This window comes from Lentzea sp. NPDC092896, assembly GCF_044754905.1.
Taxonomy (GTDB): domain Bacteria; phylum Actinomycetota; class Actinomycetes; order Mycobacteriales; family Pseudonocardiaceae; genus Lentzea.
In genome coordinates, this window is record NZ_JBIVPX010000007.1 from 56,350 (window position 1) to 111,908 (window position 55,559).

Annotated in this window: 55 protein-coding genes (2 of these 55 only partly in view); 31 read left to right on the plus strand and 24 right to left on the minus strand. The window is 69.0% G+C overall.

The features are described 5' to 3' along the window. From ACIQF0_RS30610 to ACIQF0_RS30620, 3 genes are all read left to right on the plus strand, one after another. On the plus strand, positions 1-354 hold the end of the coding sequence (locus ACIQF0_RS30610) for an MBL fold metallo-hydrolase (protein ID WP_401035045.1). It extends 651 nt beyond the left edge of the window; only the last 354 of its 1,005 coding nucleotides appear in the window; its start codon lies off the left edge, out of view; it ends in the stop codon at positions 352-354. Continuing rightward, positions 351-1,076, plus strand: coding sequence for a lysophospholipid acyltransferase family protein (locus tag ACIQF0_RS30615; protein ID WP_401035047.1), 726 nt, complete (start codon positions 351-353; stop codon positions 1,074-1,076). The genes ACIQF0_RS30610 and ACIQF0_RS30615 overlap by 4 nt, the downstream gene beginning before the upstream one ends. 207 nt (positions 1,077-1,283) lie before the next feature. Further along, positions 1,284-1,724, plus strand: a complete 441-nt coding sequence (locus ACIQF0_RS30620; RefSeq protein ID WP_360034971.1) for a ClpX C4-type zinc finger protein — start codon at positions 1,284-1,286, stop codon at positions 1,722-1,724. Here the strand turns inward: ACIQF0_RS30620 and ACIQF0_RS30625 are convergent. Genes ACIQF0_RS30625 through ACIQF0_RS30635 form a run of 3 tightly spaced genes read right to left on the minus strand, consistent with a single transcriptional unit; the run spans position 1,699 to position 4,794 of the window. Next, the gene (locus tag ACIQF0_RS30625; protein ID WP_093604213.1) at positions 1,699-2,139 is read right to left on the minus strand and encodes a response regulator; all 441 of its coding nucleotides are present in this window, start codon (positions 2,137-2,139) and stop codon (positions 1,699-1,701) included. The two genes, ACIQF0_RS30620 and ACIQF0_RS30625, sit on opposite strands and share 26 nt — an antisense overlap. Further along, positions 2,132-3,652, minus strand: a complete 1,521-nt coding sequence (locus ACIQF0_RS30630) for a CHASE3 domain-containing protein (RefSeq protein ID WP_401035049.1) — start codon at positions 3,650-3,652, stop codon at positions 2,132-2,134. The genes ACIQF0_RS30625 and ACIQF0_RS30630 overlap by 8 nt, the downstream gene beginning before the upstream one ends. Continuing rightward, a complete protein-coding gene (locus ACIQF0_RS30635; RefSeq protein ID WP_401035051.1) occupies positions 3,649-4,794 on the minus strand; it encodes a PP2C family protein-serine/threonine phosphatase in 1,146 nt (381 codons plus the stop codon). Before ACIQF0_RS30635 ends, ACIQF0_RS30630 begins: the two co-directional genes overlap by 4 nt. A gap of 65 nt (positions 4,795-4,859) precedes the next feature. Between ACIQF0_RS30635 and ACIQF0_RS30640 the strand changes: the two genes are divergently transcribed. Beyond that, on the plus strand, positions 4,860-5,345 hold the full coding sequence (locus tag ACIQF0_RS30640) for a GNAT family N-acetyltransferase (RefSeq protein ID WP_401035911.1): 486 nt from the start codon (positions 4,860-4,862) through the stop codon (positions 5,343-5,345). Here the strand turns inward: ACIQF0_RS30640 and ACIQF0_RS30645 are convergent. The 4 genes from ACIQF0_RS30645 to ACIQF0_RS30660 form a co-directional block, all read right to left on the minus strand. Then, positions 5,280-5,750: a YkvA family protein gene (locus tag ACIQF0_RS30645; RefSeq protein ID WP_401035053.1), complete on the minus strand. Its 471-nt coding sequence runs from the start codon at positions 5,748-5,750 to the stop codon at positions 5,280-5,282. The genes ACIQF0_RS30640 and ACIQF0_RS30645 overlap by 66 nt on opposite strands. Before the next feature lie 91 nt (positions 5,751-5,841). Further along, positions 5,842-6,252 carry a hypothetical protein gene (locus tag ACIQF0_RS30650; RefSeq protein ID WP_401035056.1) on the minus strand — a complete coding sequence of 137 codons (411 nt, stop codon included), beginning with the start codon at positions 6,250-6,252 and terminating at the stop codon, positions 5,842-5,844. Positions 6,253-6,336: 84 nt separating this feature from the next. Beyond that, positions 6,337-7,077: a zf-HC2 domain-containing protein gene (locus tag ACIQF0_RS30655; protein ID WP_360034953.1), complete on the minus strand. Its 741-nt coding sequence runs from the start codon at positions 7,075-7,077 to the stop codon at positions 6,337-6,339. Next, positions 7,074-7,643, minus strand: a complete 570-nt coding sequence (locus tag ACIQF0_RS30660) for a sigma-70 family RNA polymerase sigma factor (protein ID WP_045315736.1) — start codon at positions 7,641-7,643, stop codon at positions 7,074-7,076. Before ACIQF0_RS30660 ends, ACIQF0_RS30655 begins: the two co-directional genes overlap by 4 nt. Positions 7,644-7,756: 113 nt before the next feature. Between ACIQF0_RS30660 and ACIQF0_RS30665 the strand changes: the two genes are divergently transcribed. The 7 genes from ACIQF0_RS30665 to ACIQF0_RS30695 all read left to right on the plus strand — a co-directional run bounded on the left by ACIQF0_RS30665 (position 7,757) and on the right by ACIQF0_RS30695 (position 19,556). After that, positions 7,757-8,359 (plus strand): hypothetical protein, encoded by a 603-nt coding sequence (locus tag ACIQF0_RS30665; RefSeq protein WP_401035060.1) that lies wholly within the window; start codon positions 7,757-7,759, stop codon positions 8,357-8,359. A 40-nt stretch (positions 8,360-8,399) separates the two neighbouring features. Next, complete coding sequence (locus ACIQF0_RS30670) at positions 8,400-9,134, plus strand: DUF4142 domain-containing protein (protein ID WP_360034947.1); 735 nt, start codon at positions 8,400-8,402, stop codon at positions 9,132-9,134. Between the two features lie 160 nt (positions 9,135-9,294). Further along, positions 9,295-10,122 carry a 4Fe-4S domain-containing protein gene (locus ACIQF0_RS30675; protein ID WP_360034944.1) on the plus strand — a complete coding sequence of 276 codons (828 nt, stop codon included), beginning with the start codon at positions 9,295-9,297 and terminating at the stop codon, positions 10,120-10,122. Further along, complete coding sequence (locus ACIQF0_RS30680; RefSeq protein WP_401035063.1) at positions 10,119-11,501, plus strand: NAD(P)/FAD-dependent oxidoreductase; 1,383 nt, start codon at positions 10,119-10,121, stop codon at positions 11,499-11,501. The genes ACIQF0_RS30675 and ACIQF0_RS30680 overlap by 4 nt, the downstream gene beginning before the upstream one ends. Positions 11,502-11,822: 321 nt before the next feature. Continuing rightward, the gene (locus ACIQF0_RS30685; RefSeq protein ID WP_401035066.1) at positions 11,823-13,949 is read left to right on the plus strand and encodes a fibronectin type III domain-containing protein; all 2,127 of its coding nucleotides are present in this window, start codon (positions 11,823-11,825) and stop codon (positions 13,947-13,949) included. 316 nt (positions 13,950-14,265) lie between these two features. Next, on the plus strand, positions 14,266-15,834 hold the full coding sequence (locus ACIQF0_RS30690; RefSeq protein WP_401035068.1) for a S1 family peptidase: 1,569 nt from the start codon (positions 14,266-14,268) through the stop codon (positions 15,832-15,834). A gap of 32 nt (positions 15,835-15,866) precedes the next feature. Next, a complete protein-coding gene (locus ACIQF0_RS30695; protein WP_401035071.1) occupies positions 15,867-19,556 on the plus strand; it encodes a M28 family peptidase in 3,690 nt (1,229 codons plus the stop codon). An 88-nt stretch (positions 19,557-19,644) separates the two neighbouring features. On the opposite strand, the gene ACIQF0_RS30700 is transcribed toward ACIQF0_RS30695, so the two are convergent. Beyond that, positions 19,645-20,589 carry a beta-ketoacyl-ACP synthase III gene (locus tag ACIQF0_RS30700; protein WP_401035073.1) on the minus strand — a complete coding sequence of 315 codons (945 nt, stop codon included), beginning with the start codon at positions 20,587-20,589 and terminating at the stop codon, positions 19,645-19,647. Positions 20,590-20,670: 81 nt separating this feature from the next. Between ACIQF0_RS30700 and ACIQF0_RS30705 the strand changes: the two genes are divergently transcribed. After that, positions 20,671-21,270 carry a TetR/AcrR family transcriptional regulator gene (locus ACIQF0_RS30705; RefSeq protein ID WP_401035076.1) on the plus strand — a complete coding sequence of 200 codons (600 nt, stop codon included), beginning with the start codon at positions 20,671-20,673 and terminating at the stop codon, positions 21,268-21,270. Here ACIQF0_RS30705 and ACIQF0_RS30710 read toward each other — a convergent pair. Genes ACIQF0_RS30710 through ACIQF0_RS30720 form a run of 3 tightly spaced genes read right to left on the minus strand, consistent with a single transcriptional unit; the run spans position 21,240 to position 24,085 of the window. Next, a complete protein-coding gene (locus ACIQF0_RS30710) occupies positions 21,240-21,965 on the minus strand; it encodes an alpha/beta fold hydrolase (protein ID WP_401035079.1) in 726 nt (241 codons plus the stop codon). The two genes, ACIQF0_RS30705 and ACIQF0_RS30710, sit on opposite strands and share 31 nt — an antisense overlap. Next, positions 21,962-22,426, minus strand: coding sequence for a hypothetical protein (locus tag ACIQF0_RS30715; RefSeq protein WP_401035081.1), 465 nt, complete (start codon positions 22,424-22,426; stop codon positions 21,962-21,964). Before ACIQF0_RS30715 ends, ACIQF0_RS30710 begins: the two co-directional genes overlap by 4 nt. A gap of 42 nt (positions 22,427-22,468) precedes the next feature. Then, complete coding sequence (locus ACIQF0_RS30720) at positions 22,469-24,085, minus strand: C39 family peptidase (protein ID WP_401035083.1); 1,617 nt, start codon at positions 24,083-24,085, stop codon at positions 22,469-22,471. Between the two features lie 63 nt (positions 24,086-24,148). On the opposite strand from ACIQF0_RS30720, the gene ACIQF0_RS30725 reads away from it, so the two are divergent. Beyond that, entirely contained in the window at positions 24,149-26,692 is a 2,544-nt protein-coding gene (locus ACIQF0_RS30725; protein WP_401035086.1) for a BTAD domain-containing putative transcriptional regulator, read from the plus strand. On the opposite strand, the gene ACIQF0_RS30730 is transcribed toward ACIQF0_RS30725, so the two are convergent. Then, positions 26,689-27,954 carry an FAD-binding oxidoreductase gene (locus tag ACIQF0_RS30730; RefSeq protein ID WP_401035089.1) on the minus strand — a complete coding sequence of 422 codons (1,266 nt, stop codon included), beginning with the start codon at positions 27,952-27,954 and terminating at the stop codon, positions 26,689-26,691. The two genes, ACIQF0_RS30725 and ACIQF0_RS30730, sit on opposite strands and share 4 nt — an antisense overlap. A 95-nt stretch (positions 27,955-28,049) precedes the next feature. Here ACIQF0_RS30730 and ACIQF0_RS30735 point away from each other — a divergent pair, with 95 nt between their 5' ends. The 6 genes from ACIQF0_RS30735 (at position 28,050) to ACIQF0_RS30760 (ending at position 33,705) form a co-directional block, all read left to right on the plus strand. Then, positions 28,050-28,958 carry a LysR family transcriptional regulator gene (locus ACIQF0_RS30735; RefSeq protein ID WP_401035092.1) on the plus strand — a complete coding sequence of 303 codons (909 nt, stop codon included), beginning with the start codon at positions 28,050-28,052 and terminating at the stop codon, positions 28,956-28,958. A 114-nt stretch (positions 28,959-29,072) separates the two neighbouring features. Next, complete coding sequence (locus ACIQF0_RS30740) at positions 29,073-30,221, plus strand: CaiB/BaiF CoA transferase family protein (protein WP_401035095.1); 1,149 nt, start codon at positions 29,073-29,075, stop codon at positions 30,219-30,221. Further along, positions 30,218-30,961: a crotonase/enoyl-CoA hydratase family protein gene (locus ACIQF0_RS30745; RefSeq protein ID WP_401035098.1), complete on the plus strand. Its 744-nt coding sequence runs from the start codon at positions 30,218-30,220 to the stop codon at positions 30,959-30,961. The genes ACIQF0_RS30740 and ACIQF0_RS30745 overlap by 4 nt, the downstream gene beginning before the upstream one ends. A gap of 1 nt (position 30,962) precedes the next feature. Continuing rightward, positions 30,963-31,682: an acetoacetate decarboxylase gene (locus ACIQF0_RS30750; RefSeq protein WP_360034902.1), complete on the plus strand. Its 720-nt coding sequence runs from the start codon at positions 30,963-30,965 to the stop codon at positions 31,680-31,682. Next, positions 31,679-32,515, plus strand: a complete 837-nt coding sequence (locus ACIQF0_RS30755) for a 3-hydroxyacyl-CoA dehydrogenase NAD-binding domain-containing protein (RefSeq protein WP_401035101.1) — start codon at positions 31,679-31,681, stop codon at positions 32,513-32,515. Before ACIQF0_RS30750 ends, ACIQF0_RS30755 begins: the two co-directional genes overlap by 4 nt. Next, a complete protein-coding gene (locus tag ACIQF0_RS30760; protein WP_401035104.1) occupies positions 32,515-33,705 on the plus strand; it encodes an acyl-CoA dehydrogenase family protein in 1,191 nt (396 codons plus the stop codon). The genes ACIQF0_RS30755 and ACIQF0_RS30760 overlap by 1 nt, the downstream gene beginning before the upstream one ends. A gap of 6 nt (positions 33,706-33,711) precedes the next feature. Here the strand turns inward: ACIQF0_RS30760 and ACIQF0_RS30765 are convergent, their stop codons facing one another. Continuing rightward, positions 33,712-34,110 carry a molybdopterin-binding protein gene (locus ACIQF0_RS30765; RefSeq protein ID WP_401035106.1) on the minus strand — a complete coding sequence of 133 codons (399 nt, stop codon included), beginning with the start codon at positions 34,108-34,110 and terminating at the stop codon, positions 33,712-33,714. A gap of 30 nt (positions 34,111-34,140) precedes the next feature. Then, complete coding sequence (locus tag ACIQF0_RS30770) at positions 34,141-35,106, minus strand: aldo/keto reductase (RefSeq protein WP_401035108.1); 966 nt, start codon at positions 35,104-35,106, stop codon at positions 34,141-34,143. 177 nt (positions 35,107-35,283) lie between these two features. Between ACIQF0_RS30770 and ACIQF0_RS30775 the strand changes: the two genes are divergently transcribed. After that, a complete protein-coding gene (locus tag ACIQF0_RS30775; protein WP_401035111.1) occupies positions 35,284-36,177 on the plus strand; it encodes a polyprenyl synthetase family protein in 894 nt (297 codons plus the stop codon). On the opposite strand, the gene ACIQF0_RS30780 is transcribed toward ACIQF0_RS30775, so the two are convergent. Next, positions 36,083-36,931, minus strand: a complete 849-nt coding sequence (locus ACIQF0_RS30780) for an NAD-dependent epimerase/dehydratase family protein (RefSeq protein WP_401035114.1) — start codon at positions 36,929-36,931, stop codon at positions 36,083-36,085. The two genes, ACIQF0_RS30775 and ACIQF0_RS30780, sit on opposite strands and share 95 nt — an antisense overlap. Before the next feature lie 15 nt (positions 36,932-36,946). Next, complete coding sequence (locus ACIQF0_RS30785; protein WP_401035117.1) at positions 36,947-37,846, minus strand: NADP-dependent oxidoreductase; 900 nt, start codon at positions 37,844-37,846, stop codon at positions 36,947-36,949. Between the two features lie 139 nt (positions 37,847-37,985). On the opposite strand from ACIQF0_RS30785, the gene ACIQF0_RS30790 reads away from it, so the two are divergent. After that, on the plus strand, positions 37,986-39,242 hold the full coding sequence (locus tag ACIQF0_RS30790; RefSeq protein WP_401035119.1) for a LuxR C-terminal-related transcriptional regulator: 1,257 nt from the start codon (positions 37,986-37,988) through the stop codon (positions 39,240-39,242). Here ACIQF0_RS30790 and ACIQF0_RS30795 read toward each other — a convergent pair. Continuing rightward, a complete protein-coding gene (locus ACIQF0_RS30795) occupies positions 39,239-39,580 on the minus strand; it encodes a DUF1801 domain-containing protein (RefSeq protein WP_360034878.1) in 342 nt (113 codons plus the stop codon). The genes ACIQF0_RS30790 and ACIQF0_RS30795 overlap by 4 nt on opposite strands. 138 nt (positions 39,581-39,718) lie before the next feature. On the opposite strand from ACIQF0_RS30795, the gene icmF reads away from it, so the two are divergent. Further along, positions 39,719-42,925 (plus strand): fused isobutyryl-CoA mutase/GTPase IcmF, encoded by a 3,207-nt coding sequence (icmF, locus tag ACIQF0_RS30800; RefSeq protein ID WP_401035123.1) that lies wholly within the window; start codon positions 39,719-39,721, stop codon positions 42,923-42,925. Positions 42,926-42,990: 65 nt separating this feature from the next. Further along, positions 42,991-43,362: a hypothetical protein gene (locus ACIQF0_RS30805; protein WP_401035125.1), complete on the plus strand. Its 372-nt coding sequence runs from the start codon at positions 42,991-42,993 to the stop codon at positions 43,360-43,362. Here ACIQF0_RS30805 and ACIQF0_RS30810 read toward each other — a convergent pair. Beyond that, positions 43,359-44,048: an MOSC domain-containing protein gene (locus tag ACIQF0_RS30810; RefSeq protein WP_401035127.1), complete on the minus strand. Its 690-nt coding sequence runs from the start codon at positions 44,046-44,048 to the stop codon at positions 43,359-43,361. The genes ACIQF0_RS30805 and ACIQF0_RS30810 overlap by 4 nt on opposite strands. Then, positions 44,045-44,479, minus strand: coding sequence for a nuclear transport factor 2 family protein (locus tag ACIQF0_RS30815; protein WP_401035130.1), 435 nt, complete (start codon positions 44,477-44,479; stop codon positions 44,045-44,047). Before ACIQF0_RS30815 ends, ACIQF0_RS30810 begins: the two co-directional genes overlap by 4 nt. Positions 44,480-44,560: 81 nt before the next feature. Between ACIQF0_RS30815 and ACIQF0_RS30820 the strand changes: the two genes are divergently transcribed. The 3 genes from ACIQF0_RS30820 (at position 44,561) to ACIQF0_RS30830 (ending at position 47,161) form a co-directional block, all read left to right on the plus strand. Beyond that, a complete protein-coding gene (locus ACIQF0_RS30820) occupies positions 44,561-45,124 on the plus strand; it encodes a CGNR zinc finger domain-containing protein (protein WP_401035131.1) in 564 nt (187 codons plus the stop codon). Between the two features lie 81 nt (positions 45,125-45,205). Then, positions 45,206-46,363, plus strand: a complete 1,158-nt coding sequence (locus ACIQF0_RS30825) for a hypothetical protein (RefSeq protein WP_401035134.1) — start codon at positions 45,206-45,208, stop codon at positions 46,361-46,363. Positions 46,364-46,486: 123 nt separating this feature from the next. After that, a complete protein-coding gene (locus ACIQF0_RS30830) occupies positions 46,487-47,161 on the plus strand; it encodes a family 16 glycoside hydrolase (protein WP_401035137.1) in 675 nt (224 codons plus the stop codon). Between the two features lie 20 nt (positions 47,162-47,181). Here the strand turns inward: ACIQF0_RS30830 and ACIQF0_RS30835 are convergent, their stop codons facing one another. Further along, complete coding sequence (locus ACIQF0_RS30835) at positions 47,182-47,832, minus strand: hypothetical protein (RefSeq protein ID WP_401035140.1); 651 nt, start codon at positions 47,830-47,832, stop codon at positions 47,182-47,184. A 157-nt stretch (positions 47,833-47,989) separates the two neighbouring features. Between ACIQF0_RS30835 and ACIQF0_RS30840 the strand changes: the two genes are divergently transcribed. Beyond that, positions 47,990-49,555 (plus strand): GAF domain-containing protein, encoded by a 1,566-nt coding sequence (locus ACIQF0_RS30840; RefSeq protein WP_401035913.1) that lies wholly within the window; start codon positions 47,990-47,992, stop codon positions 49,553-49,555. On the opposite strand, the gene ACIQF0_RS30845 is transcribed toward ACIQF0_RS30840, so the two are convergent. Next, on the minus strand, positions 49,552-50,202 hold the full coding sequence (locus ACIQF0_RS30845) for a response regulator transcription factor (protein ID WP_360034855.1): 651 nt from the start codon (positions 50,200-50,202) through the stop codon (positions 49,552-49,554). The genes ACIQF0_RS30840 and ACIQF0_RS30845 overlap by 4 nt on opposite strands. A gap of 84 nt (positions 50,203-50,286) precedes the next feature. On the opposite strand from ACIQF0_RS30845, the gene ACIQF0_RS30850 reads away from it, so the two are divergent. After that, positions 50,287-51,090, plus strand: a complete 804-nt coding sequence (locus ACIQF0_RS30850; RefSeq protein WP_401035143.1) for a universal stress protein — start codon at positions 50,287-50,289, stop codon at positions 51,088-51,090. On the opposite strand, the gene ACIQF0_RS30855 is transcribed toward ACIQF0_RS30850, so the two are convergent. Beyond that, positions 51,077-51,634 (minus strand): YceI family protein, encoded by a 558-nt coding sequence (locus tag ACIQF0_RS30855; RefSeq protein ID WP_401035145.1) that lies wholly within the window; start codon positions 51,632-51,634, stop codon positions 51,077-51,079. The two genes, ACIQF0_RS30850 and ACIQF0_RS30855, sit on opposite strands and share 14 nt — an antisense overlap. A 94-nt stretch (positions 51,635-51,728) precedes the next feature. Here ACIQF0_RS30855 and ACIQF0_RS30860 point away from each other — a divergent pair, with 94 nt between their 5' ends. Next, positions 51,729-52,262, plus strand: a complete 534-nt coding sequence (locus ACIQF0_RS30860; RefSeq protein WP_401035147.1) for a MarR family winged helix-turn-helix transcriptional regulator — start codon at positions 51,729-51,731, stop codon at positions 52,260-52,262. On the opposite strand, the gene ACIQF0_RS30865 is transcribed toward ACIQF0_RS30860, so the two are convergent. Next, positions 52,167-53,111, minus strand: a complete 945-nt coding sequence (locus ACIQF0_RS30865; RefSeq protein WP_401035150.1) for a helix-turn-helix domain-containing protein — start codon at positions 53,109-53,111, stop codon at positions 52,167-52,169. The genes ACIQF0_RS30860 and ACIQF0_RS30865 overlap by 96 nt on opposite strands. Before the next feature lie 70 nt (positions 53,112-53,181). Between ACIQF0_RS30865 and ACIQF0_RS30870 the strand changes: the two genes are divergently transcribed. Beyond that, entirely contained in the window at positions 53,182-53,331 is a 150-nt protein-coding gene (locus ACIQF0_RS30870; RefSeq protein ID WP_360034840.1) for a hypothetical protein, read from the plus strand. Positions 53,332-53,356: 25 nt separating this feature from the next. Here ACIQF0_RS30870 and ACIQF0_RS30875 read toward each other — a convergent pair whose 3' ends face one another. After that, positions 53,357-54,472 carry a citrate/2-methylcitrate synthase gene (locus tag ACIQF0_RS30875; protein ID WP_401035153.1) on the minus strand — a complete coding sequence of 372 codons (1,116 nt, stop codon included), beginning with the start codon at positions 54,470-54,472 and terminating at the stop codon, positions 53,357-53,359. Between the two features lie 42 nt (positions 54,473-54,514). On the opposite strand from ACIQF0_RS30875, the gene ACIQF0_RS30880 reads away from it, so the two are divergent. Beyond that, positions 54,515-55,559: the 5' portion of a citrate synthase gene (locus ACIQF0_RS30880; RefSeq protein ID WP_401035156.1), read on the plus strand. Its footprint extends 77 nt past the window's final position; 1,045 of the gene's 1,122 nt are visible here — the first part of the coding sequence; it begins with the start codon at positions 54,515-54,517; its stop codon lies off the right edge, out of view.

Genomic DNA, 55,559 nt, shown 5'->3' on the forward strand with positions numbered 1-55,559 from the left:
CCCGAACTGCCGCTCGGCGACTACATGACGTCGCTGCGGCTCACCCGCGAACTGCCGGACCTCAAGCTGCTGCCCGCGCACGGCGAGGTCACCGACAGCTCCCACGCCCGCGTCGACGAGCTGTTGCAGTTCCACGAGCAGCGGCTGGAGGAGATCGGGAAGGCCGTGGCGGGCAGCGCGTTCGAGACCGCCCGCAAGATCGGCTGGACCCGCCGGCAGCGCCGGTTCGACGATCTCGACATGTTCAACCAGGTGCTGGCGATCGGTGAGACGGCCGCGCACCTCGACGTTCTCGTCGAACGTGGCGAATTGACCCGAACTCTGAACGCCGGCGTGCTCGAATACCAGGTGTGACACCGCTTGAGCTGGCCGCCTGGACCTGGAAGATGCCCCGCAGGGGCAGGGGATTCTGGTTCTCGCTGGCGATCGACGTGCTGTGGCCCGTTGTCGTGCTGTTCGTGCGCCTCAAAGTGCGCGGGAAGCAGCACGTGCCGGGCAACGGCGGCGTGATCCTCGCCTTCAACCACCTGTCCAATGCGGACACCGTGGCGGCCGTGGTGTTCGCGCTGATGTCGAACCGGGTGCCGCGCGTGCTCGCGAAGGCCTCTCTGTGGCGCATGCCGGTCGTCGGCTGGGTCATGCGGTCCGGAGGTCACATTCCGGTCGAACGGGGCACCGTGAAGGCCTCAGAGGCGCTGAGGCCCGCCGTGGAGGCGTTGCGCGACGGGGAATGCGTGATGGTGTTCCCCGAAGGCACCTTCACCGACGATCCCGGGAACTGGCCGATGAAGGGCAAGTCCGGTGTCGCGCGGATGGCGCTCGCATCGCGCGTCCCGGTGATCCCCGTCGCCGAGTGGGGGACGCAGGACCTGTTGCCGAAGGGCACGATCCTGCCGAGGTTGTTGCCGCGCAAGAAGATCGAGGTCGTCGCGGGCGCGCCGGTCGACCTGTCGGACCTGTACGACCTCGAGCCCACCGCCGAGGTGCTGGCCGAGGCCACGCGACGGGTCATGGCGGCCATCACGACGATGCTGTCAGGCATACGTTCGGCTGAGGCGGGTAGCCACAGTGCATGACCACGCGAGAGGAATTCGAGTTACGCAGGCAGCGTCGTCCCGGTGGGACGGGGATCTGGGCGCCGGTAGTGCCTGAACCGCGCGAACCCCAGCAGTGGGTCGTGCAGGCCGGCGAAGAACCCGTGATCGTGCGCAGCGTCGACTGAGTGTCTACGTCACCTAGACGGCGTCTAGTCGAAGTAGACGCGTCTAGCTAACGTAGACAGCATGACTCTGGATGAAGAACTGCTGGCAGTGGCGCGGAAGGCGGGTACCGCCTCCGCGGCCGCCCAGTCCCAGGCCGACATCGCCAAGGCCATCTACCACCACAGCGTGCTGGTGCTGCACCGCGCCGGCGGCTCGATGCGCGAGATCGCGGAAGCGCTGGCGATGAGCCACCAGCGCGTGCACCAGATCGTCGAGCAGTCCAGGCGCACCGAGCGCTGCTGGTTCTGCGGGCGCGTCGGCGACGACGTCGACAAGTTGATGGCGGGACCGGTCGCGCTGATCTGCAACGTGTGCGTCAGCGCGGCTCAGGTCGCCGAGGTCGGCCACTGCTCGTTCTGCAGCGAGACCAAACCGGTCCACGAGGGAGCCGAGGCGCAGATCTGCCGATCCTGCCTGGACTTCAGCGCCGCCGTGATCAGCGGGGCAGCTTCACCACGGTGACGAAGAAGTCGTCGATCTGGCGGACGACCTCGATGAACCGGTCGAAGTCCACCGGCTTGGTGACGTAGGCGTTGGCGTAGAGGCTGTAGCTGCGCAGGATGTCCTCCTCGGCCTCCGAGGTCGTCAGCACGACGACGGGGATCGAGCGCAGCTCGGCGTCGTTCTTGACCTCGCTGAGCACCTCGCGGCCGTCCTTGCGGGGCAGGTTGAGGTCCAGCAGGATCAGGCCCGGCCGCGGCGCGTTCTCGTACTGGCCCTCGCGCCGCAGGAACTCGAGCGCCTCCACACCGTCCTTCACGATGTGCAGCGAGTTGCGGATCTTGTGGTGCTCGAACGCCTCCTGCGTCATCAGGGCGTCGCCGGGATCGTCCTCGACGAGCAGGACGTCGATCACGTTCAGTGGTGACTCAGACATGTACTTCCTCAACCTTGGCGGCAAGTTCCGCGACAACGGGCAGGGTGAACTCGAAGCTGGTGCCGGAGTCCACATCGGTCTTCAACCGGATCGTGCCACCGTGGAACTCGACGATCTTGCGGCACATCGCCAGTCCGATGCCCGTGCCCGGATAGGCGTCCTTCGGGTGCAGGCGCTGGAAGATGACGAAGATCCGGTCAGCGTACTCCGGCTCGATCCCGATGCCGTTGTCCCGCACCGTGAACTTCCACAGCTCGCCGTCGCGTTCGACGTCGAGTGAGATCACCGGCGCTTCGGCGCCCTTGAACTTCAACGCATTGCTTATCAGGTTCTGGAACACCGCGCTGAGCAGAGACGCCTCACCTCGCACGGAGGGGAGCTCCGCGATCTCGAGGCGGGCGCCGGTCTCCTCGATCCGCTCGGAGAAGCTGCTCACGACGTGGCCGACGAGTTCGTTGAGGTCGATCACCGTCTGCTCGCGGGACATCCGGCCGACGCGGGAGAACGCCAGCAGGTCGTTGATCAGCACCTGCATGCGCTTCGCGCCGTCGACCGCGAACTCGATGTACTGGTCGGCGCGCTCGTCGAGCTGGCCGCCGTAGCGGCGTTGCAGCAGCTGGCAGAACGACGCCACCTTGCGCAGCGGCTCCTGGAGGTCGTGCGAGGCGACGTAGGCGAACTGCTCCAGCTCCGAGTTCGACCGCTGCAGCTCGGACTTCGCCTCCGCGAGCGTCTCGAGCTCCTGCACGATCCGGCGGCGCATCTGGTTCACGTCCTCGCCGAGCATGACCGTCTCGCGTGGACCGTCCGCGTCGATCTCGTGCTCGAAGTCGCCGGAGGCCACCTGCCGGGTGTGGTCGGCGAGGTTCGCGAGCGGCGCGATCAGCAGCCGGTGCAGCAGCAGCGACAACCCGCCGATCACCGCGACCAGCAGCACGCCCATGCCGATCACCAGCCACAGCACCACCTTCGCCGCGCCGTCGAGGTCCGCGCGGGCCTGCCGGGAGAGCGCGCCGATGTCGCTCTGCAGCGCGGCGGTCTCGGCGCGGAGCTGGTCGAACACCACCTTGCCGCGTTCGATGTCGCCGGCGACTCCGGCGGCGGGGCCGGACTGCTTGATCGCGGCGACCGTCGGGTCCGCGTACTCGGAGCGCCACTGCCGCGCGAGGTCCTCGATGCGGCTGACCCGGCCGTTGACGTCGCCGACGAGGTCGCGCACGTTCCTGGCGGCCTCCGCCTGGGCCGCCTGGCCGTCCAGGTACGGCTTGAGGAAGTCGTCCTGCCCGGTGAGGGCGAAACCGCGTACGCCGGTCTCCTGGTCGATCAGCGAGCGGTTCAGGGTCTGGGAGCGGCGTGCGGCGGGCTCGATCTTGTCGACCGACCGGGCCCTCGTGTCGCCGAGCGCGTCCAGCGCGACCACCGTCGACGAGATGGCGACCGCGGTCATGGCGAGCAGCACCGCCGAGATCACGACCAGCAGGCGGCTCGCAGGCATCCTCTGCGGGAGATTCACTTACCGTCCTTCAGCAGCAGAATGGCCACGTCGTCATCGAGCGCGCCTCCGTTGAGCTCCGTCACCTCCGCGATGACGGAGTCCATCCAGTTCGGGCCGTTCCGCAGGTGCGCTTCCAGGATCTCGCACAGGCGTTCCACCCCGAGCCGGTCGATGTCGTCTGGTACCCGGCCTTCGATCAATCCATCCGTGTAGCAGGCAAGTGACCAGCCGGACGGCAGCGGCACGTCCACACCGGTCCACGCGTAGTCGGGCAGCACGCCGAGCGGCACGCCGATCTTCGACTGCGGCAGGTCCACGATCCGGTCGCCCACCATCAGCAACGGCTCGGGGTGCCCGGCGAGGAAGTAGCGCGCGGACCGGCGGTCCGGCGCGACGGTGACCATGCAGGCCGTGGTGAAGATGCCGTCACCGTGCCGTTCCGCGACCAGCACCTGGTCCAGCGTCTGCAGCACCTTCTCGGGCGGTGCGCCGGAGAGGACCAGCGCGCGCCACGCGATCCGCAGGCAGACGCCCAGCGCGGCCTCGTCCGGGCCGTGGCCGCAGACGTCGCCGATGATCGCGTACACGGTGCCGTCCGGCATGCCGACCGCGTCGTAGAAGTCGCCGCCGAGCAGCATCCGCTGGCCGCCGGGCTGGTAGCGGACCTCCAGGTCGACGTCGGAGTTCTGCAGCAGCGGGGGAGGGAGCAGACCGCGTTCGAGCCGGGCCCGTTCGGCGGCCAGCAGCTTCGCCTCCCGCAACTGGCGCTGGGCGTCCTCGGAACGGCGGCGTTCGACCGCGTACCGGACCCCGCGCAGCAGCAGTTCGCCGTCGACCTGGCCCTTGACGAGGTAGTCCTCCGCGCCGGCCGCGACCGCGGTGATGCCCTCGCGTTCGTCGTCGCGCCCGGTCAGCACCAGGATCGCGGGCGCGTCCGGCTTGCTCAGCAACCTGTGCAGCGCGTTCAGACCGGTCGCGTCGGGCAGGCCCAGGTCGAGCAGCACGCACTCGGCGTCGGCGAGCAGTCGTTCGGACTCCGCCAGCGTGCGGGCGCGCGCCAGCACGAACGGAGCGCTCACCTCTTCGAGCAACGCCTCGACGAGGAGGGCGTCGCCATCGTCGTCCTCTACCAGGAGGACGCGCACTGTCTTCGTTCGCATCGGGTCGGACTTTAACGTTATTGGGCTGCGGGGTCCGCGTCCGACCTACCAGGATGACGGGCGTGTTGATCCGTCTCGCCCAACCAGCCGAACTGCCGTACCTCCAGCAGATCGAAAACGCCTCCGGAGAACCGTTCCGCGACATCGGGATACCCGAGATCGCCGACGACGACCCGATGTCCCTGGAGGACCTCACCGAGCACGAGGTCTGGGTCGCCATCGGCGCGGAAGGCGTGCCCGTGGCGTTCATCGCGGTCGGCGACGTCGACGGCGCCACCCACGTCCACCAGGTCAGCGTGCATCCGGCGCACGCACGCCAGGGGATCGGTGCCGCGCTGATCGAGCACGTCACCAGCTCCGGGCGCGCTGTGACCTTGACGACGTTCCGCGACGTGCCGTGGAACGCGCCGTACTACGAGCGCCTCGGTTTCCAGGCCGTCGCGGACACTTCGCCCGGACTGGCCGGGATCATGCGCGAGGAGGCCTCACGGGGCCTCGATCCCGCGACTCGTGTCGCGATGATCCTTCTCCCAGCGCAGGTACGAGCCTGAGGCCACCGAAAGACTGCTGAGCAGCCACACGAGGACACCCGCGTCGTCGGTCACGCCGATCACCGGAAGGAACTCCGGCAGGACGTCGATCGGCGACACGAGGTAGACCAGCCCCACCGCCCACAGCAGCACCTGGCTGCGCGGCAGCTCCGGGTACTTCCCGCTGCGCCAGGTCTTCCACAGCCGGGGCAACGCCTTCGCCCGCTGGATCGGGTTCCCGACCGGGCCGGGAACCCCCTGCGCGCGCTTGCGGCGGTTGCGCAGCACGCCCAGCACCGCGAACACCAGTCCGAGCGGGATCAGCACCCAGCCGACCACCGCCGGGCTCAGGCCGCCCAGCGGGGCGTCGCGGAACAAGAGGATCAGCAGGCCGGAGAGCGAGATGAACGATCCGAAGACGACCATCGGGCTGGCTCCTAGTGGTGTGGCTTGAACGGTGCCGGGGGACAGGCGTCCCGCTGGACGTGAGTTCCCGTCCGCGCTTCGAGCCACACCCCTAGCTCGGTTCCTGGAAGAGCATCGTCGGAATGGCCTTGTGCGGCTGCTTGAGCTGCTGTGGTTCCGGCTCGCGCAGGTCGATCACCGCTTCGGGTTCCTCGACCGGCTCTTCCTTGACCACCGGCTTGCGGGCGGCCTTCACCGGCGCCACGTAGGGCTGGTCCAGAGCGGCACGCGCCTTGGAGATCCAGACCTTCTGCATGGCCTCGTCCTTGCCGCCGGCCGCGGTCGCCGCGAGTCCGGACAGGACACCGCGAATGCGGGGCACGAGCGCCTGATGACGCCGGATCGCATTCCACACAGGGTGATCATCCGGTAGCCGGGCGGCGACGAGCTTCGTGATCTGCGCACGCAGTTCCTCTGTGGACAGATCGAGCCAGCGTTCGACCGCTGACGGGCCAATTGCCACGTAGATAGCCTCCCCGGAAAACGACAACTGCCCCCACAGGATCTCACGGATCCCGCGGGGGCAGCGCTCTGGTGTCGCGAAACGTCAGGAAGCCACGACTTCGAGCAGGGTCTTGCCGTTCTCGTCGACGATCCGGAACGTCGCGATCTCGTGCCAGCGCATGGCCACGTTCGCCTGCAGCCGGATGGTCTTCTTGTCGCCCGCCACCGGTTCCGGGGCGTACCAGGACGTCACCTGGGCGACGCGACCCGCGCGTCCGACCGCGACGAGGGAACCCCTGCTAGGGCCGACCATGCCGCTGACCTCGATGTCCATCGAGGTTCCCCACGGCTCGTCGGAGGCGGTGATCTTCGTGAAGACACCGCTGTTCGGATCCTGCTGCTGGACCTTCATCGAGGAGTCCGTGGAGTTGTTCGCCACCGGAGTCTGCGACGTGGTCGTGGTGTTGTTGGGGGCCGCCTGGTTCGAGCCCTCGTCCCCGCCGCGCACGACAAGAGTCGTCACCACGGCGGTCACCGCCACGATGCCGGCGGCGGCGGCCGCGACACCCTGGGCGACGAACCACCGTCGGCGCTTCCTGCGCGCCGAGACGGCGTCGAGCATGACCCGGACCGACTTGCCGTCGGGGCGTTCCGGAGCTGTCCCGCGCAGCATCCCGCCCGCGTCGGCCTCGTCGATGAGGTCGGGCACCACCGCGAAGTCGCGCAGGTCAAGAGCACACCGCCGACACTCGGTCAGGTGGTTCTCGAACGCCTCCACCTCATCGGCATCGAGGATGCCGAGCACGTAGGCGGCGACGTCGAGGTGATCTGGTGCCGTTGTCACCGCGTCTCTCCCCGATCGTGCAACGCACGCCGCAACGCACGGAGCGCGTAGTACACCCTCGACTTGACCGTTCCCGGCGGCACACCCAGTGCAGCCGCGGCCTCACCGACAGTGCGGTCCCGCAGATATGTCTCGAGAATAGCCTCCCTGTGTTCCTCGGAGAGACCGTTCATCGCCTCGGCCACGACGATCGCCGCGAGGGTGCGATCCTCTTCGCTGCCGGAAGGCGACTCGTCCGAAGGGGTCAGTTCGAACTCCTGCGGACGGACGCTTCTCTTACGCCTGTCGTCAATGACCAACCGCCTTGCCACCGTGAACAACCACGACCGCAAGAGCACGGGGTCACGCTCGAGTTTTTCGGCGTTGCGCCATGCCCTGACCAGGGTTTCCTGCACGATGTCCTCGGCCCATTGACGATCATGGCCCGTCAGCCTCATGCAGTGTCCCAGCAGGGCGCTCCCGAATTCCTCGTACAGCCGACGGATCAACTCTTCCTCGAGAGACCCCGGTCTTGGTGATTGTTCGTCTAACTCGCGTTGACGTCTATGCCGCGCCACGGGGGACATCCTTGCCCTATCAACCGTCTCAAGTCGAGAGGCAAATATTCCTCACGAAGTTCGTGAACCGTCACCGGATCGTGTCCGTACTCCTCGGTACCCCGCCGAGAAAGGACCTGCCGATGCGACGTGGACCAGCCATCACCGCCCTGGCGGCACTGGCTATCTCCCTCACCGCGTGCGGCAGCGCCCAGACCCCTCCCGGAGGGGCGGCCGCACCGGGTGGCCTGCAGGCCAAACCCGCTGATCTGAGCGGCGCGAACATGTACTTCATCGCGAACACCGAGCAGATGGGGTGGTTCGTCACCGACGCCGACGGGCTCCCGCTCTACCGCTACGACAAGGACGTGCCGAAGCCGTCCAAGTCCAACTGCGAGGGCGAGTGCGCCAAGGCGTGGAAACCGGTCCTGGCGGACAAGACACCGATGGCGACCGGGGTCGACCCGATCTCCATGGGCGTCCTGACCAGGCCGGACGGCACCAAGCAGCTCACGATCCAGGGCTGGCCGCAGTACACCTTCGCCGAGGACAAGGCGGCCGGTGACATGAAGGGCCAGGGAAAGGGCGGAGTGTGGTTCGTCACCGCCCCCAACGGCGCCAAGATCACCGGCGGAAAAGCGCAGAACAACACCCAGAACAAGAGCAGCGGCACGCCGAGCACGTCCCCCAGCTCCGGAGGCCAGACACCGCAGTCCGCGCCACCGCCCGCAGCGCCCGGCTACTGAGCCTGCTGCTCGAACCCCGCACACCCCTACCGACTTCCCATTGGACAACGAGGACATCAAGACGATGACCAGAGCCCTCGCCACCGTCTTGGCGATGTTGTTCCTCTTCACCGGCCTGTCCGCCACGGCTGCAGCGCAGCCCGCGGACACCGGGGGAGTGATGGACACCCCGACGGGACCGTTGACCGCGAACGACCGCGATCTGCTGAACAAGGTGCGCCAGGCAGGCCTGTGGGAGATGCCCATGGGTGAGCTCACGGCGACCAAGGCGTCGAACGCGCGGGTCAAGCAGATCGGCAAGATGATCATGCTCGACCACATGATGCTCGACACGCTGACGAAGAAGACGGCCGCCCAGTTCGGGCTCACCACCCCGGACGTGCCGAACCCGTCGCAGCAGTCGTGGATGGAAGAGCTCAACGGGCTCGAAGGAGACGCGTTCGACCAGGCCTTCGTGGCCCGGTTGCGCGCCGCGCACGGTCAGGTCTTCAACTTCATCGCGAAGGTCCGCACGCAGACCCGCAACGACGTGATCCGCGGGTTCGCGCAGGCAGGCATCGACGTGGTGATGAAGCACATGACGTTGCTGGAGAGCACCGGTCTCGCGGCCGACTCGTCGTTCGCGGAACCCCAGCCCGCCGGCGGCATCATCAACGCGACCCTGGCCTCGAACGAGGGGCCGAACATGTGGGTGATCCTCACGGTCACCGCCGCGGGAGCCGTTCTGACGGTGCTCCTGCTCCGAGTACTCCGCCCGCGACGACCGGTGCGGTGATTCTGCAAGACCCCGTTGCACGACGGGAAACGGAGGTGGTGTCCCAAGGTCAGAGGCACTCCAACGCGGACCTGTTCCCACCCGCCCGGCCCTGAAGTGTCCACTCCTGCACCGCAGGTCCGGGCGGGTTCCCGCGAGAGTTCTATCGGAGGAAGTGTTGTTGTCCAGCCAGATTCCGCTCCTGGTGGCCCAGTCGTCCGAGTTCGACTCGGGCGTCAAGAAGATGGCTCAGCTGTCTGCCAGGCTGGCTTACGTCATGATGTGCGCCACCTTGTCCTGGGGCGTGCTGATCGCGACCGGATGGGCCGAGAAGCTCACCGGCCGTGAGGGACTGAAGAACGGTCACATGGTGCTGGCCTCGCTCGCGATCGCATTCGGATGCGTTCACGCCTTCGCCTTCACCCTGATCCAGACCGGCACGTTCAGCTTCATCAAGCTCGTCCTGCCGTTCGTCGACGGCGGCCTGTTCCGGCACGCGCTGGGCATCCTCGGCCTGGAGGTCATGCTCGCGATCGCCGTACTCGCCTCGATGCGGCACAAAGTCTTCTACCGCAAGTGGCTGCGGTTCCACCAAACGGCCTACATCGCCGTGACTATCACCGTGGTGCACTCCTGGTTCGGCGCCATCGCGAACGGCAACCTGTCCGTTCTCTGGCTGGCCGGCCTCACCGTCCTCGTCCCGACCGCGACCCTGGCCCTGGCCCGGTTCCTCCCGCCCGAGGTGCTCATGCGCATCGGGATGCTCGACTCCGAGCGCGGCAAGGAACCCGGCGTCGGCGAGGGCGACGCGATGGACGTGAGCGTCAACAACGAGAAATGCCACCGCTACGGCACCTGCCAGGCGGAGGCACCGGACGTCTTCCAGTTGATCGAGGACAACCGCCTGACCTACAACCGCCGGCCGCCAGAGGAGCACTTCGCTCAGGCCAGGGCGGCACAACGTGCGTGCCCGATGCGCGCGATCGAGATCAGGGAGCGAGTGAAGTGAGCGAACGGATCGTGGTCGTCGGCGGCGGACTCGGAGGAGTTCGTTCCGCGGAACGGCTGCGGGAGATGGGTTTCGACGGGCAGATCACGATCCTGTCCGCCGAGCGGCACCTTCCGTACCACCGCCCTTGCCTGTCGAAGCAGATGATCACTGGAGAATGGACCCCGGACGACTCGTTGCTGTCGTTCTCCGGTGACCTCGATGCCGAATGGATGTTGAACTCCCCGGCCCTGCACCTGGACCCGAAGGCGCAGTCCGTCTGGGTGCCCGGCGGCCAGGAGATCAAGTACGACGGCATGATCATCGCCACCGGCGTCGACGCCAGGGCGATGGGCGGGGCTCCTCGCCACGACCCGCGGGTGCACGTGCTGCGGACGCTGGACGACGCGATCGCGATCCGCAAGAACATCCGTCAGTCGCAGGGTCTCGTCGCCGTCATCGGCGGCGGGTTCATCGGCTGCGAGCTCGCCTGTTCGATTCGTCACATGGGTCGCGACGTGGCCCTGATCGTGCGTTCGCCCGCGTTGCTGGGCGGCATCGTCGGCGACGACATCGGCAAGAAGATCACCGAGGCGCACGTCGAGCACGGCGTCCGCCTCGCCACCGGTGTCGGCATCAAGCACTGGGTGCGTCAGCCCGGCGGCATCGGCATTCACCTGAGCGACGGCCAGGTCTTCTTCGCCTCCTGCGTCGTGCTGGCCGTCGGCGCCTCCCCGGCCGTCGACTGGCTGCGCGGCTCCGGCCTCGACATCTCCGACGGCGTGCTGTGCGACTCGACGAACCACGTGGTCGGCGCCGAGAACCTGGTCGCCTGCGGTGACGTGGCCCGCTGGCCCAACATGCGCTTCAACGGTGCCGTGCGCCGCGTCGAGCACTGGCTCAACGCCGTCGAGGGAGGCAGAGCCGCGGCCGAGAACCTGTTGGTGGGCCGCAGCCACGCGAAGACCTACACGCCGGTGCCGCGGTTCTGGACCGAGCAGTACGGCATGCGCGTGCAGGGCGCCGGCCTGCCCGTCCTGGGCACCGACACCACCGACGTGAACGGACTCACCGGCTTCATCGCCAACGGCAAGCTCGTCGGCATCGTGGGTCTGGAATCGCCGGGCAAGATCATCACCGAGACTCCGGAACTGTTCCGGCAGAACGCGGTCGAGACGAACACTCCTGTGTGGACGCAGCCGGAGGAAGAGCCCGCTGCCGCCGCCGTCGAGGAGGCCCTCCCGACCGCCATGATCCCGGTTCCCGAACCGGTCGCCGCCCACGCATCATCCGTTCCCCCGTCCGTCTCGTCGTCGATGTCCCCGCCATTGCAGCGGCGGCGGCATTCGCGTTCGAGGCCGGAGATGGTGCGCACGGGCGGAGGACGTGCGAGGCCTTAACCAGGTACAGGAGGACTTCAGGCAGTCGGTACAGGGCAAGCGGGAACGGCGAACTCCGACGTCGCCCGCGTGGCCAGGTGGCGGACCGATGACGTCACGCGGCGATGCGCTCGTTCCCGCACCGGCTGCCTGAACCTCCTTCTCGTGCGTCACCAACGGTGTGGCGGCTCGGCGGGCTCCCGAGTCGCCACACCGGCCTATTTCCGGGGAAGGTGAATCCCGGAAAATCGCCGAACTGAACTGTTAAACGCGGTCGTGGCTGTCCGCGGGCCGGTTTCCGGACTTATTTTTCCGGAACCCCTGCCTGAAGGAGTTCCAGCCATGCAAATGCGCAGAATCATCGCCGCCGCGTGCGGGCCGGTCCTCGCGATCGGTGTGTTCGCGGCAATTCAAAGCGGATCGGCGGAAGCCGTCCAGCCCGACACCCCCGCGGCACCGCCCGCCGCCGTGAACGGCGTGGCGACGGCGCTGGGCATCTCGCCCCAGCAGGCACGTACCCAGCTCACCGCCCAGGACGACGCGCACAAGCGGTTCAAGAGCCTGCCGCCGTCCCTGCTCGGTCAGCTCGCCGGCCACTGGTTCGACGCCGAGGCCGGCGCGCTGACCGTGGCGGTCACCACCGACGAGGCCGTGGCCCAGGCGAACGCCAGTGGCGTCAGGGCGACCAAGGTCCAGCGGAGCCAGGCCGACCTCGACCGCCAGCTCGACGAGGTCCGGAAGCTGATCGGCACCGGCGTGCCCGGCGTGTACAGCTGGGGCGTCGACGTGAAGAACAACCAGGTCGGCGTCACGGTCAACACGACGAAGAAGACCCAGGCCACCGAGAAGTTCCTGCGGGAGGTCAAGAAGCTCGGAGCGGGCGTCGTCGAGACGAACTCCCAGCAGCGCCAGCAGGCCGGGACGGTACAGACCGGCAGCCCGTGGTGGCCGGGGTCGGAGTCGAACTGCTCGGTCGGGTTCGGTGCGACGGATGCCAACGGCGGCAAGCACTTCCTGACCGCCGGGCACTGCACGAACGACGCGAACCAGGCCGCGTACGGGCAGTCCGGGCAGCAGAACCGGCTCGGTACCTCGAACGTCGGCGGCAGCCGCAGCGTGAACGCCCGCGAGGGTGACATGGGCGTGGTCGCGGTGACCGAGTCGGGCTGGAACCTGTCCGCCGCGGTCAACACGTGGGGCGAGCCCGCGATCACCGTGACCGGCTCCGCCGAGGCCATGGTCGGCGACCGCGTCTGCCACTCGGGCAACACCTCCAAGTGGAAGTGCGGCGAGGTCAAGTACACGCACAAGTCCGTCGACTACGGCGGCGGACTGGTCATCGAGGACCTCACCTGGACCACCGCCTGCTCGCTCGGCGGTGACTCAGGTGGTGGCTGGTTGCTCGGCGACAAGGCGGTCGGCCTGCACGACGGTGGCCCGTCGCAGTGCGTGCAGAACCCGACCAACGACGACGACCTGTCGATCTTCCAGCCGGTCAACGAGGCACTGCGCAAGTGGAACCTCACGCTGGTCACCGGCGGTCCTGGTGACACCACCGCGCCGACCGCTCCAGGGGCCCCTCGCGCCGTGAGCACCACCTCCTCCAGCGTCTCACTGGCCTGGGACGCCTCCACGGACAACGTCGGCGTGACGGGCTACGAGGTCTACAACGGCAGTGCGCTCGCCACGACGGTCACGGGCACCACGGCGACCGTCACCGGACTCAAGCCGGACAACGACTACACCTTCACGATCAAGGCCAAGGACGCCGCGGGCAACGCCTCCGCCGCCAGCACGGCCGTCAACGCGCGCACCCAGCCGGGCACGGCGGACGACGAACCGCCCACGACGCCCGGTAACCCCAGGTCAACGGGCGTCACCGCGTCCAGCGTGACGCTGGCCTGGGACGCGTCCGTCGACAACGTGGGCGTCGCGAGTTACGAGGTCTACAACGGCAGTGCGCTCGCCACGACCGTCACGAGCACCACGGCGACCGTGACGGGCCTGACCGCGGACACGGCGTACTCGTTCACCGTCCAGGCGAGGGACGCGGCGGGCAACAAGTCGAAGCCCAGCCCGGCCGTGTCCGCCCGCACGTCGCCCGGTGACACGGGCGGCCGGACGTTCACGAACGACACGGACTACCAGATCCGCGACTTCCAGACGGTGGTCAGCCCGCTGCGGTCGACCGCCACCGGCTCCGCCAGGAACCCGGTCACGGTGAAGGTCGGCGCGACGCACACCTGCCTGGAAGACCTGAACGTCACGCTGGTGGCGCCGAGCGGCCGCTGGTACCCGCTGCTGCGGACGCCGGGTGGCAACTACTCGTGCACCCCGTTCGTCAGCGGCAGGACGTTCACCGTGGTCCCGGCGGCAGGGGAGGCCGCGGGCGGCACGTGGACGCTGCGGATCGGGGACAACGGCCCCGGCGACGTCGGCGTGCTGAGCAGCTGGTCGGTCACCGTCTAGCGACGTGGCCCGGCCCGTTGGCGGGCGTATTCACGCTCAGCAGGGCGCCTCGCGGCACCGCCCCCACGCCCCCATACATCCAGTATGAGGACGTCGGGGCGGCACCACGACGCACCCGTCTGACCGCGAATTCACCCGGCAACGTTCCGGGCCACGCCGCTAGCGGCCAGCGGCAGGAGCGGGTCCCGCATCCCCGGCGGGACCCGCTTCACCGAATGACGCGAAGAATCGCACAACTGAAAAGTGAACGGCGCACTGAAGAGTTAGGCATTGTGCCGGAATGTCCGGTGAAGCGAATCTGTCCGCTGTGAAAACAATGCGATTAATCGTCGGTGTCGCGGCACTGGTCGCCACCCTGATCCCTGGATCCGCGCACGCGGTAAAAGGCGGCGAACACACCACGCACGCCGAGCACCCGTGGCAGGTGGTGATCACCAGGCCGGGCAGCGCGCATCCGCAGAAGGTCTCGTGCGGCGGCGCCCTGGTTCGGCCGAACAAGGTCGTCACCGCCGCGCACTGCATGGACCCGACCTACGGCGAGGTCAAGGACAAGACCGTCATCTGGGGCCGCACCGACCTCACGGGCACCGACGGGGTGGTCGCGAAGATCACGTCGTTCTGGAAGCACCCCGACTACCAGTGGGGCTCGCTCGCCGGTGACGACGTGGCGGTGCTGACGCTGGACCGCAACGTGGGCACGCCCGCGTCGTTGCTGCAGCTCGCCACCGACCCCGCGCTCAACGCCGTCGGCACGCAGGCGTTGCTCACCACGCACGGCAAGACCGGCCCCGGCACCACCACCGCCGACTACGACCCGGTCATGAAGAAGGCCACCCTCCCGGTGATCGACCCGGACGCCACCGGCGGCTGCAAGAACATCGGCTGGACGTTCACGCCGGACAAGCACCTCTGCTTCGGGCCGGTGAAGAACGACACCACCGGCGTGTGCTCCGGCGACAGCGGAAGCCCGCTCGTGGTCCAGCAGAACGGTGTGTGGCGGCAGGTCGGGCTGATCGAGTCCGGCGACGCGCAGTGCGCGGGACCGCAGGTGGGCGCGAAGATCACCCACTACGAGCCGTTGATCCGCCAGCAGCTGGGAGATCAACCCGGCGACGACTTCTCGATCGGGGTCGAACCCAGGTCCGTGACCGTCCAGCCGGGGCAGTCGGCGTCGGTCAAGGTCGGCACCACCGCGACCGGTGCCGCGCAGACGATCGCGCTCAGCGCGTCCGGTGTGCCTTCCGGTGTCACCGCGACGTTCGCGCCGGCCTCGGTGAAGGCGGGGGAGAGCGCCACGCTCACGCTGGCGGCCTCGTCCTCGGCGACGTCCGGCACGGCGACGGTCACGGTGACCGGAACCGGTACCAGCGCGACGAAAACGGCCGCGGTCGAACTGACGGTGGGCGGGAGCGCCGGCGTTGTGAACGGCGGCTTCGAGTCGGGATCGCTGACCGGCTGGACCGGCGGCGGCACCGCCACCGTCGTGAACTCGGGCGCCCGCACCGGCACGAACGCCGTGCGCCTCGGGGCGGCGACCGCCACCAACGGCGAGTCCACCGTCCGGCAGACCTTCACCGCGCCGGCCGCGGGCACGCTCTCGGTCTGGTACTCGCAGTCCTGCCCGGACAGCGTGCGCTACGCCTGGGCGAAGGTCGTGCTGACCGACAACTCGTCCGGCGCCACCACGACTCCGCTGGCCAAGACCTGCACGAGCGGTCAGGGCTGGCAGCAGGTCACCGCACCGCTCAAGGCGGGCGTCAGCTACACGCTCACCCTCGTCAACCGCGACGACAACCACCCGGACGACCCGGTGTCGGCGCTGTTCGACGACGTCACCTTCGCGACGGCCGCCGCCCTGGTCACGGGCCAGCGCGCCGACGCCTGAACCACCGCTCTCCCTGCATAAGGAGCTCCACCGTGAGAAGAACCCTGCTATCAGCTGCGCTGGCGACAGCGACAGCCATCGCGACAGTCGTCCTACCCGCCTCCGCCGCGCCGGAACCTCCGCCCAGCAGCGGGGACGCGCACGTCGTCTCGACGACGCAGGGCGGCAACGGCCTGCAGTACGTGGCCTACGAACGCACTTATCAAGGACTTCCGGTCGTGGGCGGCGACTACGTCGTCGTCAAGAACGCCACGGGTGCCGTGCTGAACACCAACGTCGCCCAGCAGCAAGCGATCGCGGTCGACACCACCGCCAAGATCAGCGCCGACCGGGCGAAGGCGATCTCCAGGACCCAGCTCGCGGTGGCGAACGCCGTCGACACGCCACGGCTCGTGGTGCACGCGACGGACGCGCCGAAACTCGCCTGGGAGACAGTCGTTCGCGGCACGAAAGGCCGTGCGCCGAGCGTTCTGCACGTGTTCGTCGACGCCTCCACGGGCGCTGTGCTCGGCTCGCGTGACGAGGTCTTCGCCGGCACCGGACGTGGTTACTACAACGGCGACGTCACCATCGGCACGTCGGGCTCGGGCTCGTCGTTCAGCATGACCGACTCCACCAAGCCCGGCCTGCAGTGCGGCGGCCAGAGCGGCGGCGCCTACACCGGCACCGACGACGCGTGGGGCAGCGCGGGCGCCAACGACCTGGAAACCGCGTGCGTCGACGTGTTGTATGCGGCGCAACAAGAGTGGGCCATGCTCTCGCAGTGGCTGGGGCGCAACGGCGTCGACGGCAACGGCCGGACGTTCGCGGCGAAGGTCGGGCTCCAGGAGGCCAACGCCTACTGGACCGGCAGCAACACGACGTTCGGCTACAACGGCGCCCGTGACCGCCAGCTCACCGCGATCGACGTGGTGGCGCACGAGTACGGGCACGCGATCTTCCAGACCACGCCCGGTGGCAACGGTTCCGGCAACGAGAACGGCGGGATCAACGAGGGCACCGGCGACATCTTCGGCGCCCTGACCGAGCACTTCGCCAACAACCCCAACGACCCGCCGGACTTCCTCGTCGGCGAGGAGGTCAACTTCAGCGGCACCCAGCCGTTGCGCAACATGTACAACCCGTCGCTGGTGAGCGGCGACCCGAACTGCTTCTCGTCGTCCATCCCGAGCACCGAGGTGCACAAGGCCGCCGGTCCGTTGAACCACTGGTTCTACCTGGTGGCCAAGGGGAGCAACCCCGGTGGCGGCGACCCGAACAGCCCGATCTGCTCCGGCGGCCCGTCCTCGGTGACCGGTGTCGGCGTCCAGGAGGCGGGCAAGGTGTTCTACAACGGCCTGCTGGCCAAGACGTCCAACTGGAAGTACGTCAACGTCCGCACGGCGACGCTGAACGCGGCGAAGAACCTGTACTCCGACTGCCGGGTCTTCACCACCGTGAAGGCGGCGTGGGACGCGGTGTCGGTGCCGGCGCAGACGAACGACCCGGTGTGCACCGGTCAGTCGAACGACTTCTCCGTCGCGCTCTCGCCGTCCTCCGGCAGCGTCGCGCAGGGTTCCTCGGCCACCGCGACCGTCAGCACCGCCACCGTGAGCGGTGCCGCGCAGACCGTGGCGCTGTCGGCGACCGGTCTGCCCAGTGGTGCGACCGCGGCGTTCAGCCCGTCCTCGGTGACGACCGGGAGCAGCTCGACCATGACGATCTCGACTGGCTCGTCCACGCCCGCGGGCACCTACAACGTGACGGTGAACGCGGCCGGCACGACGACAAAGTCCACTGTGTACTCGTTGACGGTCACCTCCGGCGGTGGCGGTGGCGGGTGCTCCGGCAGCAACGGTGACGACGTGACGATCAACGACAACGCGACGGTGGAGTCGTCGATCACGATCTCCGGGTGCTCCACGGCTCCGTCGGCGACCAGCACGGTCCCGGTGAAGATCGTCCACACCTACGTCGGCGACCTCGCGGTCAGCCTGGTCGCGCCGGACGGTTCGACCTACCCGCTGCACACCAACACCGGCGGGTCGGCGGACAACATCGACCAGACCTACACCGCCGACCTCTCGGGCGAGACCGCGAACGGCACGTGGAAGCTGCGGGTGAACGACAACGCGGCCAATGACACCGGGCGCATCGACTCGTGGTCGCTCAACCTCGGAGGTGGCGGCGGAGGTGGCGGTGGTCAGGCACCGGACGTCGACGTCGCGGCGGTGAAGCAGCACCTGACCCAGTTCTCCACCATCGCGTCGCAGAACGGCGGCAACCGCCGGTCCACGTCGGCCGGGTACCGCGCCTCGGTGACCTACGTGAAGGACAAGCTGACGGCGGCCGGATACGCCGTGACGGAACAGGCCTGCACCTCGGGCTGCACCTCGGGAGCCGGCCCGAACCTGATCGCCGAGTGGCGTGGCGGTGACGCGAACAACGTGCACATGTTCGGCGCTCACCTGGATTCCGTGTCGGCCGGTGCCGGCATCAACGACAACGGCTCCGGTTCTGCCGCACTGCTGGAGACCGCGCTCGTCCTCGCGCGCACCAACCCGTCGATGCTGAACAAGGTCCGCTTCGGCTGGTGGACCGACGAGGAGCAGGGGCTCAACGGCTCGCGCTTCTACGTCTCCCAGCTCCCGGCGGCGGACCGCTCGAAGATCAAGGCCTACTACAACTTCGACATGATCGGATCGGTCAACGGCGGCTACTTCATCAACAACCTCAACGCCGCGCAGTCGACGCACATGAAGGCCTACTGGGACTCGCTGAACCTGCAGCCGGAGGAGAACACCGAGGGCCGCAACCGTTCCGACGACGCGTCGTTCACGAACGCGGGCATCCCGGCGTCCGGCTACGCGATGGGCGCCAGCGCCACCAAGACGTCCGCCCAGGCGACGAAGTGGGGCGGTACGGCGGGTCGCGCGTTCGACCCGTGCTACCACTCGTCCTGCGACAGCACGGCGAACATCAGCGACCCGCATCTGAACCGCGCCGTCGACGGCATCGCCTACACGCTGTGGAAGGCGGCGGTCGGTGGCGCGCCGGCCGCGGACTTCTCGGTGGCGGTCTCGCCGGCGTCGGGTTCGGTGGCGGCGGGTGCGTCCCTGACGGCGACCGTGGCGACTCAGACCGTCAGCGGTCAGCCGCAGACCGTGCAGCTGTCCGCGTCCGGACTGCCTTCCGGGGCAACGGCTTCGTTCAGCCCGGCCTCGGTGAGCACGGGTGCGAGTTCGACGTTGTCGATCAGCACCACGGCGTCGGTGGCGCCCGGCAGCTATCCGGTCACGATCACCGCGGCCGGTTCGGCGTCGCGCACCGCCACCTTCGCGCTGACCGTCACCGGTGGCGGCGGCGGAACCTGCAGCGCCACCAACCCGAACGACGTCGCCATTCCGGACGCGGGTGCCGCGGTCGACAGCGACCTCGTCATCTCGGGTTGTTCGGCGGTGCCGTCGATCCGGGCGGCGGTGGCGGTGAAGATCAGGCACACGTACGTCGGTGACCTGACGGTGTCCCTGATCGCTCCGGACGGCACGGCCTACCCGTTGCGCGACCAGACCGGGGGCAGTGCGGACGACATCGACCAGACCTTCACGGCCGACCTGTCGAGCGAGTCCGCCAACGGCACGTGGAAGCTCCGCGTGCGGGACGTCTACCAGGCGGATGTCGGCACGATCGACTCGTGGGGCCTGGACCTGGCACCGGCGAGCCTGACCCGGCGGGCGAGCTAGCCCGTCAGGCTGGCGATGTCGGTCGCAGGGGACAGGGAAACATCGCCACGGGCGAGGGCACGCTCCATCCGTGCCCTCGCTTGGCCTGTCACGGGGTGGTGATCACCTGACCCGCCCACGACAGCCCGCCACCGAAGGCGAACAGCAGGACGGGCTGACCGGACGGGAGTTCCCCGCTCTCGGCCATCTTGGACAGTGCGAGCGGCACGGAGGCGGCGGAGGTGTTGCCGGACTCGACCACGTCGCGCGCGATCACGGTGCCCTCGCGCAGACCGAGCTTGCGCGTCATCGCCTCGATGATCCGCAGGTTGGCCTGGTGCGTGACCACGGCCGCGAGGTCCGTGACGGCGACGCCGGCCCGTTCGCACGCCTTGACGGCGACGGCGGGGAGTTCGCTGGTGGCCCAGCGGAAGACGGCCTGGCCCTCCTGGGAGAAGCGCGGCTGCCACTCGTCGACGAGGCGGACCGCGTTGCTCCGCGTCGGGTCCGAGCCCCAGGTGACCGGGCTGATGAGGGCGTCGTCGGAAGCGCTGACCACGGCCGCGCCGGCGCCGTCGCCCAGCAGGATGCAGGACGAGCGGTCGGTCCAGTCGACCAGGTCGGACATCTTCTCGGCACCGATGACCAGCGCGTGCCGCGCGGCACCGGCCCGGATCGTGTGGTCGGCGGTGGCGAGGGCCGTGCAGAAGCCGGCGCAGGCGTTGTTGAGGTCGAAGACGACGGCGGAAGGGATCGACAGGTGCGCCGCCACCCTGGCCGCGGTCGAGGGGGAGCGGTCGATCGCCGAACAGGTGGCGACGATGACCTGCCCGATGTCGGACGGCGCGAGCCCGGACGCGGCGAGTGCCTTCGCACCTGCCGCGGAGGCCATGTCGGCGACGGTCTCCTTCTCGGCGGCGATGCGGCGGGTGGCGATGCCGGTCCGCTGGCGGATCCACTCGTCGTTGGTGTCCACCATCTTTTCCAGGTCAGCGTTGGTCAGCACGCGTTCGGGCTGGTGATGGCCGAACGCGACGACACGGGATCCGGACAAGGTGAACTCTCCTTCAAGCCAGGCGACCTGGCGAATATAGCAACCGATCGGTCGGTAGCTAAAGAGACGTAGACTACAAACATGAGCCCGCGCCGATCTGTCGCCGACACCCGCGAGACGCGGCAGCGCATCCTCGACCGGAGCCTCGCCATCGCGTCGTCGGAAGGTCTTGAGGGACTCACGATCGGGCGGCTGGCGACGGAGCTCGGGATGAGCAAGGCGGGCCTGCTGGGCCACTTCGGCACCAAGGAGGCCCTGCAACTCGCGGTGGTCGACCAGGCCGCGGAGGTCTTCCTGCGGGAGGTGCCGCGCAAGGTCAAGCAGATGCCGTCAGGCCTGCCGCGCCTGATCGACGTCTGCGAGGCCTGGGTCTCCTACCTCGAACGCGAGGTGCTGCCCGGCGGGTGCTTCTTCACCGCCGCCACCGCGGAGTTCGACGGCCGCACCGGCCGCGTCCGCGACGCGCTGGCCGGCATGAACGCGTTGTGGCGCAGGGACCTGCGGATCCACATCCGGCGCGCGGTGAGCGACGGCGACCTCAAGCTGGACACGGACGTCGACCAGTTGATCTACGAGATCCTCGGCGTCATGCTGGCGCTCAACCACTTCCTGCAGCTCGAACACGACAGCGCGGCACCGTGCCGGGCCCGTCAGGCGTTGAAGCGACTGCTCACGAAGTGATTGATGATCGCGGCGACTTCCGCGGGCTGTTCGTTCACCAAGCCGTGCGTCGCGTCGATCTCGTGCACCTGAACGTTTTTTGGCATGTCGCGGCGCAGTCCCGCGCGGTGGGCGTCGAACAACGGCACGAGATCGGGCGGCACCGGCAGGTTGCGGGTGGCGAGCACCAGCAGGAACGGGCTGGTCACCTGCGCGAAGATCGGCAGGGCATCCAGGAGCTCGGGTGACGTCCGCAGCACCGAGAGCATCTCGTGCGACGGGCGGGTGATCGTCTCCAGCTGGGCGTCGAAGATCGCGTTCAGCTTCGCCAGGCCGTCCGCGACCTCCTCGGCCGGCAGTCCCGCGTAGTTCGCCGGATGCGTTGTGGCGGAACGGTGTCCGTCCAGGCTGATCGCCGCCGGGCACGACGGGTGCCGCAGCGCCCACAGTCCGGCCAGGACGCCGCCCAGCGACTGCCCGACGACGACGGGCTCGTCGAGTCCGAAGTGGACGGCTGACTCGTCGAGATCGTCGAGCACCGCCTCCCAGTCCCACGCGCCGTCGGGAGACTCGCCGTGCCCACGCAGGTCGACCGCGACGGCGCGGCCGTTCAGCTGGGGCGCAAGCGTTTCCCAGGCGGATCTGCCGCCGCCCAGGCCGTGCAGGAGCAGGTGCGACGGACCGTCGCCGCCGAAGTCGGTAGCCGCTAACCTCACTGGTCTCTCCTCAGGCTCAGCCGGGTGCGGATCGAGTCGACGGTCACGCCGCCGTCCGGGTGCCGCAGCAGCTTGTTGCGGTTCACCAGGTCGTGCACGCCCTGGCGGGTGATCCCGAGCATCGCGCCGGCCACCCCCAACGACACGTGGTCCTTGCTCGGGTGGCCGGCCCGCCGCGCGGCGGCACGTCCCAGCGGCGTCGCCCACCAGCTCTCGGGCGGGTCGAACGGGGTGTCGCCGGGGTGGAGCACTGCCATCAGGCGGATGGCCACCTGCCGGGCCAGCGCGTCGTCGGGCCCGAGCAGCTGGGCCGCCCACATCTCGGCGTCGGCCTCGACGGACTGCCGCAGGCCGACGAGATCGGCCTGCGGCAGCAGGATTTCCAGCGGGTCGAGCAGGCGGCTCGTCACGAGCCGGATCAGGTCGTTTCGCAGGTCCACGTGTTCCGAGGTGGTCGCCACTTGACAGAGCGTATCAAGTACTTGACGCCTGTCGTCAAGTACTTAGGCGGCCCACATCTGCGCGGGAGCGATGTAGTTCCAGGTGTAGAGCTGGTTCGCCCCGTCGTAACTCCCGTCCGTACCCGCCCCATAGGTGTCGTGGACGTAGAACGACCCGTTGTCGTGGTACCCGATCACCACCGACAGATGCCCGGCCGTCGACCCCCACGTGCCGCTCATGATCACGAACTTGCCCTGGTCGAGGAACGCGCGGACCTGCGCCGGGGTGAAGTTGCCCTGCTGCACCGCGGCGCCGTTGCGGGCCAGGAAGTCGCGCTCGGACTCCCAGGAGGCGCAGGGGCGGTTGCCGGGGCAGTAGTAGCCGGTGATCCAGCCGTGCGCACCCTTCCAGTTGCCGACGCGGTCCCAGTCGTTCATGGTGCGGTTGAAGGTGGTGCCGCGGTTGCTGAACTCGTCGGTGATGTAGCGGCCCCACTTCGAGTAGTGCGAGGTCGGCTGTGGGACCTGCACGCCGAACTCGTTCGTGAGCTGGTAGGTGACGAGGTCGATCACCGCGCTGGTCGGGCCGCAGGACGAGTTGCCGTTGAACTCGTTGCGCGTGTCCCACAGCTGGTGGATGTACTCGGCGCGGTTCAGCCGGCCCATCGTGGTGACCTCACCGTCCAGCGAGGCGGCGCGCAGACCCGACGCCTTCACGTACCCCTTCGCGGGGCTGCCGATCACGGGCTCGTCGCCGTCGATGCCGGTCAGCGCGTAGTTGAACGACAGGCCCTCGACGACCCGCGAAGCCTTGCGCGTGGCCAGGTCCTGGACGTAGACGCCGTTGAACCCGGCGAACTGGTCGGGGCCGAGCGTCTTGTCGGACACGCACCCCATGACCTCGTACGCGACGCGTGCGCCGTCGGTGCTCCACACGGCGCTGCGGTAGTGGTGCCGGGTCTCGCCGACCAGCGACCGGACCTCGCCGTCCTCCGACGCCAGGCCCAGCCACTGCGGTTCGGCGCCGCCGCAGCGGTAGATCTCGTTGTGCTTGATGAAGCTGACGTGCCGCTCGCCCTTGACGTCGACCAGCTTGAAGTCGCGGTACAACGACGACGAGTCCGACGTGATCAACGGCTTCGCGGCGCCCGACTTCACGTCGAACCGCACCAGCGAACCCACGTACGTGCTGTCGTCGGCGACGTCCGGGTGCTGCACGGCCAGCAGACCGGTGCCGTCGGTGGTGAAGCCGAGCAGCTGGGGCGCGCGGCCCTTGAGCTTGCCCACGGACACGCCGTCGACGACGACGTTCTCGCCGTCCGCGTAGGCCAGCGTCGAACCGTGGAACACGGCCGAGGTGATCGCCCCGCGCGCCACGAAACGAGACTTGCCGTACCGGTCGACCGTGCTCAGCGAGCTGCCGCTGGTGCCGTCGAAGTCGGAGATCACGGCGGCCTGAGCGCCGTCGGCCGAAGAGGAGGACCTGATCGTGTAGGCGGGATCGCTGACGGCGACGGTGGCTCTCTTCACACCGCCGACGATCACGTCGTAACCGCCGCTCGAGCGGACGGCGTGCGACTGCGACGGGCTGGAGGAGTAGGGCTCGACGGCCTGGGCGGGGGACACGGCGGCAGCCAGGGTGCCGAGTGCCACCACCAGTGCCAGTGAGGTTTTCGTCATGGGTCGAACGTCCTGGCGCGTGGCATGCGTCCGGTATGCGGTTGGTAGTTACGATCGGGAGTTGTGGAGTTCCGGGTGCTCGGGCCGGTCGAGTGTTACGCCGACGACGGCGTGCGGGTGAGCCTTGGGCCGCCCAAGCAACGCGCGGTGCTGGCGCTGCTCCTCGCCCAGCCCGGCCGGGTGCTGTCGGTCGACCGGCTGATCAGCGTGCTGTGGGACGACGCGCCGCCCAAGACGGCGTTGAAGAACCTCCAGGTCTACGTCTACCAGCTGCGCAAGATCGTCGGATCGCGGCTGCTCTCGCGGGCGCCCGGCTACCTGATGTCGATCGACCCCGCGGAGCTCGACCTCACCCGGTTCAGCGAGCTGCTCGACGCCGCCCGCAAGGAACGCACGCCCCGCAGCTACCGGGAGGCGCTCGCGTTGTGGCGCGGGCCCGCCCTCGCGGATCTGGCCGCGTCCGGGCTGTTGCGCGGGGTCGTCGCCCAGCTGGAGGAGCTGCGGCTGGCCGCACGGGTCGAGTGCGCCGAGGCGGAACTCGACCTCGGCCGGCACGTCGAGATCGTCGCCGACCTGAACGAGTGGGTGCGCGAGCACCCGTTGAACGAACGCCTGCGCGAGCAGCAGATGGTGGCGCTGCACCGCGCGGGACGCCCGGCCGAGGCGCTGGCCGCCTACCAGGAGTGCCGCCGGGTGCTGACGGACGAGCTCGGCGTCGAGCCGGGGGAGTCGTTGCGGCGGCTGCAGGCCGAGATCCTGCGCGCGAAACCCGTTGGCGCGGCGGCGATCCGGCAGCTGCCGCCGGACGTGGTCACCTTCTCCGGCCGCGGCCGCGAGCTGAACCTGATCAAGGCACAGCTCCGGCAGGACCGGGTCGCGGTGTGCGTGCTCACCGGGCAGGCGGGCATCGGCAAGTCCGCGCTCGCCGTGCGGGCGGCCCACGAGATCGCCGCGAGGTTCCCGGACGGCCAACTCTACGCCGACCTCTCCGACGGCGCCTCGGACCGGATCCTGAGCCAGTTCCTGCGGGCACTCGGCGAACGGCCCGGCGACGAGGAGGCCCTGCGCTACCGCTCGCTCACCGCGTCGCGCCGGCTGCTCGTGGTGCTGGACAACGTCGCCACCGCGGGCCAGGTGAAGCGCCTGCTGCCGACCGGTCCCGGCTCGGCCGTGCTGATCACGTCCCGCCGCCCGCTCACCTCGCTGACCGGCGCCTCGTACGTGAAACTCGGTGCGCTGCCACTGGAAGACGCGTTCCGGCTGCTCGAAGGCGTCGCCGGCAGGGTCGAGGACGCGGCGGAACTCGTGCGCTGGTGCGGCGGACTCCCGCTGGCGCTGCGCATCGCGGGAGCCCGCCTGGCCGCCCGTCCACAGTGGACCGCGCCGCTGCTCGCCGCCAGGCTGGCGGACGAGACGCGCCGCCTCGACGAGCTCCGGCTCGGCGACGTCGCGGTGCGCTCGGCGTTCGCGGTCAGCTACGCCGAACTCGGATCGACCGCGGTGGCCAGGGTCTTCCGGCTGCTCGGGCTGCTGGACGGCCCAGACTTCGCGGTCGCGGCGGCACGGGCGCTGACCGACGTGCCGGACGTGGAGGACCTGCTCGCCGAACTGGCCGACGCGCACCTGGTCGACGAACCGGTGCCCGGCCGGTTCGCGTTGCACGACCTGCTGCGCCTCTTCGCCCGCGAACGCTGCCGCGGCTCGGAGTCGTCCGAGGAACGGTCGCTGGCGCTGGAACGCCTGCACAAGCACTACCTGGAAGCGCTGGCGGACAACCCGACCGACCTCTGGCTCGCCGAGGAGCGCGACAACCTGATCGCCGCCGCGCACCAGGCCTCACCGGCCGACGCGATCGCGTTCGCCGCCGGTCTGTCCTGGTACTTCCGCCGCCGCTCGGAGGTGGCGGACTGGGCCGCGTTGAACACGCTCGCCCTGGAGGCTGCCCGCTCGTTGGGCGACGTGCGCGCGGAAGCGTTGGCGTTGAAGGAACTCGGGGCCGCCTGCGAGCGCGGCTTCAAGTTCGCCGAGGCCCAGCAGCACTGGACGGCGGCGCTGGCGCTGGCCCGCGACCTGCACGACCGCCAGCTGGAAGCCGTGACGCTCAACAACCTCGGCATCGCGCACTGGCGCCGCCGCGACCTGCCCGCGGCGCTGACCTCGCTGGAGGCCTCGCTGACGTTGCGCGAGGAACTGGACGACTCGCAGGGCGCGGCCTACGTGCGCACCAACCTGGGGCTGGTGCACGCGGCGATGGGCGATCTCCCGGCCGCGCTGGTGTGTTACCAGGAAACGCTGACGACGCTCCGGGCGTGCGGTGACAGGTCCGGCGAGCTGCACGCGCTGGCGAACATGGCCGACGCCCACCGCCAGCTCGGGTCCCTGGACCAGGCGCTGGAACTGGCGGACGAGGCGTTGCGGCTCGCGCGGTCGGTGGGGGACAGGCAGATCGAGGCGGGCGTGCTGCTCGACCGAGGCACCGTGCACGAGCTCGCGGGACGGGCCGAACAGGCGCGCGCTTCGTACACCGAGGCCGTGGAACTGTCGCGCCGCATCGGATTCCGCTGGGGGGAAACGGAAGCGGCGCGGAAGCTGACGGGGCTGGGCTAGGCCGTGTACCTGCCGGGCGCGAACACCCCGTCCGGATCGAGGGCCTGCCCGATCCTGGCCTGCAACGCCGTCGCCGTCCCCGGCCGGTCGACGTCCCGCCGGTAGGCCGGAAAACCCTGTGCCGCAAACGCTTGGTGCAACCGGTCGAGAGTCTCCTGCGCCTCGGCGACGGCCGTGAAATCGCCTGCCGGGAAGCCGAGCGCGATGACGTGGTCGACGGCGTCGCTGTCGAGGACGTTCACCGTGACGGCGGGCGTCGACGCGCAGCAGTCGTGGATCAGCTTCTCCGCGAGAGTCACGGTCTCGCCGGAGAACGGCACGATCGGCAGGAACATCAGCAACCCGAGTTCGGCGTCGATCCGTTCGGCCGGACAGCCCGTCGTCCTGCGCAGGAACCACGTGTCGGCCGGATCGGGATCACCCGCGTACGTCGCGCGGACCACCTCGTCCACCGCCGGGGCCGCGACGAGCGGTGAATGCCTTGCCGCGCCGAGAAGAACCGAACCGAGAGCCTCGACCACCTCGCCCGCGCCGCTGAGGCAGACGTGCGCGAGATAACCGTCCGCCTGTGCCGCGACCGGGTTGTAGACCTTGGTGGTGGGCGGAACCAGGCGCTGCTCCGTCCACGACCGCAGCACGTCGACCGCGTCGGCGAGGTCGTCCTCGGCGAACGTGAAGGGCAGCACCCGCACCTCCTCCGGCCTCGGCAGCAGCCGGACGACGGCGGCCGTGACGACCGCGAACGACGACTGCGTGAACAGGTGGGTGAGCGTCGGCCCGAGACCGTGCGGCCGCGGGACGGCGGACGTGCCCGGCCACCAGCCGACGTGCTCGCGCCGGCCGTCGGCGAGCACCACTTCGAGCCCGACCAGGTCCTCGGCACGGGCGCGGTGCACGCCGACGCCGCGCTCCAGCGAGTTGCCGATGACGCTGGTGCGCAACGAGGACGTGGTGAGGTTGAAGATCCTCGGCGTGCCGCGCAACAACTCCACGAGCGCGCCCTGGGTCACGCCCGGCTCCACCACGGCGTAACCGCGTTCGAGGTCGAGTGCGCGCACGCGGTCCAGGCCCGACAGGTCGAGGACCGTGGCACCGTCCTCGACCGGCAGACCCGAACCCAGGCCCCAGTTGTAGCCGGTGCTGATCGGGTGCAGCCGTCGCCTGCCGGATCGGACGATCTCCACCACCTCGTCGGCCGTCGCCGGACGGAGGACGTCGGTGATCGTGCGCGGGCGGAAGGCGGCGGGTTGCTCGATGGACACGCGGCGCACGATAGGGCGAAGAGCCGGTGGAAGCCGGTAGCCGGGCGCCGCGCGTCACGGTGAGGGCCTGACCCGAACGGCCTAGTCTGGGGCAGGTGGAACTGCTGCATCTCAGGTACTTCGTGGCGGTCGCCGAGGAGCTGAACTTCTCGGCCGCCGCGCGGAAGCTGCACATGGCCGCGTCGCCGCTGAGCCAGCGCGTCAAGGACCTCGAACACGAGCTGGGGCGGCAGCTGTTCGACCGCAGCACCCACCACGTGGCGCTGACGGACGCCGGCGCCGCCCTGCTGCCGATCGCGCGGGACGTGCTCGACCGCGTCGGGTCGATCCGGTGGCGCCTCGACCAGGCCACGGCACCCACCAGGTCGACGGTGTTCGTCGGTGTGCCCGCCGGACTCCACCCGGCGTTGCGGGAGCGGCTGACCCTGCTCGCGGAACGGGTCGCCGGGCGGTTCGAGGTCAAGCGGTGGCCGGGGACGACCACCGACCTCGTCGCGGCGGTGAAGGACGGCAGGCTCGCGCTCACGCTGGCCCGGCTGCCCGTGCAGGAGGCCTCCCTCGACACGCTGCACGTGATGTCGGAACGGCTCGGCGCGGTGGTGCCCGCCGACCGGTTCGAAGGCCGTGAATCGGTCAAACTGGCCGATCTCGCCGATCTGGCGTACGCGAAGTCGCCGGAGGAAATAATGCCCGCGTATTTCGAGCAGCTCGACCGGCAATTGCACGAGCTGGGCATCAAGAAGCGCATCCAGCTGAGCAACACCGGCTACCAGGGCACCTCGGAGATCGTGTCCGGTGGGCTCGGGTTCTCGGTCTCGATGCTCGACGAGGACAGCTCGATGCGCGGATATCGCCTGGAGAACATGGCTGTCCTGCCGTTCGAGGACTTCCGCGCGCAGCTCGACACCGGGCTGCTGTGGCGGCGCGACCGAGGCGACGGCGGCGACATCGAGGAACTCGTCGCGGTCGCGAAAGAAGTCTTCGTGGAGCCGATAATCAAATGAACAATGGTGTGACCGCTGTGGTCATGCCATTGTTCGCGACATGATCGTTCCCTTTCTCGCGGTTCGTCACTAACTTCGGTGGTGCAAGAACGAACAGGTGCGAAAGGACGAACGATGAAGGACATCACCGCCGGTCCGCTGGACGGCGTGCGGGTGATCGACCTCTCGACCGTGGTCATGGGCCCGTACGCGGCCCAGATCCTCGGAGACCTCGGCGCCGACGTGATCAAGATCGAGTCGCCTGTGGACACCGTCCGCAACGGCCGCTACCGCACCACGCCGGGCATGACCCCGTTGAGCCTCAACGTCAACCGGAACAAGCGCAGCGTCGCCCTCAACCTCAAGGACGAGAACGACCGCGAGACCGCCCTCAAGCTGATCGACACGGCCGACGTGCTGATCACCAACATGCGTCCCGGCGCGCTGAGCAGGCTCGGCCTGAACTACGCCGACGTCGCCGAGCGCAACCCCGGCCTGGTCTACGCCCACGCCCAGGGCTTCCGCGGCGACTCCGACCGCGCCGGCGTCGCCGCCTACGACGAGACGATCCAGGGCGCGTCCGGCCTGGTCGACATCGCGAACCGCGCCATCGGGCGGCCCGTCTACCTGCCGACGATCATCGGCGACAAGGTGTCGTCGCTGACCATCGCCTACAGCGTGCTCGCCGCGCTGGTGCACCGGAACTCGACCGGTGAGGGCCAGCAGGTCGAGATCCCCATGGCGGACACGATGATCGCGTTCAACCTGGTGGAGCACCTCGCGGGCCACGCGTTCGTGCCGGAGGAGGGTCCGACGGGCTTCAACCTGTCGATGGCCAAGGGTCACCACGCCGTGCACACCAAGGACGGCCTCGCCTGCGTCGTCCCGTACAACCCGCAGAACTTCCGCGACTTCTTCGCCGCCGCCGGACGTCCCGACCTGGTCGAGGACCCGCGCGTCGCCGGTGAGCGGATCGATCCCGGCGACAGCGACGACCTGATGGGCCTGGTCGACGAGTGCGCGCCCGCACTGTCCAGTGAGGACTGGGCGGAGGTGTGCGCGAAGCACAGCATCCCGTTCGGACCGGTGCTGGAGCTCGACAAGGCGCACGAGGACCCCTATGTCCGCGACGGTCACCTCCTCGACGTCGTGCAGCACCCGAGCGAGGGCGAGATCCGGTCGATCGGCATCCCCGTCCGGTTCTCCGCCACCCCCGCCACCGTCCGCCGTCTCGCTCCGCTGCCGGGGCAGGACACCACAGAAGTGTTGAAGGAGCTGGCATGACTGTCGTGCGCACCGAACGCGTCGGTTCGGCTTTGCTGATCACGATCGACCGGCCGGAGGCTCGCAACGCCGTGAACGCGGCCGTCGCGACGCAGCTCTCCGCCGCGCTGGACGAGCTGGAGGCCACGCCGGAACTGCGCGTGGGCGTGCTCACCGGAGCGGGTGGCTCGTTCAGCGCCGGCATGGACCTCAAGGCCGCGCTGAAGGGCGAGTCGCCGGTGGTCGGTGACCGCGGCCTCGGCGGTCTCACCGAGGCCGAGCTCAGCAAGCCGCTGATCGCCGCGGTCGAGGGGTTCGCGCTGGGAGGCGGGTTCGAGATGGCGCTGGCGTGCGACCTGATCGTCGCCGCGCAGGACGCGAGGTTCGGGCTGCCCGAGGTGAAGCGCGGCCTGATCGCCGCCGCCGGGGGAGTCGTCCGCCTGCCGCAACGGATCCCGCACCACCTGGCCATGGAGATCCTGCTGACCGGCGAGCCGATCGACGGCGTCCGGGCCGGCACGCTGGGCATCGCCAACAGGGTCGTGCCGAACGGCGAGGCCGCCGCGATCGCGTTGCAGCTGGCGGAGCAGATCGCCCTGAACGCCCCGCTGGCGCTCGCCGCCGTCAAGAACGTCGTGCGCTCCCAGGACCCCTGGGCCGCGCAACGCGCCGAGAGCGCGAAGCTGATGGCCACGGCCGACGTCCGCGAGGGCATGACCGCGTTCGCCGAGCGTCGCACTCCACAGTGGACAGGACGCTGACATGCTGGGAATCACGCCTCTCACCGCACCGGCTTTTCCGGCCGTGCAGCCACGGTTCTTCGACCGCGAGTACCTGAACATCGTCTACCGGACCGATCCGGAGGCGCTGCGGGCCGTCGTTCCCGCGCCGCTGGAGATCGACGAGCCGCTCGTCCGGTTCGAGGTCATGAAGATGAACGACGTCACCGGCTACGGCCCGTACACCGAGGCCGGCCAGGCGATCCCGGTCGTCTTCGACGGCGAACGCGGCGAGTACCTGCACGCGATGTACCTCGACAGCTTCGCCGCCACCGCGTCCGGCCGCGAGGTCAGCGCCTACCCGAAGGTCATGGGGTCGCCGAGGCTCTACGCCGACAACGGCGCGCTCGTCGGCACCCTGGACTACGGAACCGTCCGGGTGGCCACGGCCACGATGGGCTACAAGCAGTTCGAACTGGACCGTCGTCAGGCTGAGGCGGAGATCACGGTTCCAACCTTCATGCTGAAGACCATCCCTGACTATGACGGTTCGTTGCGGGTGCAGGAGCTCGTGCGCACGGAGATCACCGACGTCGTGGTCAAGGCCGCGTACACCGGTCCCGCGCGCCTGCAGCTGTTCCAGCACGTCCTCGCGCCGCTCGCCGACCTCCCGGTGCTGGAGGTCGTGTCCGCCAGCCACGTCATCACCGACCTGACGCTCGCTCCCGCCAAGCCGGTTCACAACTACTTGGAGGAAGCATGACCACCGTCGCAGTCGTCGGAGCAGGGGTGATCGGCCTTTCCTGGGCCCGCCTGTTCGTGGAGCACGGCCTGACCGTGCGGATCGTCGACCCTCGTCCTGACCTCGCGGACGTCGTCCCGGACGGCGTGCGGATCGCCTCGACCGTCGCGGAAGCCGTGCGAGATGCGGACTTCGTGCAGGAGAACGGGCCGGAGAACCTCGAGTTCAAGAAGAACCTGTTCGCCGAGCTCGTCAGGGAGGCCCCTGAGCACGCACTGCTGCTCAGTTCGTCGTCCGCGATCCCGTCCAGCGCGTTCACCGAGGGCATCGACGGATCGCGCGTCCTGATCGGACACCCGTTCAACCCGCCGCACGTGATCCCGCTGGTCGAGGTCGTGCCCGGCAAGCAGACGAGCGAGGAGTCCATTGCGAAAGCCGTGGAGTTCTACCGCTCGCTCGGCCGCACCCCTGTCGTCGAGCGCAAGGAGATCCCCGGCTTCGTCGGCAACCGCCTGCAGGCCGCGCTCTCCCGCGAAGCCGCCTACCTGGTCGAACAGGGCGTCGTCACGCCGGCGGACCTGGACGCCGTCGTCACGAACTCGCTCGGCCTGCGCTGGGCGACCGTCGGCCCGTTCCTCGGCGCCCACCTCGGTGGCGGCCCCGGCGGCTACCGGCACCTCGCCACGCACATCGGCAAGTCCATGCAGGGCTTGGCACTCGGCACCCCGTCGCAAGATCCAGAACGGCTGATCAAGGCCGTCGAAGACGCTTACGGCTCCTCCACGTACTCGGCGCTCGCCGAGACGCGCGACCGCAAGCAGCTCGCCGTGCTCACGGCATTGGAGGAGAACTGATGAACCGCCTGGAAGACCAGCTGACCGCCGACTTCTACAACTACGAGGCGCTGCTGAGCGACGAGGAGCGCAAGATCCTGCTGAGCGCCCGCGAGTTCATGACCACCGAGATCAAGCCGCTGGTGAACGAGTACTGGGCCAAGGGCGAGTTCCCGCACGAGCTGATCGGCAAGTTCCGCGGCGCCGGCCTCACCGCGTTGTCGTACGAGGGCTACGGCGAGCACCCGGCCGCAGTCAGCAACCTGCTCACCGGCATGCTGGCGATGGAGATGACCCGCACGGACGCGTCGGTCGCCACGTTCTTCGGCGTCCACAACGGACTCGCGATGTACTCGATCTACGCGGGCGGTTCGCAGGAGCAGCGCGACCGCTGGCTGCCCGCCATGGCCGCGATGGACAAGATCGGCGCGTTCGCGATGACCGAACCGCTCGGCGGCTCCGACGTGGCTGGTGGCATGCGCACCACCGCGAAGCGCGACGGCGACACGTGGGTGTTGAACGGTGCCAAGAAGTGGATCGGCAACGCCACCTTCGCCGACTACGTGATCGTGTGGGCCCGCGACCTCGACGACAACCAGGTCAAGGGTTTCGTCGTGGAGAAGGGCACGCCCGGCTTCGTCGCCGAGAAGATCGAGGGCAAGATCGCGTTCCGGATCGTGGAGAACGCCGAGATCACCCTGACCGACGTCCGCGTGCCGGAATCCGACCGGTTGCAGCGCATCGACTCGTTCCGCGACGTCGCGGAGATCCTGCGCGCCACCCGCGGCGGCGTCGCCTGGCAGGCGCTCGGCGTGATGGTCGCCGCCTACGAACTCGCCCTCGCGTACTCGAAGGAACGCGAGCAGTTCGGCCGCCCGATCGCGCGTTTCCAGATGGTGCAGGACAAGCTGGTGCAGTCGCTCGGCAACATCACCGCGTCGTGGGGCATGCTCGTGCAGCTCGCGAAGCTGCAGGACGCGGGCATCTTCCAGGACGAGCACTCGTCGCTCGCGAAGGCGTTCGTCACCTCCCGCATGCGCGAGGTCGTCGCCTGGTCGCGGGAGATCTTCGGCGGCAACGGCATCGTGCTCGGCTACGACGTGGCGCGCTTCTTCGCCGACGCCGAGGCGATCTACTCCTTCGAGGGCACCCGCGAGATGAACACGCTGATCGTCGGCAAGGCGATCACCGGCGAGAGCGCCTTCGTCTAAAACCGCTCAGGCTTCGGGGATCTCGACGACGACGTGCGTCGACTTGATCGAGGCCACCGCGACGCTGCCGACCTCCAGGCCGAGCTCGTCCGCTGACTCACGGCTCATCAGAGACGTGACGCGGAAGGGCCCGGCCTGCATGTCGACCTGGGCCATCACGCCGTCCTTGACGACACGGGTGACGATGCCCTTCATGCGGTTGCGCGCCGAGGCCGCCACGGTCACGCCGGGCTCGGCCACGTCGGTCATCTTCTGGGCGAACGCGGCGAGCTCCGTGCCGCTGACGCCCTTGCGCCCGTTGTCGAGCACGACGGACGCAAGGCGTCCCTGATCTATCCACCGGCGCAGGGTGTCGTCACTGACCCCGAGCAGCGCGGCGGCCTCGCTGATCCGCAAGTTCGGCACGAATCGGAGTGTATATCCGCGTTCGCGGAATCAGGAGTGCCCGGCGATGCGGTGCGGCTGGTAGCCCGACTCCAGTTGCCTCACCTCGTCGTCGGTCAGCTCGAAGTCCAGCGCCGCCACCGCGTCGTCGAGCTGCGCGGGCTTGGTGACGCCGACGATCGGTGCCGTGACAACGGGATTGCGCCGCAACCAGGCCAGCGCGACCTGCGCCCGTGACACGCCACGAGCCGAGGCGACAGCGGCGACCTGCTCGACGATCGCACGGTCCGACTCCAGGTACAGAGTGGACCCGAACTCGTCGGTCTCGGTGCGCGCGGTCGTCGCGTCCCAGTCGCGGACCAGCCGGCCGCGGGCCAGCGGGCTCCACGGGATCACGGCGATGCCCTGGTCCGCGCAGAACGGGAGCATCTCGCGCTCCTCCTCGCGGTACATGAGGTTGTAGTGGTTCTGCATCGACACGAACCGCGTCCAGCCGTTCTCCCGTTGCGTGAACAACGCCTTGGCGAACTGCCACGCGTACATGGACGACGCACCGATGTAGCGCGCCTTGCCCGACTTCACGACGTCGTGCAGCGCCTCCAGCGTCTCTTCCAGTGGAACGGTCGAGTCGAAGCGGTGGATCTGGTACAGGTCCACGTAGTCCGTGCCGAGGCGGCGCAGCGAGTTGTCGATCTCGGCGAAGATGGCCTTGCGGGACAGTCCCGCGCCGTTCACGCCGTCGTGCATGCGGCCGTTCACCTTGGTGGCCAGCACGATCTCCTCGCGCCGGGCGAAGTCGCGCAGCGCGGCCCCGGTGATCTCCTCCGACGAACCGGCCGAGTACACGTTCGCGGTGTCGAAGAAGTTGATGCCGGCGTCGAGCGCGGCCTTGATGAACGGCCGGGAGTCCTCTTCCGGCAGCGACCAGGGATGGCCGCCGCGGTTCGGATCTCCGTAGCTCATCATGCCGAGACAGATCTCGGACACGTCCATGCCGGCGAGCTTGGTGTAGCGCATGGTCAGCCCCTCAGGAAAAAGACGATCACGGTCGGGTGATGGTGACGACAACCCGTCAACATCAACGTAGTCCGGCTCGCCGGATCGTGCCTCTGTTCGACACGTCAGTGGCTATCGGGCCTGATTGTCTGATCAGCGGGTTTAGCGTCGCTTTCCCGGGGTTTGAGAGGAAAGCGCATGACGAGCATCGACGTGGCCGCGCCACCGCAGGACGTGCTGGAGCGCACCCGCGCCGCGGTCGGGCCGTTGCTGCGGGCCGCGCTGGCGGAACTTCCGGACGAAACGCGCGAGGTGGTCGAGTTCGGCCTCGCCCGGCAGGACTTCTCGACGGCCGCGCTCGTGCTGCTCTCCGCCGAGGCCTTCGGTGACGTGGACGTGGCCCTGGTCGCCCTCGCGCTGGAGTTCGCGCACCTGCACGAACAACTGCACGCGGACCTGATGGCACGCACGGGTGCGCGGGAGGTGTTCGGTGCGGACAGGGTCGTGTCGGCGGCCGACGCGCTTCTCTCGCTGGCGTGCGCACGGCTCACCAAGCCAGGAGTGCTGATCCTCAACGTCGCGCTGATGTCCGTTGTGGACGGTTACGTCCAGGAGATGGAGATGGACGAACGCGACGACGTGGACATGGCCGAGCATCTGGGAGTGGCGGCGGCCAAGAGCAGTTCGCTCACCGCGGCGGCCTGTGAGCTCGGCGCGCTGGCCGCCGGTGCGACCGCGAGCCAGGCAGGGCACCTCAGGGAGTTCGGTGACGACATCGGCCTGGCGCGCAGGCACGTGGACGACGTGCTGGCCCCGGACTCCGGCCGTCGCACGCTCCCGGTGGCGGCGGCGATCAGCTCCGGCATGACCGTCGACGGCGGCCGGAAGTGGTGCGAGCAGCAGGCCGAACTGCTGCTCGCCCGCGCCCTGCACCACCTGAGGCAGTGCGGTCCCAGGGCGCGGGCGGCGGACGAGCTGGCCTCGCTCGCGAGGACGGTCACGACCGCCAGGTGTGCGCCGGCTCGAACCCCAGCACCCGTCGTGCCTTCTCAATCGACAGCAGAGTCTCGTGCGGACCAAACTTTCGCTTGAGCGGCACGCCGGGATAGATCTGTGCGACCAACTCGTCGTTCGGCGTCGTCATGCACGTGTCGGCGTTCGCGATGATGAACACGTCGAAACCCGGGGCGTCGTGGGCCAGCGCTTTGCGCACAGCCTGCGCACCGTCGCGTGCGTCGATGTAGGACCAGAGGTTCCACTTGCGCGCGAACGGGTCGGCGTCGAACGGGAAGCGCTCGTAGTCGTGCGGCTCCATGACGTTCGAGAACCGCAACCCGATGATCTTCATCGACGGCTCCCAGCGGCAGAACTGCTGGGCGAGAGTCTCGTCCACCAGCTTGCCCAGCGAGTACGACGTCTCCGGGCGTCCCGCGTACTCCTCGTCGACCGGGATGTACGGCGGGGGAGTGTCGAACGGCAGGCCGAGCACCGTCTCGCTGGACGCCCACACGACGTTGCGCACGCCCGCGAGCCGTGCGGCGGCGAACACGTTGTACGTGCTTGTCACGTTGTTGTGGAACGTGCGCGCGTTGGGTGCCACGCCCGGACCGGGGATCGCCGCCAGGTGCACCACGGCGTCCAGCCCGGCGTACCTGTCGTCGATCCCGCTGATCGCCTCCACGACCTGGCCGTAGTCGGTGAGGTCGACGCGGGTGAACTCGCCTTGGGGAACCGGGGGAGCGGCCTGGTCGAGGTTGTGGACCTCCCAGCCGTGGTCCAGCAGGTCGGCCACGACGGCGCGCCCGAGCTTGCCGCTTCCTCCGGTCACCGCGACACGTTGAGTCATGGGTCAATCATTACCTCACGGGCGCAGCAGGACCTTGCCCTCCGCGTGACCGGTCGCGCTCAGCTCCTGCGCCTTGCCCGCGTCGGCCAGCGGCAGGCTCTGCGCGACCCGCACGGTGAGCTTGCCGTCGGCGACCTGCTGGGCGTACTCGGCGAGCCGGGCGCCGAACGGGCCACCACCGCCGGAGAACGTGACGCCGTGCTCGGCGGCCGCGGGATCGGCGATCGTGACGATTCGGTCGGTTCCGCCGCGCAGCTCGATCGACAACGGCAGGTCGCCCTGACCGGCGGCGTCGAACACCGCGTCGACCCCGTTCGGCGCGGCGGCGCGGACGCGGTCGCCGAGCCCGTCCCCGTAGGCGACCGGGACGGCGCCGAGGGACCGCAGGTAGTCGTGGTTGCGCGGCGAGGCCGTGCCGATGACCGTGGCGCCGCGAGCCACCGCGAGCTGGACCGCGACCGCGCCGACGACACCGGCCGCCCCGTGCAGGAGCACGGTGTCGCCCGCCTCGACCTTCAGGAGGTCGAGCACGCGGACCGAGGTCTCGACGGCCACGGGCAACGCGGCGGCGGTGTCCCAGTCGAGGTTCGCGGGCTTGGGGGCGAAGTCGCCGGCCACGGCGTACTCGGCGTAGGCGCCACTGGCCCAGCCCAGAACCTCGTCGCCCACGGAGACACCGGTGACGCCCTCGCCGACCTCGTCGACGACCCCGGCGGCCTCCAGGCCGGGAGTGACGGGGAAGGGAGGCGTCATCTCCGGGGGCATCCAGCCGTTGCGGATCTTGGAGTCCAGCGGGTTGACGGCCGCGGCGACGACCTTCAGCCGCACCTGTCCCGGTCCGGCGTGCGGCTCCTCGACGTCGCTCAGGTTCAGCACTTCCGGGCCGCCGAACGTGGTGTAGGTGATCGCCTTCATGTCTGACTCCAGGGCCTCGTCGTTTGGTTGACATGTCAACACTAGCGCTGTGGTGAGCTGTCCGCCCCCGTACTTCGGCTAGTCCCGCCTAGTCGAAAGACCAGCCGGGCACCTGCCTGGGCGGACTACCCTGGAATCCATGGACCTGTCGAAGGCCGCCCAGGTGATCCAGGCGCCGTTGAGCGAGACGCTGTCGCAGCTGTCGGCGGCGTTCGCCGAGGCCATTCCCCACCGGGCGATCTCGGAGCTGTCCAACTGCTCGTTCGCGCCGTTCAAGTTCCGCGGCGAGTCACCGGGGCCGTCGGTCACGATCGCCGACATCGCGGCGTTGCGATCGCTGGTGGGGGACAGGGGAGCGTGGCAGGGCCGTGCGGTCCTGGCCGGCGTCGAGATCCCGGTGGTGGTGCTCGTCAGCGCCTTCTCCGCGCCGAGCGCGCTGCTGGTGCTGCTGCGCACCGACGAGACCCCGGTGTCCGAGGTGGTGCTGGCGTCGGCCAACGCGCTGTGGGACGTCGTGACGGCGCACATGGAGGCCCTGCGCAACGAGGCGGTGCCCGCGACGCTCGCCGTGTCGCGCGCGGCCGCCGCGGCGCGTGCTGTGGCCATCTCCGACCTGGGTGACGCGTACGGGGCCGCGTTGACCGCGTTGCTCGGCGTGCTGCGTGACCGCGACGTGGACGACGCGCCCGCTCGTGCGCGTGCCGTCGACCTGGCCGTGACCGCGCTGGTCGAACTGCGGGCGCGTGCCGACCTCGACCGGGCGCAGACCGAGGAACGGGCCGGTGACGCCTTCGAACGGCTCGCCGAGTCGCTGCGCCGGGTCCTGCGCGGCCGGGACGTGCGGCTGGACCTGGGCACGCCCGGTGCGGAGGAGGGGGCGGACCGCGTCCTGCCGACCGACATCGCCTCCACGGCCGCCGCTGTCGTCCGGTCCTCCGTGCACGCGATGCTGGACGACCAGCGGGGCGTGAGCCGGATCCACATCGGCTGGAAGATCGTCGGGGCGGTGCTGCGCGCGACCGTCCGGGACGACGGCCCCGGCACCCTGTCCTGCGGCAGCCTCGACACCCGCCGGGTCGCCGAACGGCTCGGGCCGATCGGCGGCGTGGTGGAGGTCGACGCGGTGCCGGGCTGGGGCTCGACGGTGACGATCGAGGTGCCGCTCGGGCCGCCGGAGTCTCCCCGCGAGGACCCGCTGACCGTGCTGGGCGCGCGGGAACTGGAGGTGCTGGGTCAGCTCGCCCGCGGCCGCCGCAACCGCGACATCGCCGGTGACCTGCACATCAGCGAGTCCACGGTGAAGTTCCACGTGGCGAAGATCCTGGAGAAGCTGGGCGTCGGCTCCCGTGGCGAAGCGGCCGCGCTGGCCCACGAATGGGGCGCGACCGCTCGCTAGCCGATCTCGCCCAGGCGCTGCCGGATCAGGTCGCGCACCACGTCGTCGGGCAGCGGCATGTCCGTCGTGAACCGGATCGTGCCCTTCGACAGCGAGTAGCCGGTCAGCCGCTCCCGCACCACGTCCACAGCGGCCGGGCTGAACGGGAACACGGCCAGGTGGTCCTTGGCCGCCTTGAAGCCGAGCAGCGGCTTGCCCTTGTACCGCAGCGCGGCCAGGCCGTAGCTCAGGCCCTGCTCCGCGCCCGGCGCCAACTCCTCCGCGAGCGCCCTGACCCGTTCGAACGCGGCCCGCATCGGGGCGTCGAGCGAGGCGAAGTAGTCGTCCACGTCGGCCATGCCGCGCACGCTACCTGGGCGAAGTGCTCCGCGAGCGAACCTGTGGCAGATGCCTGGATCATGTCGGTTTCCTGCTCGATACAGAGACCTGGACCACGCTCAGTTGCACGTCCAATAGTAGGAAGTCAAACTATTCTCATGGCGACCACTCTGCACAAGCCGGCGAACCCGGTGCGCTTTGTGACCGCGTCCAGCCTGTTCGACGGCCACGACGCGGCTATCAACATCATGCGGAGGATCCTGCAGGCGCAGGGTGCGGAGGTCATCCACCTCGGGCACAACCGGTCGGTGGTGGAGGTCGTCAACGCGGCGATCCAGGAGGACGCGCAGGGCATCGCCATCAGCGCGTACCAGGGCGGGCACGTCGAGTACTTCTCCTACCTGGTCGAACTCCTGCGCGAACGCGGCGCCGGGCACATCAGGGTCTACGGCGGCGGTGGCGGCGTCATCGTCCCCGAGGAGATCGAGCTGCTGCACTCGCGCGGGGTCGCGCGGATCTTCTCGCCGCAGGACGGGCAGACGCTCGGCCTCGCGCGGATGATCAACCTGATGATCGAGGAGTGCGACCACGCGCTCACCGAGCCGTTCAGCCACGACGCGCTGCTGACGGGGGCGGACGAGGCCCTGGCGCGCGCGATCACGCACATCGAGGCCGGCACGGCCGAAGGCGTCGAGACCACCCGCAAAGTGCCGGTTCTCGGCATCACCGGCACCGGTGGCTCCGGCAAGTCGTCGCTCACCGACGAGCTCGTGCGCCGCTTCCGGCTCGACCAGCAGGACAAGCTGCGCATCGCCGTGCTCGCCGTCGACCCGACGCGCCGCCGTGGTGGTGGCGCCCTGCTCGGCGACCGCATCCGGATGAACTGCCTCGACGGCGACCGCGTGTTCTTCCGTTCGCTGGCCACACGCCGTGCGGGCAGCGAGATCCCGGACGGCCTGGAGCAGGCCATCGTGGCGTGCAAGGCGTCCGGTGCGGACCTGGTCATCGTCGAGACGCCCGGTATCGGTCAGGGCGACGCGGCCATCGTGCCGTTCGTCGACTTCTCGCTGTACGTGATGACGCCGGAGTTCGGTGCCGCGTCCCAGCTCGAGAAGATCGACATGCTCGACTACGCGGACGCCGTGGCGATCAACAAGTTCGAGCGCCGCGGTGCCGAGGACGCACGCCGTGACGTCGCACGGCAGATGGTGCGCAACCGCGAGGCGTTCGGCGTCAAGTGGGAGGAGATGCCGGTCTACGGCACGTCCGCCGCGACGTTCAACGACGACGGCGTGACGGCGCTCTACCAGTTCCTGCGTGACGGACTGGTGGAGCACGGTCTTGCCGTGGAGGAAGGCTCTCTCACGACGGTCAACGGCAAGACGTCGACTTCGGCGTCCACGGTCGTGCCCGCCTCTCGCGCCCGCTACCTGTCCGACATCGCGGACACCGTGCGCGGCTACCACCGCAAGACCGACGAACAGGTCGGTGCGGTGCGCACGCACATCCAGCTCTCCGCCGCGCAGAAGGCCTTGGAGTCCGCCGGCAAGGGCGTCACGGACATCGCCGAGCTCGCCGACGCCGCCGAGCGCAAGGTCGACCGCGACACCGCGGACCTGCTCCAGGCGTGGCCGGCGACGGTGGAGCAGTACTCCGGCGACGAGCTCGTGTTCAAGGTGCGGGACAAGGAGATCCACACCAGGCTGACGCGGGAGACGTTGTCCGGCAACCAGGTCCGCCGGGTCAGCCTGCCGCGCTACGACGACGAGGGCTCGCTGCTGCGGTTCCTGCGCAAGGAGAACCTGCCGGGCTTCTTCCCGTACACGGCCGGGGTATTCCCGTTCAAGCGCGAGGGCGAGGACCCGGCCCGCATGTTCGCGGGCGAGGGCGACGCGTTCCGCACCAACCGCCGCTTCAAGTACCTGTCGAAGGGCAACCCGGCCACGCGCCTGTCGACGGCGTTCGACTCGGTGACGCTCTACGGCCGCGACCCCGACACCCCGCCGGACGTCTACGGCAAGATCGGCACCTCCGGCGTCTCGATCGCGTCGCTCGACGACATGAAGGCCCTGTACGACGGCTTCGACCTCGTGGCACCGACGACGTCCGTGTCGATGACGATCAACGGCCCGGCGCCGACGATCCTCGCCTACTTCCTGAACACCGTGATCGACCAGGAGGTCGGCAAGTTCAGGGACGCGGAAGGCCGTGAGCCGAACGCGGAGGAGTACGCGAAGGTCAGGGCCTCCGCGCTGGCCAACGTCCGCGGCACCGTTCAGGCCGACATCCTCAAGGAGGACCAGGGCCAGAACACCTGCATCTTCTCCACGGAGTTCTCGCTGCGCATGATGGCGGACATCCAGGAGTGGTTCATCCAGCAGCAGGTCCGCAACTTCTACTCGGTGTCGATCTCCGGCTACCACATCGCCGAGGCCGGGGCGAACCCCATCTCGCAGCTGGCTTTCACGCTCGCCAACGGCTTCACCTACGTCGAGTCGTACCTGGCGCGCGGAATGAACATCGACGACTTCGCGCCGAACCTGTCGTTCTTCTTCTCCAACGGCATGGACGCGGAGTACAGCGTCATCGGCCGCGTGGCCCGGCGGATCTGGGCCGTGGCCATGCGCGATCGCTACGGCGCCGCGGAGCGTTCGCAGAAGTTCAAGTACCACGTGCAGACGTCCGGCCGTTCGCTGCACGCGCAGGAGATGGACTTCAACGACATCCGCACGACGCTGCAGGCGTTGTGCGCGCTGTACGACAACTGCAACTCCTTGCACACCAACGCCTACGACGAGGCGATCACCACTCCCACCGAGTCGTCCGTCCGCCGCGCGATGGCCATCCAGATGATCATCAACAAGGAGTGGGGCCTCTCCGCGAACGAGAACCCGCTGCAGGGCTCGTTCGTCATCGACGAGCTGACCGACCTCGTCGAAGAGGCCGTGCTGCTGGAGTTCGACCGCATCTCCGAACGCGGCGGCGTGCTCGGCGCGATGGAGACCGGCTACCAGCGCGGCCGCATCCAGGACGAGTCGATGCTCTACGAACAGCGCAAGCACGACGGCTCGCTGCCGTTGATCGGCGTCAACACCTTCCTGCCGGAGGACGGCACGCGCGAGGTCGTGAAGATCGAGCTCGCGCGCGCCACCGAGGAGGAGAAGGAGTCGCAGGTCGACCGCACCCGTGCCTACCAGGCGGCGCACCGCGACGAGGCCCAGAAGGCGCTGGCCCGCCTGCGTGAAGTGGCGCAGACGAACGAGAACGTGTTCGCCGTGCTGATGGACGCCGCCCGCGTGTGCACGCTCGGCCAGATCACCGAGGCGTTCTTCGAGGTGGGTGGGCAGTACCGGCGCAACATCTGAGTGCGCTGACGGAACGGGCTACTGTGCGGCACGGCTCGTTCCGTCAACAGTCCTGGGGGACTCGAATGAGAATGCGTTCGATGCTGGCCGCGTTCGGTGCGGCACTGACACTGGTCGCCGGGGTGGCCGCGCCGGCCTCGGCCACCCATCGTGTGATCAGCCAGGAGGAGTGCGACAGGTCGGTCGACTTCGTGCAGTTCTTCCGCAACAACTCGCAGACCGACAAGTACTGCTACGCCGGGGAGAACCCGCAGTCCGGCACCACGCTCAGCGTCCGCCTCACCGGCGTCACGTGGTTCAACAGCGGGGTGAACTACGGCGAGATCTCGTTCCGCGACCAGCACGGCACCCGGTTCGACAAGTCGTTCTCGTCGCTGCTGCACACCGGGTGCGACTACTGCACCATCGACTCGATCCGCATCATCCGCTCGGACTAGACCGCGTAGGGCCGGCCGACGATCCACCCGCCGATGTGGCCGGGGAGCTCGTCGGTCGGCACCAGCTCGACGGTGTCGCCGACGTTGACCACGCCCGGCCGGATCACCCAGCTGTCCAGGCACAGCACGCCGCCGAACTCGTGGCGGATGCGCCGGTGCACGTCGAGGTCCTGCGCGCCGGTGTCGGGGTCGATCGTCGTGACCACGCACCGGGCGCGCTTCTGGTACATCCCGATCACCACGTCGCCGGCCACCAGCGCGTGCCCCGGCCAGCCGTCCTCCTCACCGGCCTCGACGCCGCCGATGAGGATGTTGGGCCGCAGCCGCCGCACGTCGACACCCGCGGCCTCGACCTGGCCGTCCGTGGCCACGAGGACGTTGAGCACGTCGAAGCGCTCCGGGCCGGAGTAGCGGGTCAGCCTGCCGCCGAACGGCAGCACCTTCTCGTGAGCCTGCCAGCTGTCCCACGGGTGTCCGTCGACCAACGGGCCGTCCGGGCCGGTGGAGGCCGGGATGGTGAGCAGTCCGTACCGCGTGCGCCCGGTCAGAACGCCGCGCGGCCCCTGCACGTGCACCAGCCGGTCGCCCTCCACGCCGTCCTCCGTGAACGTGGCCTGGTCCAGTTCTTCGCCGCCCATGGACTTCACCGGGTAGCGCCACAGCGCCTTGACGTGCACGTTCCTCACTCCTGCGGGATCTCGTAGGTCGAGTTCGGGTCGATGCGGCGGTCGGCTTCGGCGATCTTCACGTCGTTGATGCTCGCCTCGCGCCGCGACATCAGGCCCGACTCGGCGAACTCCCAGTTCTCGTTGCCGTAGCTGCGCCACCACTGGCCCTCGTCGTCGTGCCACTCGTACTGGAAGCGCACGGCGATGCGGTCGTCGCCGAACGCCCACAGCGACTTGCGCAGCACGTACTCGTGCTCGCGCTCCCACTTCTTCGTCAGGAACGCGACGATCTCGTCGGTGCCCCGGACGAAGTCAGACCTGTTGCGCCACAACGAATCCGGCGTGTAGGCACCGGCGACGCGTTGCGGGTCCTTCGTGTTCCAGGCGTCCTGGGCCGCCTGCACCTTGAGCCGGGCGGTCTCGGCGTCGAACGGGGGGACGAGTTTCACGACGGTCCTTCCAACGGTTGGGCGACGCTGCAAACGTTAGAACAAGATTCTAACGGATGCAAGCCTGTGTTACCGTTAGACGTGCTGACCCCCGACGAACCCCGTCCGGTCCTGCTGATGAACACCGTCTGGGCCAATCGGTCGCAGGTGCACGACGACCTGACGACTGTCGGTGGGCTCCGCGATTTTCTGGGCGTGCCGGCGGATCAGGCCGACCTGACGGCGTTCCGCGCGTTGCGGCAGGCGCTTCGGGACCTCGCGGGCGTGCTCACCGAGGACACGCGTCCGGTCGCGCAGGATCGTGACCTCGAACGGGCCGTGGGTGAGGTCAACCGTGCGGCGCGCAGTGCGCAGCGGTGGCCGCAGCTGACCGTGCGCGACGGGGAACTGTTGCGGCTCAACGAAAGTGAGGGCTCGCTCGCGGATCGTGAGCGAGCGTCGATCGCCGCGGAGGCCGTGGAGCTGTTCACCGGCGAGGAGCGGCTTCTGTTGCGCGCCTGTTATGCGCCGGGCTGCGTGCTGTACTTCGTGAAGGACCATCCGCGCCGTGAATGGTGCTCGCCGTCGTGCGGCAACAGGGTTCGCGCGGCCCGCCACTACCGGCGCAATCGGGGTGAATCCCCTGGTCCGAACGGGTTTTCCTGATCAGCGGGGGTAAACATGAGCCGCCTCAGTTCCGATTAAACGGACAACAGTTGGGCGCGTTTTGTGTGGTGGTGATCCGCGATGTCCCGAGAATCCGTGCCAGGTCACGACATCAGCTATCACCTCGTCTGCTTCGACGAGACCGGTAACGAGCGGGGGCGCGACAGCGCGGACGTCCTGTACGACGCCCGCCGCGGTGTCACCGACGTCTTCTTCTTCATCCACGGGTGGAACGGCGACGTGCCGGCCGCCCGCGAACAGTACGGGCGGTGGGTCGCGACGATGGCCGACTGCCGCGCCGAACGTGAAGCGGCGCATGGGCTTCCGGGCGGGTTCAAGTCACTGCTCGTCGGCCTGCACTGGCCGTCGAAGGCGTGGGGCGACGAGGACGTGCGGTCGGACGAGTTCATCAAGGCCCAGGCCCAGCGTCTCGGCGGCGGTGCCGGACGTGCGGCCGCGGTGCGCACGATCGTCGAGGCCGCGCGGCAACACCCGTGCCGCATGTCGGGCGCGGTCAAGCAGGCCTACGACTACCTGGAGAGCTCGGTTCCGGACCTGCCGGGCGAGGACGGGATGGCGTTCGACGCCGAGCAGCTCTACCGGGCGTGCCTGGAGGATCCGGCGCTGGGCGGGATCCTGTCACCGCTGCGGATCCTGACGTTCTGGAAGATGAAGCGCCGGGCCAAGGTGTTCGGCGAGAGCGGCGCCGCGAGGATCGCCCGCGAGGTCGCCCAGGCCGCCCCGAACGCGCGCGTCCACCTGATGGGCCACAGCTTCGGCTGCATCACCGCGACCGCCATGGCGAACGTGGTGCCCGCCGCGACGCTGACCCTGGTGCAGGGCGCGATGTCGCTGTGGTCGTTCGCCGAACGGCTGCCCGGCGAACCCGGCTCCGGCTACTTCCGCGGCGTGCTCGGGCGCGTGCCCGGGCCGATCATCGTCACCACGTCGTCGAACGACTACGCCATCGGCAGGTTCTACCCGCTGGCCGCGCGGTCGGGCCGCCAGGTCGACCTGGACGAGTACCCGAAGTACGGCGGCCTCGGTTCGCACGGCGTGCAGGGCACCTACGCCCACGGTCACAACATCGGATCTCCCGGCGAGCTGCAGCGCGGGCAGGTGCACAACGTCGACTGCACGTCGGTGATCCGCCGCATCGACGGAATCGCCGGTGCGCACAACGACATCTGTCATCCGGAACTGGCGCGGCTGCTCTGGAAGGCGGTGCTGGTCCGGTAGTTCGTCCGTTTTCAGAAACACGCGTTTCCGTTGACTCCTCCGATGACTCGGTTCTACGGTGGGGTCACCGTCGCTGCCGAAATCCCTCGGAGCCGAGGACGGTGGCAAATGTTTCGTCATCCATTGTGGATAGTCGCTGCGTTCGTGCCGGCACTGGTGGCCGGCACGACGCCGGCGCAGGCCGCGGATCCCGTGCTGGTACCCGTTTTCGACGGGAAGACGCTCGACGGCTGGACCATGCACGCCAAGGACGCGTTCGTCGTCAAGAACGGCGCGATCCACAGCCAGAAGAACGCCTCGCGCGGCTGGATCTACTACAACAAGCAGCAGTACAAGAGCTTCCGCTGGATCTTCAAGCTCCGCCAGGTCTCCGGCGACCACAAGCCGACCGTGCTGATCTGGGGCAAGATCGCGACCCCTGCCCTGAACGGCCTGGGGGCCATCCAGTTCCAGCCGCCCAACGGTGGCGCGTGGGACTACCGCCCAGGCCACAACAACGGCGGCGGCAAGCTGTTCACGAAGTACCCGCACCCGAGCTGGGACGTGAAGAAGTGGGCGCAGTGCGAGATCCTCGCCGACGGTGACACCGGAATCGCGCGCATGGCGTGCTGCCCGCTGCCCGACGGCGCGGCGAAGTGCAAGGCGCAGGAGGTGCTGAAGTTCGAGGACAAGAAGGAACCCGCGGGCCGCGAAGCCCCGCTGGCCGTCCAGATCCACAACAAGGGCATCGAGGACGAGTACAAGGACCTCGTCGTCGAGTCACCCGTGGCCGACCCGACGAAGTTCCTGACGACCTGATCAAGTGCCGCTGGGCGCGTCTACCGCGCGCCCAGCCGCAGCACCATCTGCGGCACCAACGTGCTGCCGAGGAGCGGGCGAAGGTCCGCGCGCAACGCGGCCAGATCCACCGGGTCGAGTGCGGGGGAGACGTCGAACCCCATCGTCCCCGCCGTCAGGATCACGCGCTGCATCGCCTGTCCCGCACGGATTTCCGCCGCCGCCCCCTGGTTGAACGTGCACAGCACCAGCTCGGTCCCGCTGCGCACGTGCAGCCACGCCCGTTCCACCTCGGCCGCCCGCGACAACAGCCCGCGCCAGGAGGCCAGCTCGGGAAACGCCGTCCACGCGCGACGGTTCGTGCGCAGGGAGTGCAGCAACGCCAGCACGTCCGGACTCGGCTCCTGGTACCCGCCGAGCCGGATGGCCGCGGCCGCGTCGTGCGCGCTCGGCCCCGGCAGCAACGTCACCAGTGGACGGATGCCGTGCCCCTGCAGCGCCAGCCGGACGTTGAGCAGCGCGACCCCGCAGGCGACGCGCGTCTCCCGGCCGTGCGGAGTGGAGGTGTGCAGCTCGATCTGCTCGGGCCGCACCTCGAACCGCACCCCGGAGACCGAGGCCCTCGCGAGCGCCAGGACGGCACGCACGTCCTCACCCACGAGTCCTAGTGAGCCGGGCAGGGCGATGGTCATGCGCTCACTCTCCGGCCGGAGACGTAGATCGACCACGGTCGAAGGTCCTCTCTTGCTAGGGCCGTGAGACGTCGGAAAATGTGGGAATCTAGGCGGCGTGCCTGACGTGCCTGGTCGCCGCGACCTCGACGAGCTGCTCGACGAGGTGCGAGACCGCATGGACGAGATCGTGACCACCCGCGACCAGATGCAGGAACTGCTCGGCGCCATGCTCGCCGTCGCGTCGGGTCTGGAGCTCGAGCCGACGCTGCTGCGCATCGTCCAGGCCGCCGCCGACCTCGTGGGCGCCCGCTACGGCGCGCTGGGCGTGCTCGGCACCCGCGACGACCTGTCCGAGTTCCTCCACGTCGGCATCGACGAGGTGACGCGCGGGTCCATGGGCCACCTGCCCGAGGGCAAGGGCCTGCTCGGGTTGCTCATCAAGGACCCGACGCCGCTGCGCCTGAGCGACCTCGCGCGGCACGAGATGTCCGTCGGCTTCCCGCCCAACCACCCGCCGATGCACAGCTTCCTGGGCGTGCCCGTACGCGTGCGCGACGAGGTGTTCGGCAACCTCTACATGACCGAGAAGATCGACGGCGCCGAGTTCACCGCCGACGACGAGGCCGTGCTGCAGGCGTTGGCCGCGGCGGCCGGCATCGCGATCGAGAACGCCCGCCTGTTCGAACGCTCCCGCATGCGCGAGCGGTGGCTCGAGGCGATCGGCGAGGTCAACTCCGAACTGCTGGGCGGCGCGTCCGGCGAGTACGCGCTGCGCCTGATCACCCAGCGCACCGTCGAGCTCGCCGGCGCCGACTCCGCCCTGGTCGTGCTCGGCGACGGAGACCACACGCCGCTGTCCGTCGCCGCGAGCGCGGGGGTGAAGATCGAGAACTTCACCGCCTCCGACTACGCCGTCGACGAGGTGATCCGCTCTGGCGTCCCGCTGCTGGTGGACGACCTCGGCACGACGTTCGGTCCTGCCCTCGCCGTGCCGTTGCGGTCCGAGATGGGCGTCACCGGAGCCCTGGTCGTGCTGCGCCGCTGCGGTGAGACGCGGTTCCTGCCCGACCAGGTGCCGATGCTGGCGTCCTTCGCCGACCAGGCCGCCGTCGCGCTGGAGTTCGCCGAGCAGCAACGTTCGCAACGCCTGCTCGACGTCCTGGAGGACCGCGACCGCATCGCCCGCGACCTGCACGACCACGTGATCCAGCGGCTGTTCGTCACCGGTCTCACCCTGCAGGCCACCATGCGCCGCATCACCGAACCCGACGTGGCCGCCCGCCTGCGGACCGCCGTCGAGCAGCTGGACGAGACGGTCCGCGAGATCCGCACGTCCATCTTCGACCTGCACTCGACGGACAACACCTCGTTGCGGCGCAGGCTCCTGGACCTCGTCGCGGGCCTCACCGAGGCGACGGACCTCAAGCCGTCCGTCCGCATGTCCGGCACCGTGGACAACTCCGTGCCACCCGAACTCGCCGAGCACGTCGAAGCCGTGGTGCGTGAGGCCGTCACGAACTGCGTCCGGCACGCGTCCGCGACCGAACTGACGGTGCTCATCGACGCCGGCGACGACGTCGTGATCACCGTGCAGGACAACGGAGTGGGCGTTCCGGCCGACGCCGCCCGCAGCGGGCTGCGCAACCTCACCCACCGCGCGGCCAAGTTCGGCGGGTCGCTGGAGGTGCGGGAGCCGGAGGGCGGCGGCGCCTGCCTGGTGTGGCGCGTGCCGCTGAACTAGTGGGGCTTCTCGACGTCCTTGCGGAACTGCGACGCGAAGACGGCGGCCTGCGTGCGGCGCTGCATGCCGAGCTTCGCCAGCAGGTGCGAGACGTAGTTCTTGACGGTCTTCTCGGCCAGGAACATGCGCTCGGCGATCTGCCGGTTCGTCAGGCCTTCGCCGATCAGGTCGAGGACCGTGCGCTCCTGCTCGCTGAGCATGCGCAGCGGGTCGCCCTCCTCGCGTTCGCGGCGGATCCGGTTGAGCAGCGCGGAAGTCGTGCGGGCGTCCAGAAGGGACTGTCCCGCCGCGACCGTGCGGACCGCGTTGACCAGGTCCGCGCCCAGGATCTGCTTCAGCACGAAGCCGGAGGCGCCGGCCATGATCGCGTCGAAGAGGGCCTCGTCGTCCGCGAAGCTCGTCAGCATCAGGCACTGCAGGCCGGGGATCCGGCTGCGGAGTTCGCGGCACAGTTCGATGCCGTTGCCGTCCGGGAGCCGGATGTCGAGCACCGCCACGTCGGCCTGGGCGCCCGGCACCTTGGCCAGGGCCTCCGTGACCGACGCGGCGTCACCGACCACGACCAGATCGGACTCCTCGCCGAGCAGGTCCGCTATGCCACGCCGGACGATCTCGTGGTCGTCGACGAGGAAAACACGCGTCGCCATGAGGGCCACGGTAGCCCAAAGACCCTGCCATGAGGGGACCAACGGCACGCGGCTCACTGCGACGATCGGGCCTACTTTGGGATCATGAGCAGACTTCCCGTGGTCGTCGGAGTCGACGGTTCCTCGTCCGCGCTCGCCGCGGTCGCGTGGGCCGCTCGGTCGTGCGCGCACCACGGTGCGCCGCTGCGGCTGGTGCACGCGTACACGTTGCCGACGCGCGGGTATCCCGAAGTCATCTCATCGGCGCGTGACCTGCGGTCGGCCATGTACGACCAGGGGCGAATGTGGCTTTCTCAGGCCGTTGCCGTCGCACGGGCAGAAGCACCTGACGTGTCCGTGGAGCACGACCTGCGCATGGAACACCCCACGCCCGTGTTGATCGCGGAGTCTGCACGCGCACGCGAGGTGGTGGTGGGGTCGCACGGGCTGGGCGGGTTCACCGGAGCGTTGATCGGCTCAACGGCCGTGGCGCTGTCGATTCACGGTGAGTGTCCCGTGGTGGTGGTACGAGGCAACCAGCACGACGGGCCCGTGGTGGTGGGTGTCGATCTCTCGCCAGGGTCGGACCCTGCCATCGGCTTCGGGTTCGAGGAGGCGGCGGCGTCCGGGGTGCCGCTGGTGGCGGCGATGGCGCATGTCGACGAGCAGTCGTCGTTGCTGAACGCGCGCATGTCCGGGTGGCAGGAGAAGTACCCGGACGTCGCGGTGGAACAACTCGTGGTGGGGGAGCGGCCGATTCCGTTGCTGCTGGAGCTGGGGCAACGGGCCGGGCTGCTCGTCGTAGGGTCCCGGGGGCGTGGTGGATTCGCCGGGATGCTGCTCGGATCTACCTCGCAGGCCCTGATCTACCACGCCCCGTGCCCGGTGGCCGTCGTCAGGCCTGCTTGACGGCGGAGATCTCGAACTCGAGGACGACCTTCTCGCTCACCAGCACGCCGCCGGTCTCGAGCGCGGCGTTCCAGGTCACGCCGTAGTCCTTGCGGTTGATGGTGTGCGAGCCCTCGAAGCCGACGCGGGTCTGGCCGTACGGGTCGATGGCCACGCCCTCGAAGGCGAACGGGATCGCGATGCTCTTGGTGATGCCCTTGATGGTCAGGTCACCGGTGATCTCGAAGTTGTCGTCGTCGATCTGCTTCGCGGAGGTCGAGACGAACGTGATCTCCGGGTGGGTCTCGACGTCGAGGAAGTCGTTGGTGGTCAGGTGACCGTCGCGCTGCGCGTTGCGGGTGTCGATGCTCGCGACCTTCAGCGTCACCGCGGCGGTGGTGTTCTCCGGCTTGTCACCGTCGATGGAGATCTTGCCGTCGAACTCGTTGAACGCACCGCGAACCTTGGTGACCATCGCGTGGCGTGCGACGAAGCCGATGCGGGAGTGCGAGCCGTCGATGACGTAGTCGCCGGTCAGTTCGGAGAGGTTGGTGGCGGTGGTCATGGTGTCAAGTCCTTCGGTTGCTCGATTTGGTTGAAGTGTCACTCACCCTGCCGGAACGTGGATGATGTGTCAACTATTCCCGTATGCTGAACCAGTGACACGATGGTTGGAACCTGAGCAGCAGCGGGCGTGGCGTGCCTACGTCCGCATGCAGGGGGAGCTCAATGCGCATCTGAGCAGGCAAATGTCAGTCGACTCGGACATCTCGATGGCTGACTTCGCCGTGCTGGTGCAGCTCACCGACACGCCTGATGAACGCGTGCGCGTGTTGGAGCTTGCACGGTTTTTGCACTGGGAGAAGAGCCGTATCTCTCATCACGTCGCACGGATGGAGAAGCGCGGCCTGGTGCGCAGGGAGAACTGCCGCAGTGACGGGCGCGGGTCGTTCGTCGTGCTGACGGACCAGGGACGGTCGGCGATCGAGGAGGCGGCGCCCGCGCATGCCGAGACGGTCAACAAGCTGGTGTTCGACCTGCTCGACGACTCCGAGGTGGCGGCGCTGCGGGAGATCTCCGAGAAGATCTTCACGCGCCTAACGACAGGAGAATGTGCGGCGGTAGTCGCTCGGTGCGATGCCGACGACCCGGTGGAAGTGGTGCCGGAGGAGAGCGGCTGTCCCGAAGCCTGACCTGGTCGCGACCGAGTCGACGTCCAGGTCGGTCTCCTCGAGGAGCCTGCGCGCGTGAAGTACCCGTTGGAGTGACAGCCACTTGTTCGGGGTGGTGCCGGTCTCCGCGGCGAACCTGCGCGCGAAAGTTCGTTCGGACATGACGGCGAGCTTCGCCATCGTGGCCACCGTGTGGTTGTCGGCGATCGTGTCGAGCACCTGCTCCAGCACCGGCTCCAGGCTGTCGGAGCTGCACTCCGGGATCGGGAGCTCCACGAACTGCCGCTGACCGCCGTCGCGCTGCGGCGCCACGACCATCCGGCGCGCGATGATGTTGGCGATCTTGGTGCCCAGCTCCCGCCGGACCAGGTGCAGGCAGGCGTCGATCCCCGCCGCCGTGCCGGCGCTGGTGATGATGTCGCCGTCGTCCACGAACAGCACGTCCGGGTCCATGCGGGCCTTCGGGAACCGCTCCTGGAACTGCCGCGCCTCGCGCCAGTGCGTCGTGCAGTTCCGGTCGTCGAGCAGTCCGGCCGCGCCGAGGATGAACGCCCCGCTGCACACGCTGAGCAGCGTCGCGCCGGTCTCCTGGAGCGCCTTGACCAGCTTCTCTGGGTACTGGTCGCGCACGCGCGCGGCGGGCAGTGCGACGAGGTCGACGCTCTGCAGCGCGTCGAACCCGTGTTCCGGCGTGATGCTCACGCCCCGGACGTTCGTCGGCACCGGCTCGTTCGGGAGCTCGCCGCAGACCCGGAAGTCGATCAGCGGCACGCCCTCCTCGGTCCGGTCGACGCCGAACACCTCGCAGAGCAGGCCGAACTCGAACGGCGCGACGCCGTCGATGAGAGGAACCGCCACCGAAGCCAGCATGGCAGGATATTAGCGCGCAGCGTCAGATCTGCCACTGTTGGCTGGATATTGCCGACCATACATTTATGACATGACTCTTGCAGCGATCGTCCTGGCAGTAGCAGCACTCTCCGTCTGGCTCGACAGGCACCGTGACCGCACCTCCGGTCTGGCGGGCTCGTCCGACGTCAACGACCGCGACCGCAGCCGCGTGCGCAACGACCTGCGGTACCTCACCTGATTCAGCGCCTGATTCAGGGCCCGATTCAGTGTCCGATGATTTGGGGCTCCGGCCCCGTGTAGCGGGCGACCGGGCGGATGATCTTCGTGTCCTCGGACTGTTCGAGCGCGTTGGCACACCACCCGATCACCCGGCTGCACGCGAACGTCGGCGTGAACATCTCTCGCGGGATGCCGCACTGCTCCATCACCACGCCGGCGTAGAACTCCACGTTCGCGTACAGCTGCCGGCCGGGCTTGAGTTCGGCCAGCAGCTCCGTGACCCTGCGCTCGACGGTGACCGCGAACTCCGTGAGCCGCGTGGGCTGCTCCAGCGCGATCTCCTTGAGCAGACGCGCCCGCGGGTCTTCGGTCTTGTAGACGGCGTGCCCGAAACCCATGATCCGGTCGCCCTGTTCGATGCGCTCCCGCACCCAGGCGTCGATGTTGTCCGGCGTCCCGATGAGGTCGAGCGCCTCCAGCGCCCGGTCCGGCGCGCCCCCATGCAGCGGCCCGGAGAACGTGCCGATCGCCGCCGTCACCGCCGACACGACGTCCGCTCCTGCCGACGCGACCACGCGCGCGGTGAACGTCGACGCGTTGAAGCCGTGGTCGATCGTGGCGATCAGGTACTGCTCGACGGCGTGACTCGCCCATGTTGACGGCTCCTGCCCGGTCAACATGTACAACCAGTTCGCCGACGTGGACAAATCAACCCTGGGGTTGACGGGATCAAGTCCGAGCTTGAGCCGGTGCAGTGCCGCGAGGATCGTCGGCGTCATCGCGCTGACCTTGAGCGCGTCCGCCTTCCTGGTGCTCATCGGCGCGTCCCACATCGGCTGCGCCGGCAGCATCGACAACGCGGTCCGCAGCCCGGCCAGCGCCGTGCACCCCGACCGCGCGACGGCGGGCAGCACCTCGCGGATCGCCGCGGGCAAAGGGCGCAGCTCGGCGGTCTGGCGGGCGAACAGCGCTGCCTCGTCCGGGTCCGGCAGCCTGCCCTCGGTGAAGAGGAACCACACGTCCTCGAACGACCGCGTCCTGGCCAGTTCGATCGCGTCGTGCTCGCGGTAGTGGTAGTAGCCCGCGGCACCGTTCACGTCCCCGATCAGGGTCGTGGTGACGACGACGTCTTTAAGCCCTTTGGGTGCATCAATCAACATGGACACCAGGCTCCGTCAACATGTCTTGTACAGTCAACGTTGATGGAATCAATGTTGACGACGAATCAAGCTGCTCGCCGCCTGGGCGTGAAACCGGCGACGGTCTACGCGTACGTCAGCCGCGGCCACCTGACCAGCACGAAGGTGAACCGCCACAGCATGTTCGGCGTCGCCGAGGTGGAGGCCCTGGCGCAGCGCACTGGTGCGCGCGGAGCAGTGGCCGCTGTGACGGATCGCATCCGCACCCGCATCTCCCTGCTGGAGAACGACCGCCTGCACTACCGCGGCCGTTCCGTCCCCGAACTCTCCAGCACCAAGCGCTTCGAGGACGTCGCGCACTGGCTGTGGACCGAGATCGACTCGGCGGGCATGCAGTTCCCCGAGGGCCAGGAGATCTGGATGGCCCTGCCCGACAGCGCCACCCTCACCGACCGGGTTCGCGTGGCCATCGCCCTGGCCAGCGTCGGCGACCCGCTGCGCTACGACCTCGACCGGGCCGTCACCACGGCCAAGTCCCTGATCGCCGACGTCGTCGAGTCGCTCCCGCTGATTGGAAGGCCGCAGGGCACCGACATCGCCGAACGCCTGTGGGCCCGCCTCTCGCCGGAGCCCGCGCAGCCCGACCTGCTCAACGCCGCCCTGATCCTGCTGGCCGACCACGACCTGGCCATCTCGACCATGGCCGCCAGGGTCGCCGCCTCCGCCCACGCCAACCCGTACGCCGTCGTGTCCGCGGGCATGGGCGCGATGGAGGGCCAGAAGCACGGCGCCGCCACCACGATCGCGTACCGGTTCCTGCTGCAGGCCCAGTCCGACCCGATGGGCACCGTTGCCGAGCACCTGCGGTCCGGCCAGCCCATCCCGGGCTTCGGCCACCGCGTCTACCAGCGCCGCGACCCGCGCGCCGACCACCTCTTCGCCCTGCTGCGCGGTCACGGCGACCTGGTGGCGGACAAGGTGATCGCCACCCAGTCGCAGACGTTCCCGAACGTCGACCTGGCGCTGGCCCAGTTCGCCCTGCTGTTCAAGATGGCGCCGGACGCCGGCGAGGCGATCTTCGCGATCGCGCGGGTCGTGGGGTGGATCG

What these genes read in the sequence shown, in the direction of transcription:
- ACIQF0_RS30740 (WP_401035095.1), top strand. Translation starts at nt 29,073, where the DNA reads ATGAAGGACATCACCGCCGGTCCGCTGGACGGCGTGCGGGTGATCGAC.
- ACIQF0_RS30840 (WP_401035913.1), top strand. Translation starts at nt 47,990, where the DNA reads ATGGACGAGATCGTGACCACCCGCGACCAGATGCAGGAACTGCTCGGC.
- ACIQF0_RS30865 (WP_401035150.1), bottom strand. Translation starts at nt 53,111, where the DNA reads ATGCTGGCTTCGGTGGCGGTTCCTCTCATCGACGGCGTCGCGCCGTTC.
- ACIQF0_RS30780 (WP_401035114.1), bottom strand. Translation starts at nt 36,931, where the DNA reads ATGACTCAACGTGTCGCGGTGACCGGAGGAAGCGGCAAGCTCGGGCGC.
- ACIQF0_RS30755 (WP_401035101.1), top strand. Translation starts at nt 31,679, where the DNA reads ATGACCACCGTCGCAGTCGTCGGAGCAGGGGTGATCGGCCTTTCCTGG.
- ACIQF0_RS30790 (WP_401035119.1), top strand. Translation starts at nt 37,986, where the DNA reads ATGGACCTGTCGAAGGCCGCCCAGGTGATCCAGGCGCCGTTGAGCGAG.
- ACIQF0_RS30665 (WP_401035060.1), top strand. Translation starts at nt 7,757, where the DNA reads ATGCGACGTGGACCAGCCATCACCGCCCTGGCGGCACTGGCTATCTCC.
- ACIQF0_RS30770 (WP_401035108.1), bottom strand. Translation starts at nt 35,106, where the DNA reads ATGCGCTACACCAAGCTCGCCGGCATGGACGTGTCCGAGATCTGTCTC.
- ACIQF0_RS30760 (WP_401035104.1), top strand. Translation starts at nt 32,515, where the DNA reads ATGAACCGCCTGGAAGACCAGCTGACCGCCGACTTCTACAACTACGAG.
- ACIQF0_RS30875 (WP_401035153.1), bottom strand. Translation starts at nt 54,472, where the DNA reads ATGTTGATTGATGCACCCAAAGGGCTTAAAGACGTCGTCGTCACCACG.
- ACIQF0_RS30745 (WP_401035098.1), top strand. Translation starts at nt 30,218, where the DNA reads ATGACTGTCGTGCGCACCGAACGCGTCGGTTCGGCTTTGCTGATCACG.
- ACIQF0_RS30685 (WP_401035066.1), top strand. Translation starts at nt 11,823, where the DNA reads ATGCAAATGCGCAGAATCATCGCCGCCGCGTGCGGGCCGGTCCTCGCG.
- ACIQF0_RS30785 (WP_401035117.1), bottom strand. Translation starts at nt 37,846, where the DNA reads ATGAAGGCGATCACCTACACCACGTTCGGCGGCCCGGAAGTGCTGAAC.
- ACIQF0_RS30625 (WP_093604213.1), bottom strand. Translation starts at nt 2,139, where the DNA reads ATGTCTGAGTCACCACTGAACGTGATCGACGTCCTGCTCGTCGAGGAC.
- ACIQF0_RS30775 (WP_401035111.1), top strand. Translation starts at nt 35,284, where the DNA reads ATGACGAGCATCGACGTGGCCGCGCCACCGCAGGACGTGCTGGAGCGC.
- ACIQF0_RS30690 (WP_401035068.1), top strand. Translation starts at nt 14,266, where the DNA reads ATGCGATTAATCGTCGGTGTCGCGGCACTGGTCGCCACCCTGATCCCT.
- ACIQF0_RS30845 (WP_360034855.1), bottom strand. Translation starts at nt 50,202, where the DNA reads ATGGCGACGCGTGTTTTCCTCGTCGACGACCACGAGATCGTCCGGCGT.
- ACIQF0_RS30645 (WP_401035053.1), bottom strand. Translation starts at nt 5,750, where the DNA reads ATGGTCGTCTTCGGATCGTTCATCTCGCTCTCCGGCCTGCTGATCCTC.
- ACIQF0_RS30795 (WP_360034878.1), bottom strand. Translation starts at nt 39,580, where the DNA reads ATGGCCGACGTGGACGACTACTTCGCCTCGCTCGACGCCCCGATGCGG.
- ACIQF0_RS30635 (WP_401035051.1), bottom strand. Translation starts at nt 4,794, where the DNA reads ATGCGAACGAAGACAGTGCGCGTCCTCCTGGTAGAGGACGACGATGGC.
- ACIQF0_RS30855 (WP_401035145.1), bottom strand. Translation starts at nt 51,634, where the DNA reads ATGACCACCGCCACCAACCTCTCCGAACTGACCGGCGACTACGTCATC.
- ACIQF0_RS30870 (WP_360034840.1), top strand. Translation starts at nt 53,182, where the DNA reads ATGACTCTTGCAGCGATCGTCCTGGCAGTAGCAGCACTCTCCGTCTGG.
- ACIQF0_RS30750 (WP_360034902.1), top strand. Translation starts at nt 30,963, where the DNA reads ATGCTGGGAATCACGCCTCTCACCGCACCGGCTTTTCCGGCCGTGCAG.
- ACIQF0_RS30720 (WP_401035083.1), bottom strand. Translation starts at nt 24,085, where the DNA reads ATGACGAAAACCTCACTGGCACTGGTGGTGGCACTCGGCACCCTGGCT.
- icmF (WP_401035123.1), top strand. Translation starts at nt 39,719, where the DNA reads ATGGCGACCACTCTGCACAAGCCGGCGAACCCGGTGCGCTTTGTGACC.
- ACIQF0_RS30660 (WP_045315736.1), bottom strand. Translation starts at nt 7,643, where the DNA reads ATGTCCCCCGTGGCGCGGCATAGACGTCAACGCGAGTTAGACGAACAA.
- ACIQF0_RS30705 (WP_401035076.1), top strand. Translation starts at nt 20,671, where the DNA reads ATGAGCCCGCGCCGATCTGTCGCCGACACCCGCGAGACGCGGCAGCGC.
- ACIQF0_RS30850 (WP_401035143.1), top strand. Translation starts at nt 50,287, where the DNA reads ATGAGCAGACTTCCCGTGGTCGTCGGAGTCGACGGTTCCTCGTCCGCG.
- ACIQF0_RS30825 (WP_401035134.1), top strand. Translation starts at nt 45,206, where the DNA reads ATGTCCCGAGAATCCGTGCCAGGTCACGACATCAGCTATCACCTCGTC.
- ACIQF0_RS30620 (WP_360034971.1), top strand. Translation starts at nt 1,284, where the DNA reads ATGACTCTGGATGAAGAACTGCTGGCAGTGGCGCGGAAGGCGGGTACC.
- ACIQF0_RS30835 (WP_401035140.1), bottom strand. Translation starts at nt 47,832, where the DNA reads ATGACCATCGCCCTGCCCGGCTCACTAGGACTCGTGGGTGAGGACGTG.
- ACIQF0_RS30805 (WP_401035125.1), top strand. Translation starts at nt 42,991, where the DNA reads ATGAGAATGCGTTCGATGCTGGCCGCGTTCGGTGCGGCACTGACACTG.